Raw genomic sequence first — 40460 nt, 5'->3', positions numbered from 1 at the left:
GCCAGATGCCGGACGTCTGCGGCGGTTCGGTCCGAGATCTGGCGTGTCGGCCCCCGGTTTTTGGGGGGATGGGGGGGGTCTGGGATGGGGGTCTGGGGTTGGGGTTGGGGGGCCTGGGGCGGTGGGACGGGGATTCCTACCGGTCGCAGAGACGACGAAGGGGCGGATGCCGCACGCATCCGCCCCTTCGCCGTCTGTCGTCGCTCAGGCGACGCCGAACAGCGCCTCGATCGGCCCGCGGGCGAAGAAGATGACGAAGCCGACGCCGACGACCCAGAGCAGCGGGTGGATCGTCTTGGCGCGGCCGGAGAAGGCGTTCACGACGATCCAGCTGACGAAGCCCGCGCCGATGCCGTTGGCGATCGAGTAGGTCATCGGCATCACGGTCGCGGTGAGGAACACCGGGAGCAGCACGCGGAAGTCGCTGAGGTCGATGTTCTTGATCTGCGACAGCATGAGCGCGCCGACGAGGACCAGAGCCGCGGCGGCGACCGCTCCGGGCACGAGGGAGGTCAGAGGCGTGAAGAACATCGCGATCAGGAACATCGCACCGGTGACCACCGTGGCGAGACCGGTGCGCGCGCCCTCGCCGATCCCGGCACCGGACTCGACGAAGACCGTCGCGGACGACGACGAGGTGCCACCACCGGCGATCGCTCCGAGCCCCTCGACGACCAGGGCGGACTTGATGCGGGGGAAGTCGCCCTTCTCGTCCGCCAGGTCGGCCTCCTTCGCGAGACCCGTCATGGTGCCCATGGCGTCGAAGAAGTTGGAGAAGAGCAGGGTGAAGACGAACATCACCAGGGCGACGCCACTGACCTTGGCGAGGTCGAAGCCGAAGTCGACCTGTCCGACGAGACTGAGGTCGGGCAGTCCGACGATGGCTCCGGTGAGACCGAAGTTGAGGCCGAACGGCCAGATGGCGTTGACGATCGCGCCGAGCACGGTGCCGCCGACGAGGGCGATGAGGATCGCTCCCTTCACGCGCAGCGCCATGAGCACGCCGCCGAGCAGCAGGGTGATCACGAACAGCAGGGTCGGCAGCGAGGCCACGGAGCCGCCGATGCCGAGATCGACGGGGGGAGAGGGGTTGTTGGTCGCGGTCACGAAGCCGGCGTTCACGAAGCCGATGAAGGCGATGAACAGGCCGATTCCGACCGTGATCGCCAGCTTGAGCTGCACGGGGACGGCGTCGAAGATCATCTTCCGCAGGCCGGTGGCGGCGAGCAGCACGATGATGACACCGTTGATCATGACCAGCGCCATCGCCTCGGGCCAGGTCACCGTCCCGACGACCGAGAAGGCGAGGAACGCGTTGATGCCGAGCCCCGCGGCGAACGCGAAGGGCAGACGTGTGACGAGACCGAACAGGATGGTCATGACGCCGGCGGTGAGCGCTGTGGATGCGGCGACGGCGGTGCCGGCGAGTGTGTTGCCGTCGACGTCGGGGGTGTTGAGGATCAGCGGGTTGAGGATCACGATGTAGGCCATCGTGACGAAGGTCACCAGGCCGCCTCGGATCTCGGTGCCGATCGTCGATCCGCGTCTGCTGATCTCGAAGAAGCGGTCGAGCGCGTTGGTGGGCTCGGCCTGGGTCGTGGCGGGGGACGGGGCAGTAGTCATCGGGGGAACCTCCGCAGGAGACGATATCGTGTCGCCGGCACCGCGCGCGCCCCCGGGCGAGCGAGGGGATCTCGTCGTAGTCTCGATTCGATATGCAACGCCTCCTCGTCGCGCTCCTCGCCGCCTTCGATGCCGCCATCGCCGCAGCGGTCGGCCTCGTGGTCCTGCTGGCGCCGCTCACCCTCCTGTGGACCCTGTCCTTCGGCATGACCGCGGACTGGGGGGCTCTGTGGCCCCTCACCGGAACGCTGTGGCAGTTCGGGCACGGGGTGCCGCTGGATCTCACGGTGGCGGACGACGTGCTGCGCGCGACGGGCATCGCCCCGCAGGCCGCGAGCTTCGCCCTGTCGGTGACGCCGCTGGCCTTCCTGCTGTTCACGCTGCTGTTCGCCGCTCGTTCGGGGGCGCGAGCGGCGAAGGCCGGAGCCTGGGCGCTGGGTGCGGTGTCCGGCACGGCGGCCTTCGGTCTCATCGCCACCGCCGTGGCGTTCACCGCGCAGATCTCCGCCGCCCGCACCGACCTCGCGCTCTCGATCGTGCTGCCGACCGCCGTCTACCTCGTGGGCGCCGTGTGCGGCGGTGTGCGCATCGCCTGGGAGGACGGCGACGGAGGGCTGCTCGATCGCCTGCACGACGTCGTCGACTCCTGGGGCGACTGGGGACCGGTCGTCGGTGCCTCTGTGCGCGGCACGGCCTTCGCCGTGCTCGGCATGATCGCCGTCTCGGGTGTCGCCGTCGCCGTCATGACCCTGGCACGCGGCAGCGAGGTGGTCGCGCTGTTCCAGGCCGCTCGCGTCGACGCGCTGGGGGCCACGGTGCTCACTCTCGGACACCTCGCCTATCTGCCCACCATCCTGGTCTGGACGGCGTCCTGGATCGCCGGGCCGGGTTTCGCGGTGGGCGTGGGGACGGCCGTGTCGCCGGCCGGCACGCAGCTCGGCGTCGTCCCCGGCATCCCGATCCTGGGCCTGCTTCCCGAGAACACCTCGATCTGGATGCTCATCGTCGTGATCCTGCCGATCGGCGCGGGTGCTCTCGCCGGGTGGGCGGTGCGTTCCCGGCTCGTGTGGGAGGGCACGCCGCTGGCGACAGGACCGCGGGCCGCGATCGCGATCGGCATCGGCGCGCTCACCGCGGCCGTCGGAGCTGTCGCCGCGGTGCTCGCGAGCGGCTCGATGGGCCCCGGACGTCTGGCCGAGGCCGGTCCCGCCGCGGTGCCCTTCGCTCTGGCGCTCGGCGGCGAGGTGCTGCTGGGCGCAGCCATCCTCCTGCTCTCGCCGCGGAATCGCGACGAGCTGGCCGAAGAGCGCACCGACCGCTGGGTGGCCGAGATGACCGCCGCGGACCTCAGCTTCGGCGGCCGCGCCGATCTGCCGATCTCGGACACGGTCCCGACCGGTCTCTCCCCCTACGACACCGCGCCCCTGGACGACCTCGGCGGCTTCCGGCCCCCGACGCGGGAGCCCGCCGACCCGCGCGACTGACATACGCGTCGGCGGGCGCGCGGCGCTTCGGTAGACTGGGCGCGTGCTCACGGTCGCCGTTCTCATCTCGGGCACCGGCTCGAACCTTCGCGCCCTCCTCGAGGCCGCTCGTCACCCCGATTTCCCTGCGCGGGTGGTGGTCGTCGGTGCCGACCGCGAGGCCGACGGACTGGCGCATGCGGAGGAGTTCGGCATCCCCAGCTTCACCGTCCCCTGGCACGAGCACGGGTCCCGCGAGGCGTGGGGCGAGGAGCTCGGACGTCAGCTCGCCGTCTGGAACGCCGACCTCGTCGTGCTCAGCGGCCTCATGCGTCTGCTGCCCGCAGGGCTCGTCGCCGATCTCTCGCCGCGTCTGATCAACACGCATCCCGCGTATCTCCCGGAGTTCCCGGGCGCGCACGGAGTGCGGGACGCCCTCGCCGCCGGTGTCACCGAGACCGGCGCCAGCGTGATCGTCGTCGACGACGGCATCGACACCGGACCGATCCTCGCTCAGGAGCGGGTGCCGGTCCTCGACGACGACACCGAGCACACCCTCCACGAGCGCATCAAGCCCGTCGAACGCCGACTCCTCATCGACGTGGTGCGCCGCATCGCCACCGGTGAGCTGTCGCTGACCGCCGCATCCTGAACCGATCCACGCACGCCCCCCTCGCACGAAGGAGCCCATCATGGCCGGCCCCCGCCACGACCACTCGCTGTACCGCGATCGCGACACCGTCCCCGTCCGCCGCGCGCTCGTCTCGGTGAGCGACAAGACCGACCTGCTCGTGCTCGCGAAGGCGCTCGCCGCCGCAGGCGTGCAGATCGTCTCGACCGGGTCGACGGCATCGACCATCCGCGAGGCCGGCTTCGAGGTCACCGACGTGGCCGCGGTCACGGGTGTCGCCGAGATGCTCGACGGCCGCGTCAAGACGCTGCACCCGAAGATCCACGGCGGCCTGCTCGCCGACCTGCGCCTCGAGGACCACGAGCATCAGCTCGCCGACCTCGACATCGAGCCCTTCGAGCTCGTCGTGGTGAACCTCTACCCCTTCGTCGAGACGGTCGCCTCGGGTGCCGAGGGCGACGACGTGGTCGAGCAGATCGACATCGGCGGACCGGCGATGGTGCGCGCGGCGGCGAAGAACCACGCGAACGTCGCGATCGTGGTGTCGCCGCAGTCGTACTCCGGCATCATCTCGGCCATCGAGAACGGGGGCACGACGCTGACGCAGCGACGCGAGCTCGCCGCACGCGCCTTCGCGCACACGGCCGCCTACGACACGGCCGTCGCCGCATGGTTCGCCGAGGGCACGCTGGGCGAGGGCGAGGACCTGCCCACGCACCTCACCATCCAGGCCGAGCGCCTGGCCACGTTGCGCTACGGCGAGAACGCGCACCAGCGCGGCGCGATCTACACGCGCGTCGGCGGACACGGCATCGCGCAGGCCCGCCAGCTGCAGGGCAAGGAGATGTCGTACAACAACTACGTCGATGCGGATGCCGCGCTGCGCGCCGCGTACGACATGGTCAAGCCCGCGGTCGCCATCATCAAGCACGCCAACCCGTGCGGAATCGCCACGACCGCTCCGAACGCGCTGGACCCGATCGCCAGCGCGCACCTGCGCGCCCACGAGTGCGACCCCGTGTCGGCCTACGGCGGCGTGATCGCCGCCAACGGCACCGTCACGCTGAAGATGGCCGAGAACCTCAAGGACATCTTCACCGAGGTCATCGTCGCGCCCTCGTTCGAGCCGGCAGCCCTCGAGGTCTTCAAGGCGAAGAAGAACCTCCGTCTGCTGCAGCTGCCGGAGGACTGGCAGCAGGAGCGCATGGACGTGCGCCTGGTCTCGGGCGGCCTGCTGCTGCAGGACGCGGATCGCTTCCCCGACGACATCGTCTCGGTGGCGAAGAACTGGGAGCTCGTCTCGGGTGAGCGCCCCAGAGACGAGGAGATGGAGAACCTCATCTTCGCCTGGAAGGCGTGCCGCGCCGTCAAGTCCAACGCGATCGTGCTGGCCAAGGACAACGCCACGGTCGGCGTCGGCATGGGCCAGGTCAACCGCGTCGACTCGTGCCGCCTCGCGGTGGAGCGTGCGGGCGACCGCGCCGTCGGCTCGGTCGCGTCCTCCGACGCCTTCTTCCCGTTCGCGGACGGCGCCCAGGTGCTCATCGACGCGGGGGTCACGGCGATCGTGCAGCCCGGCGGATCGGTGCGCGATGAAGAGGTCGTGGATGCCGCGCGCAAGGCCGGCGTGACGATGTTCTTCACCGGGGAGCGTCACTTCTTCCACTGAGCCGCGCGGCCGTCGACGACGGCCGGCGCTCAGAACACCACGATGGCGGACATCGCCACCGTCGATGCCGCCATCGTGGTGTGATGCAGGCGGTGGCGCCAGGACCGTTCCGAGCGCAGCGCGATCACCGAGAGCAGAGTCGTTCCCAGTCCGAGAGCGATGCCGAGCGCCTGCGGCATCCCTGCGCCTCCGCCGTGCGCGTGCGCGTGTGCGGAAGCCATGACCGCGCCGGCGACGTCCGTCGCAGGGATCGTCGCCATCAGGAGGATCAGCGCCGCAGTCGTGACGAGACCCAGAGCGAGGTGTGCCGACAGCATCCCGCCTCCCGCCGGGCTTCGATCTCCGAGCGCCGCCGGTACCCGACAGCGGATCGCGAGAGCGATCGCGGCGGGCAGCATGACGGCGAACCAGACGACGGGCGGGAGCAGCGCGACCGTCATGGAATCGCCCATGCCGACCAGCATGAGCACGGCGGCGGCGATCTCGGGAGCGCCGACTCCACGCCGCATACCGATCAACGACCCCGCTCCGATCGCCGCCAGTGCCAGGGCGGCGAGGTGCAGGACGTCGGTCATCGGGCGGATACGGGACGCACGTCGCTCAGGATCCCCACACGACGCCACTCGGCGTCGACGACGTCGGCCGGCGACGCGGCGGCGAAGGAGAGAGCCCCCGTCGCGACGTCGAGGGCGACCGTGAGCTTGGTCTCCCAGCGGAGGTGCTCCGGCTGTTCGGGCCTCGCTCGCACCGAGATCGGCGCGTCGGGGATGGCTCCGAACGCGAGGGCCCGATCACGATCATTCACGATCCGCGCAAGATCTGCGGCATCCGTCAGACACCGGTATCGAGGGACGCTCGTGGTCTCGTACGGAGAGTACTCGCCCGCGGCGAGCGCCTCATCGAGGAAGTGGTTCGTGTGGGCCAGCGTGCGCCCGCGAGGCACGGGCAGCACCGCGATCCCCGCGGGGGAGACCTCGACGGCAGCGGCCTCGGGCGCCCGGCCGTCGAAGGCCGCGATCGTCAGCACGCTGGACGCGGCGAGGGGGACGCTCCGGGCGATCTCGACCGCCTCGGCGACCGTCGACGCGCGGTCGAGGATCATGCGGGCGAGCACGTGCACCGGCACCCCCGCCTGCGTCGCGTCGGATCGGTGGTGGAGGATGTTGAAGTGCAGCCCCAGGCCGCGGTCGTTCACGCCGATCTTCGCCGGTTGCCCGAACTCGCAGAAGGTCACGACACCTGTTCCGGATGCCGACCGCAGACGCCGCACGACGGTCTCGTTCGAAAGAGTCTCGTGCCAGTCCCAGGTCTGCAGCGTGCGGGGCGCGCTCGCCTCGTCGGGCACGTACACGACCGTCGAGCACTCCATCGACGGCGTCATGCGCGCCAGGATCTCGGTGCGAGCGGTCAGCAGGTGCACGTCGGTCAGCGACAGACCGCTGCCGTCGGCGATCCCGACGAACTCGTCGGCGATCTCGGGGGCGTGGGCCTCGGTCATCGTCCGGCATTCATCGGCGATCGCTCGGGCGCGCTCGGCCGGAACACCGGATTGGGCGAAGAGCCTCAGGTACGAGTCGCGGGCCGCAGCGAGCTGAGGCGACCAGTGGGCACCGAACCGGCGTCCCTCCTCCTGCGGCTCGCCCGCCTCCGCAGACCACTCGTGGACGATCACCGGTCTCCTCCGATGCGCTCGACGAGCTCGGCGACGTCCCCGTAGGGGCAGCCGCGTGCGCGGGATGCGGCGGCGACGCGCTCGCGCACCTCGAGGGGTTTGTCCTGGCTGACCTTGAAGACCGCGCGCTGCTCGATGATCTCGAACCGGAACGACACGATCCCCCCGACGATGCGCTCGAACGTGGGCAGCGAGCTCTGCATGTCCCACGCCGTCGGCTCGAGGCTCTCGAGCTCCTCGACGGTGCGTGTGACGACGTGCATGCCGTCGCTCTCGCCCTCGAGAACCGTCGCCCTGGCCGTCAGGTGCACGGCCGCATAGTCCCAGGTGGGCACGTTGGGATCGTCGGCGTAGGTGGTCGGCGAGACGTAGTCATGGGGGCCGGAGAACACCAGCAGCACCGAGTCGCCGTCGGTGATCTGCTGCCACTGCGGGTTCTTCCGCGCGATGTGGCCGAGCATCTCGCCCCCGACGAAACCGCCGTCCGGCGCCATCCGCTCGATGATCACCGGAGTGTGCGTGACCGTGGGGGCGCCGGCCGCGCCGCCGCCGTTCGTCACGACGAGTGCGAACGGGTGCCGGCGGACCAGCTCGGTGACCTCGTGCTGGGACGGGGCGAGGTACTTCTCGAACTCGTACACGGTCAGCCCGCTGCGCAGAGGATCGCGTCCCACGCCGTCTCGCCCGCGAGGGTGGCGACGGCGGTGGAGTTCAGCGAGAGCCGGCCCCGGGACGTGCTCGGGTTCTCGGGCAGCGCGACCTCGTCGGTCGTCAGCGCGAAGAGAGTGTCGCCGTCGAGCGGGGTGTGGAAGGGCTGGATGCCGCGGTGCATCGAGCTGTGCACCTGCAGGCCGAACTGCCTGAGCTCGGTGTCGGTGAGCTGCACGTTCGTGACGACGGCCGTGATCGTGGTGTTGCCCGACATCGAGTCGACGAGTCGGGACTCGCCGATCGCCTCTTCGTAGTCCAGGGCCGGGTGGCGGCGCTCGCCGGTGTTCGCGTCGTAGTTGCCGCGGACGATCCTCCCGGAGCGATCGAGGATCACCCCGTACGGGTTGAGCACCGTCACGACGAGCACTTTCACATCGCCCACCTGACGGAAGGCGACACCTTGGCCGGTGAACTCCACCCGCGCGGGATCGACCTTTCCGGACGACGCCGAGGCGCCGCCACCGACGCGGCCGACCTCGACGACGCCCTGACGTGCGGCGTGCAGGGCGGCCTTGCCGAGCGCGGTGTCGGGGAAGACGGAGTTCTCGCGCACCGAGTAGTCGTAGATGATGGCACCCGACACGAGCTGCAGCTGGTCGAAACCGGAGCGGTGCTCGGCGCGCTCGAACAGCGCCTCCGACACACCGGCGACGGCGGAGAGGCCGTACACCGAGCCTCCCGCGAGGCAGATGGCGTGGTTGTATCCGTACAGGCCGCTGGCGCCCACGGCACCTCCGCGGCGGTCGGAGAACGTCCGGGCGCCGGCCGGGATCGACAGCACCGTCGCTCCGGTCGGACCTTCGGCGTACTCGGCCGTTCCGATGAGCACGCCGGGGAAGTCGTACTCGACCTGCCCGCGATCGGTGCCGTGCACGGGGGAGAGGGCGTAGTCGTCGTTGGATCGGCGCGGTCCTGCGGCGAGGACGGGGGCGAGACGGTGGGTGTCGGTCACGATGAGAGCTCCTGGAACAGTTGACGCGAATAGGGATGGCTGGGCAGGTCGTAGAAGACCTCGGTCGGGGCGTGCTCGACGATCTCGCCGCTGCGCATCACCGCCACGTGATGGGAGATGTAGCGCACGGCTGCCAGGTCGTGCGAGATGAACAGGGCGGCGAAGCCGTGCTCCGCCTGCAGGTCCTGGATGAGGTTGAGGATCTGCGCCTGCACCGAGACGTCGAGCGCGCTGACGGCCTCGTCGAACACGATGAAGGCCGGATGGGTGACGAGCGCACGCGCGACGCTCACTCTCTGCAGCTGCCCGCCCGAGAGCTGGTGGGGCCGACGCGCGGCGAACGAGGCCGGAAGGCCGACGCTCTCGAGCATCGCCAGTGCGCGCTCCTCGGCCGCCGGCGTGCGACGCTCGTGCACGAGGACGGGTTCGAGCACCGACGACAGCACGGTCGAGCGGGGGTCGAGCGCCCATCGCGGATGCTGCAGGACCGCCTGCATCCGTCCGGCGCGGGATCGCAGGCTCCTGGCGAGAGGGGCTCCCTCGAACCTCACGGTTCCGGAGTCGGGGTGCTGCAGTCCGAGGACCACGGTCCCCGTGGTCGTCTTGCCCGAGCCGGATTCGCCGACGAGGCCGAGCGTCTCACCGGGCGCCACCGAGAACGAGACGCCGGCCATCGCCCTGACCTCCCGCCTGCTCGCGCCGAAGCCCGACGTGAAGGCGACGCTGACGTCGTCGAGTTCGACGGTGGGGGTCACCGAGGACGCGGTCATGCCGGCACCTCCTCTTCGGGGATGAGCCCTGCTCGCCGATCCGCCAGCACGAGATCCGCGGCGCGGATGCAGAGGCTGTGCCGCGGCGGCACGGGCTCCGGCCGAACGATCTCGCACGCATCGATCCGGTGAGCGCAGCGGGCGGCGAACGCGCATCCCTCCGCCTCGCCGTGCAGCACCGGCGGGGAACCGGGGATGCTGGAGAGCCGTTCTCCCCGCTTCGCACGCGAGGGGTCGGTCGCCGCGAGAGCTCGGGCGTACGGGTGCACCGGGGTGCCGAGCACGGCGGAGGCCGGACCGCGTTCGACGACCCTGCCGGCGTACATCACGGCGACCTCGTCGCACCAGCGTGCGACCGCCGGCAGATCGTGGCTGAGCCAGAGGATGGTCGTGCCCTGCTCCTTCGCCTGAGCGAACAGCAGCCGGATGACCTCTTCGCGCACCTGGCTGTCGAGTGCAGCGGTCGGCTCGTCGGCGATCAGCAGCCGGGGTCGGCGGCACATCGCCATCGCGATGGCCACGCGCTGCGCCATCCCGCCGGAGATCTGATGGGGGAAGAGGCGGATGACGCGCGCAGGATCGGTGATCTGCATGCCCTCCAGCAGCTGCATCTGGCGGCGGGGAGAGCCGTCGTCTCCGACGGCGCGGAGCACGAGCTTCAGCTGGGCACCGATGCGCATCGTCGGATCGAGCGAGCCGATGGGATCCTGCGCGATGTAGGCGAGCGTGTGTCGGCGGTACTCGCGCAGCGCATCGTCGTCGAGACCGAGCACGTCGGTCCCGTCGACCTCGAGCCGGCCGCTCACGATCCTGGCGGAACGCGGCTGCAGGCGGCCGATGACGGCGGCGAGCGTCGACTTGCCGGACCCTGACTCACCCACGATCGCGACGGAGCTGCCGTCGGCGACGTCGAGGTCGACCCCGTCGAGGGCCCTGACCGTGGTCGCGCCCGTGAAGTCCAGGGCCAGATCGCTGATGCGTACGGCGGTCATCGGAGGGACCTCGTCTCTCGCGGTTCGAATCGGTCACGGAGCCCGTCGCCGATGATGTTGATGCACAGGATCGAGACCACCAGCACGGCGCCGGGGACGATCACGAGCGGGGGAGCCTGGGTCATGTACAGCATCCCCTGTTGGATGAGCAGACCGAGGGAGGCCTCAGGGGCCTGCACGCCGAAGCCGAGGAAGCTCAGCCCTCCCTCGACGAGGATCGCGACGGAGAGCGCGTAGCTCGCCTGCACGGCGATCGTGCCCGCGATGTTCGGCAGCAGCCGGCGGACGAAGATCACCGGGGTCCGGACTCCGCTGATGCGCGCAGACACGATGAAGTCGCGTTCGGACACCGCCCGGGTCGCGATGCGCACCACGCGGGTCATCAGAGGGATCGTGATGACGACGATGCTGATGATGGCCGCCGGTCGACCGGGGCCGAGCAGGGCGGAGACGAGGATGGCGAGCACGAGAGCGGGGAACGCGTAGAGCACGTCGGCGACGCGCATCACCGCCTCGTTGACAGCGCCGCCGTAGTAGCCGGCGAGCATTCCGAGCGCCGTGCTGACCGCCGCCGAGCAGACGACCGCGACGATGGACACGACGAGGGTCGTCGCCGTGCCTTGGAAGAGTCGGGGGAGGAGCGAGCGTCCGAGGTTGTCGGTGCCGAACGGCGCGAGCGCCGACGGGCCCTCCAGTCGGCCGCCGACCGTCGCGGTGGTCGACCCGGCGAGGCCGGTGAGCTCGGCGATCACGGTGAGCACGACGACGAGGCCGAGCACGACGATCGCGGTGCGCAGCACGGCGTCGCTGCGGCGCCAGGCGCCGCGCGTCGCGTCGCCCGCCGCACGGACGCGGTGCGTGGCTGTGGGGGCGATGGTCATCGGCGGCTCCCTCCGGTCAGGCGCAGACGGGGGTCCAGCGCGTTGGCGATGAGGTCGACGAGGAGGCTCGCGACGATGAACACGATGGCGGCGAGCAGCACCGCGCTCTGGACGATCGCGTAGTCACGCCGCCCGAGCGCCGTCTGCAGGTATGAGCCCATGCCGGGGATGTTGAACACGAACTCGACGATCACGGTGCCGCCGAGGAGGACGGCGACGAGGGCGCCGACGATGGTGAGGATCGGGGCCGCGGCGTTGCGCAGCACATGGTGACGGATGATGAACCAGGGGGTCTCGCCCCGGGCCACGGCGGCCTGCACATGCGGTTCGACGAGGACGTTCATGACGGCATCCCTCGTGTTCCTGGCGACGACCGCCACACAGCCGACGGCCAGGACCGTGACCGGCAGGACGAGCGCCCCGAAGAAGCGCGCGGGGTCGACGTCGAACGGGGCGAACCTGCCGACCGAGACGCCGAGCCCCAGCGTCGAGACGGCGAAGACCACGACACCCGCGAGGAGGAACTCCGGGATGCTGATGCCGAGAGCACTGACGATGCGACCGGCGGCTCCGGCCGAGCCCTCCGATCGCAGGGCCGCGACGAAGCCGAGCGGGATGCCGACGAGCAGGGTGACGATGATCGTCAGCAGTGCGATCGTGGCGGTGACGGGCAGACGGGCCGCGAACTCGTCGGTGACCGACACGTTCGAGACGAACGAGTATCCGAGATCGCCGGTGAGAACGCCGAACAGCCAGTGGAAGTACTGGGCGACCACCGGGTCGTCGAGTCCGGACTCGGCCACCGCCTGGGCCCGCTGCGCGTCGGTGGCGAGCGGACCCAGGACGAGGTCGATGTAGTCGCCCGGCATGAGACGGACGGACGCGAAGATCAACACCGAGACGATGACCAGCGTCACCAGTGCGGCGCCGATGCGCCGGAGCGACCACAGAGCGACAGCCATGTCAGCTGGCGCGGAACTGGGTGATGTAGCGCAGGAAGTCGCCGTAGCCCTCGTCGCTGCCGAGCGTCGGTGACAGCGATTCGGTGTTCCATCCGATCGTGGACGGACGCAGCACCAGCGGCACCATCTCGCTCTGCTCGTCGGCGACGGCGCAGAGGTTCTCGAACACGGCGGCCCGGTCGGCCCCCGGCTCGGTCGAGTAGCCGTCGGCGATGAGTCCGTCGAGCTCGTCGGAGCCCTTCATGAAGACCGCCGAGAAGCCGGCGACCTCGGGATTCCACCACGTCGTGACCATCGCCGGGTCCGCGTAGCCGGCGAACCAGCTCAGCGCGAGATCGAAGGTCGCCGGGCTGCCGTAGACCTGATCGGAGTACGTGGCGTAATCGACCTGCTGGATGTCGACGGTCACGCCGATCTCGGCGAGGTTCTGCTGCATGACCTGAGCGATCTGTGCCAGGACGGGCTCGTCGGTGTACACGACGAGGTCGAGCTCGAGGCCTCCGATCCCGTCGATCACGGCCTTCGCCGCGGCGACGTCGTGAGCGGCAGAGGGGAGGTCCTCGGCGACGCACGAGTCGGGGAGCCCGGCCGGGGTGACCCCTGTCGCGGCGGTGGAGCCGCCGAACGCGAGCTCGTTGATCGCGTCGCGGTCGATCGCGCTGTTGATGGCGAAACGCACGTCTGCATCCTGCAGCGCCTCGTCGCCCGTGAGCGAGTTGATCATCAGGTAGTGGAAGTCGGTGTTCCTCTGCCCGACGACGCTGACGTCCTGCGCGTTCGCGAGGAGCTCCGCCGAGTCGATGGAGTTGAGCACGGCGAAGTCCGCCGATCCGTCTCTCAGCGCGGCGGCCCTCGTCGCCTCATCGCCGACGATGTCGATCGTCAGCGTCGAGAAGCCCAGCGCGTCGGCATCGGGGTGGTGCTCGTTCGGCTCGAACATCCACTCCTCGTCCTGTCGGTGCGCAGTCGCGACGAGAGGACCGGTGCCGACCATCTCGGTGGTGATGTCGATCTCGCCCGCCTCGATCTCAGCCATCGGCAGGACGGCGGCAGGGGTGTTCGCCAGGGCGGCGAGGAACGGGGCGTAGGGCTCCGACAGGGTGACCGTCACCTCGAGGTCTCCGGTCGCCTGGACGGATGCGATCGGCCCGAGCTGACCCGTCCACGTCGTCGGAGTGTCGAGCAGACGTTGCAGGCTGCCGACGACATCGGCGGCCGTCATGGCGCGTCCGTTCGAGAACACCGCGTCATCGGCGAGCGTGAAGACGTACTCGGTGTCGCTCGGCGTCTCCCACGAGGTGGCGAGCGACGGTGCGACGTCGAGGTTCTCGTCGATCGTGGTGAGGGTCTCGTACGAGAGCCCCTCCAGCATCCATGAGCGTGCGGTGGCCGCTCCCTGCGGATCGAGGCCGCTGGCCTCTGCGGTGTCGTAGTCGACCTGGACGACGAGGTCGCCGCCGCCGTCGAACGCGTCGTCGGCGACGGCGAGGAAGCCGGGCGCCACCTCATCCTGGGTCGGCTCGGTGTCCGGTGAGGCGCCGGCGGCGCATCCGGTGAGTGTGAGGACGGCGATGGCGGACATCGCCAGCCCCGCGCGAGCTGCTGTGTGCATGTCGGTGTTTCCCTTCGGGATGCCGGACGACGGCGGATCAGCCGTGGTGCGACGACGGGCGGACAGAGAGGTGATGCAGGTGGTGCTCGGGGTTCGCAGAGCCGATGTCCTCGTGAGCGCAGGCGCATGCGGTGGGGGAGGCCGGGACGTCCAGGGTCGGGTTCCGGTCGAAGAAGTCGTGGGGTTTGAGGGTGAATCCGCACGTGTCGACGGGCATGATCGGCCAGTCCTCGGTGCGGGGGAAATGCGTGAGACCGAATGTGTGCCAGAGCACCAGGTCGGCGCCGTCGATCGATGCGTCGTCGGCGACGAAGGCGGGAAGGCCCTGCTCGGGTGCGCTCTGATTGACGACGTCGCCGGCGGGGTAGCGCTCGTCAGGGTCGTAGGCGGTGACCCACAGGTCGGATGTCGCGAAGCGCGCACGCGACGCGATCACCGACTCGGGCCGGGCGAGCAGCACGGGCTTGCCCTCCGGCGTCAGGACGTAGGAGGTCGGTCGGCCCAGGCGGTTCTTCGCGGTCGCGCTGCTCACGCGCCAGGTGCGGTCGACCGTCGCGTTGGCGCGACGGCGTCCTTCCTGCTCGCTGCGCAAGCGGGTCGCGGTGAATCCGATGGCGCTGCCGTGCGTGTTGTCGTCGTCGATCGGCAGGGCTCCGACATCGATCTCGTCGATCACGGCCGGGCCGTCGTCGACCGCCATGTCGAGACGGGCGCAGAACAGATGCTGGTGGTACGGGGCTGCGAGTCCTGGCGCCAGTTCGCTCGCGAACCGGCTGGTGCGCTCGTCGTAGGCGGCGGTGAAGACGAGCCCGGTGGCCTTGGCCTCGAACTCGATCTTGCCGTCGAGGTAGAGGTACCAGTAGAAGCCGTAGTCGTAGTTGCCGACGGTGACGAAGAACGAGATCACCAGTCGGCGCTGCCGCCGCACGTCGCTCGAGCCGGTGAACTGCTCGGTGTGCTTCCAGAGCACACCCGCATCCTCCTCGTGGATGCAGACGGCGTTGGGCAGGACCTTGACGTTCCCTCGTGCATCGGCGATGGGCACGTCGAGGTAGGTGATGTCGCCGACGCAGTCGCAACCGAGCTCGAGCGCGTTCACCAGTCGACCGAGCTGATACTCGCCGGTGTCGAAGTAGTTCTGCCAGAAGCGCACAGGGCCGGGGTCTCCGTAGGGCACGAGCATCTCGGCGATCGAGGCGCGGTGCACGATGGGCCGCACTCGCCCGTCGTCCTCGAATCCGATGCCGTGCAGGATGAGACCTTCACGCATGTCGTAGCCGACGCGCAGCGACCACTTCTCCCAGGAGATGACATCGCCGTCGAACGAGAAGCTCGGACCCTCCGGCTGCGTGATGACGATCGGCTTCTGCGTCGTGCGCTCGGGACCGAAGGTGCCGGGCACGTGATAGTCCGCGGTCTCCTGAGGGATCGGCATCACGCCGACATCGATGACATCGGCGACGGTTCGGGACGCGAGGTCGACGTACGCGACGAGGCCGTCGATCGGGTGCGCCCACGGCATGGTCTGCGGAGTCGGCTGGTGGTGTCCGAGCACGCGTGCGAGCCGGCGTCCGCTCTCGCCCTCGATCGGGTATCGGCCCGCCGACAGGCCCGCGAGCGCCACCGTGCTCGGGTCGTCGATCCCTCGGGCGGAGAGCGCGGTGGCCCAGCGGTCGTCGGCGCCGAGGAGCTCGCGGATGATCGCGTGCTCCTCCTGCAGCAGCGGCACCTGGCCGTCGAGGTCGGGGTCGATGTCGGCGTCCTTCGCGAGAGTGCCGGAGGCGAGATCCACGCAGAGCGCCCTGGCGCGTCCGCTGTCGACATCGAGGAGCTGCACCCTGGCGCGGCGAGGGACGGCTCGGCCGGCGGTGACCGCGGCACGGTCGGGTTCGTCGAGGCCGAGGTAGGCGATGCGGTGCTCGTCGTCGAGGGCGCCGTGGGCGCGCAGGATCTCGGCGACGCGCTGCAGCTCGTCCGCCGAGAGCGTCGCATACGGCGCACCGGACTCATCGCCGAGTCGGCGCGAGCGCTGGACGTGGTCGGACGAGGAACAGCTGCAGTTCATGAGGTCTCCATCGGAAGTCGGTGCCGGAACGTCTGCGTGCCGGAACGTTCCGGCAAAAGTATGCGAAAAGCGTGTTACGGCGCAAGACCCGATGTGTTTCGAGTGGATTACGGGTTGCTCCGTGTGGTTAGACTCGGCCGCATGCAAGAGCCACGACGCGCCAGATTGATCGATGTCGCTCGGCGCGCGGGGGTCGGGAAGACCACGGCGTCCGACGCGCTCAGCGGCGGCGGTCGCGTGTCTCCGGCCACGCGGGAAGCCGTGCTGGCCGCGGCCGCCGAGCTGGGATACTCGGTCAACACCGCGGCGCGACACCTGCGCGGCGGTGCGATCGGCACCATCGGGATCGTGCTCCCCGAAGTCGTGTCCCGGTCGTCGTACTACATGGCGTTCACCTTCGGAATCGTCACGAGCGCGGCCGCGCACGACATCGACGTGACCATCGTCAGTCCGTCGGCCTCCTCCGGTCGTTCCCGGCCCATCCGGGCGGACGGGTTGATCATCGGCGACCCCGTCTCGGGTGATCCGGGATTGCCGTCGCTCATGGCGTCCGGCATCCCGATCGTCACGCAGGAGCATCTGCCCGACGACGTCGAGGGCGTGCCCGACGGTGTCATCTGGTCGTCGCACGAAGCGGCGATGCTCCGACTCCTCGACGAGATCGACACCACCGGGGCGCAGCATCCCGCGCTGCTGGTCGCCCCGGAGGCGACGGACTGGTCGCGCCAGCTGGTCTCCGGCTATCGGAGCGGGTGCGCGGCGCGCGGCCTCGAGCCGGTCATCGCACCGATCTCGTTCGAGGCGCCGTGGCACGCGGTTCGCGAGTCGACCGAACGGCTGCTGCAGACGAATCCCGACACCGACGTGATCATCTGCGGACCGGACTCCAGCGCGATCGAGGTCGTCGCCGTCCTCGGACGCCTGGGGCGCACGATCGGCGAGGACATCACGGTCGTCTCGTGCGTGGACCATCCGTCGCTGCCCTTCCTGACTCCATCGATCACCTCGATCGATCTGCGCCCCCGTGACTCGGGGGTCGCCTGCGCCGAGCTGCTCATCGATCTGCTCGACGGCCGGGCGGCGTCGGGCACCGATGTCGAGTTCCCGATCGCGGTCGTCGCGAGGGAGTCCACCTCGCAGGTGCTGCGGGTGCGCCGGTGAGCGCGCCCCTCGAGGGGATCGTCGTCGCAGACTTCTCTCGCGTGCTCGCGGGTCCGCTGGCGACCATGACCCTCGCCGATCTCGGTGCCAGGGTCATCAAGGTCGAGAGACCGTTCACGGGTGACGACACCAGGGCGTGGGGGCCGCCCTACGCCGAATCCGGGATCACGACGTACTTCGAATCCGCCAACCGCGGCAAGGAGTCCGTGACTCTCGACCTCACCGTTCCGGGCGACGTGGCACGCGCGCGCGAGCTGATCGCGAGGAGCGACGTGGTGATCGAGAACTTCCGGCCGGGGCTCTTCGCGAAACTCGGATTCGACGGGGACGCGCTCGTCGCCCAGCACCCGGGTCTCGTCTACGTCTCGGTCAGCGGCTTCGGCCTCGGGGCCGGCGCCGCGCTTCCCGGATACGACTTCGTCGCCCAGGCGGTCGGCGGCCTCATGCACATCACCGGCGAGACCGACGGCGAGGCGATGAAGGCCGGTGTCGCCCTCGTCGATGTGCTCACGGGCAAGGATGCGGTGATCGGCATCCTCGCGGCGCTGCGCAGACGGGAGCTCACCGGGCGTGGTTCGAGGATCGACGTCAACCTGCTGTCGAGCCTGCAGGCGGCCCTGGTCAACCAGATGTCGGCGCACCTGGGAGCCGGTGCCGAACCCGAGAGGCTGGGGAACCGGCATCCGTCGATCGCTCCCTACGAATCGCTGCGATGCGCGGACGCGCCGATCGCGGTCGCCTGCGGCAACGACGCGCAGTTCGCGCGGATGGCGACCGAACTCGGATGCCCGCAGCTCGCCGCCGATCCGCGGTTCCTTCGGAACTCCGACCGCGTCGCGCATCGCGAGGAGCTCGTCGCCGAGCTCGAGTCGTCGCTGTCCGCAGACACGGCTGCGGCGTGGGCCGCGAGGCTGAATCGCATCGGCGTCGCGGCCGGTGTCGTCAATACGATCGGCGACGGGATCGCGCTCGCCGAGGAGCTCGGGCTCGACCCCGTGTGGGACGCCGTCGGCACCGACGGGCGTCGGTCGACGCAGATCCGCTCACCGCTCACCTGGTCTCCGGCGATCCCGGTGAGCGCATCCGCACCCCCGCGACTCGGCGAGCATGACGAGTCCGTGCGGGCATGGCTGGATGCCGATCGCTAGAGCCCGCGATCGCGGAGCGCGAGCCACAGCTCGGCGGCGACATCGGGGTCATCGAGCGAGGCGTCGAGCATCTTCTCCGCGGTGGTGATCCGCGGCCGGATGGTGTTCCGATGCACGCCGAGATCCCGTGCCGTCCGCTCGGCCTGATGGCGATTGCGCAGGTAGGCGATGACCGTGCGCCGCAGTTCCGGCTCCGTGCGCGCGAGCAGGTCGGCCCAGCGTCGTGACCGAGAGCCCGGATCGATGCGAGCCTCTGCGCCGGGATCCGCGCGGTGGAGGGCCATGACCCGGGCGGCTGCGGCAGAGACGTCCTCCAGGGCGACCGGCCCGCTGAAGACTCCGGAATCGGGCGTGGCGTCCGCGTCCGCATCCGCGGAGATCAGGGTGAGATGCACTCCGTGATGGGCGCTCCCGGCACCGAACCCTCCCTCGACGGTCGAGGCGACGCCGGCCAGAACCCGGAAGAGCATCGGCATCTCGATGCCGGCGGCGGTCGCGAGTGCGCGCGCGGCTGCGGGCTCGCCGCGAAGCGCGAGTTCAGCCACCCACGCCTCGGGCGCCGGGCCTCCGCGTTCCCGCGCGCTCAGCAGTCGCAGCAGGGCCGTGGCGGTGAGGGCGAGCTGGCGGTCCGCGCTGCCGAAGGGTCTGCCCGCTCCGAGCGCGAGCGCCCCGCGGGTGCGTTCGCCGTCGGCCACCGCGTGCGCGACGACCGTCGACCCGTGCGACACGAACGACGCGGCCTCGACTCCCGAGCGCAGAAGGGACCTCTCCACGTCGGCGCGGACGGAAGGCAGCATGCTCTCGAGAGACGGCGGATGCAGGATCCCCGCCGAGCCGCCACGACCTATCGGCAGCCATGCGACCCATCCGCCGATCGCCTGTGCCATCACCCGGACGACGGCCGTGATCGGATCCGCTCCGGCTGCGGCCTGCACGAGCCGGGTGTGGGCGTGCGCGGTGCGCATCGCCTCCTCCTGGCCCCCGCGACCCGCGAGTGACCAGAATGCTCGGGAGACGTCGAGGAACGGGACTCCGTCGGGCACCTCGAAGATCGGCACACCGGTCGTGCGGCATCGCTCCACCAGCGCGGACGGAGCATGCTCCCACCCCTCGCCGAGACCGATCCCGATCGCGCCGATGCCCTGCTCGGCGAGTCGGTCGACGTAGACGTCCGCAGAGCCGGCGTGCAACGGGATGCCGGTGGTGAGCAGCAGTTCGCCACCGTCGAGGTAGCGGCCGGGGTCATCGAGCTCGGAGACATGCACTCCGGTGATGCCGCGCGCGGCGTCGAACGGTGCGAGAGGGCGCAGCGAGGCGCCCGATGCGAGAGCGAGTTCTCCGAGCGAGACCATGTCGCCATTGTGCAGTATGCCTGATTCACTCGGCAAGACAGGGCGATGTGTCAGACGCGACGCCAACCCGTCGCCCTAGCGTCGACCTCATGACCACCGCTCCGCATCTGCTCACCGAGATCCCCGGCCCGCGATCGCGCGAGCTCCACGCTCAGCGCACCGCCGCCGTCGCGTCCGGGTTCGGAATCGCCCTCCCCGTCTTCATCGCCCGCGCGGGCACCTCCACTCTCGAGGACGTCGACGGCAACACGCTCATCGATCTCGCCTCCGGTATCGCCGTGACCAGCGTCGGCGCGGCGAACCCCCATGTGCGTGAGAACGTCGCCGCCCAGCTCGACCTCTTCACCCACACGTGCTTCATGGTGACCGAGTACGAAGGGTTCGTGCGCGTGGCCGAATGGCTCAATGCCCACGTGCCCGGCGACTTCGACAAGCGCACCGCCCTGTTCAGCACGGGAGCGGAAGCCGTCGAGAACGCGGTGAAGATCGCGCGGGCGCACACCGGCCGACCCGGGGTGCTCGTGATCGACGAGGCGTACCACGGCCGATCCCTGCTGACGATGGCGATGACCGCCAAGGAGCACCCGTACAAGACCGCGTTCGGCCCGTTCCCGCATGACGTCGTGCGGGGACCGAACGCCAACCCGCTGCGCGGTGAGGGTGCCGATGCCGCGCTCGCGGAGATCGAGCGGATCGTCGTCGAGCACGGCCCCGAGCACTTCGCGGCGCTCGTCGTCGAGCCCATCCAGGGCGAGGGCGGATTCATCGTCCCCGCCGAAGGGTTCCTCCCGGGGCTCCGCCGCATCGCGGACGCCCACGGCATCGTGCTCGTCATCGACGAGATCCAGAGCGGCCTGGGCCGCACGGGGCGCCTGTTCGCGAGCGAGCACGAGGGAGTCGCCGGCGACATCACGCTCACGGCCAAGGCCCTCGGCGGCGGGCTGCCGCTGAGTGCGGTCACGGGCCGTGCCGAGATCATGGACGCCGCCCACCCGGGCGGCCTCGGGGGCACGTACGCGGGCAATCCTCTCGCCTGCGCCGCGGCGCTCGCCGTGTTCGACGTGCTCGAAGATCCCCAGCTGCTGCCGGGGGTCGAGCGCATCGAGAAGACGATCCGTGCCCATCTCGAGCCACTGCTCGCCGACTTCCCGGTCATCGCCGAGGTGCGAGGGCGAGGAGCCATGATGGCGATCGAGTTCGCCGACCCGGACACGCTCACGCCGCGCGCCGACCTCGCTCAGCGGGTCGCCGCCGCCTGTCACGCGGCGGGCGTGCTCACCCTGACCTGCGGCACGCACGGCAACGTCATCCGCCTGCTCCCGCCTCTCGTGATCGAGCAGGACGTGCTCGACACCGGGCTCGAGATCCTCAGCCGTTCCATCCGCTCCATCGCCGCCGAGGAGGCTGCAGCATGACCGCCGTTCCCGACCTTCTCGACTTCGACGAGATGCTCAGCGACGACGAACGGGCGACGCGCGATCGCGTGCGCGCTTTCGTCGATGCCCGCATCCGTCCCCACATCGCAGACTGGTACGACCGCGCGATCTTCCCGACCGAACTCGTGCCCGAGCTGGCCGAGCTCGGACTGCTCGGCATGCATCTCTCGGGATACGGGTGCGCCGGCCGCAGCGCGGTCGAGTACGGATTGGCTGCGATGGAGCTCGAGGCGGGCGACTCGGGCCTGCGCACCTTCGTCTCGGTGCAGGGTTCGCTCGCGATGAGCGCGATCCACAAGCACGGCAGTGAGGACCAGAAGCAGGAATGGCTGCCTCGCATGGCACGCGGCGAGGTCATCGGATGCTTCGGACTCACCGAGCCCAACTCCGGTTCCGATCCGTCGAGCATGACCACGTTCGCGCGTCGCGACGGCGACGGGTGGGTGATCAACGGAGCGAAGCGGTGGATCGGCCTCGCCTCGATCGCGCAGGTCGCGATCATCTGGGCGCAGACGGATGACGGCGTTCGCGGCTTCATCGTGCCCACCGACTCCGACGGGTTCGTCGCGACGCCGATCGCGCCGAAGCTCTCGATGCGCGCATCGATCCAGTGCGACATCACGCTCACCGACGTGCGCCTGCCGGCGAACGCACAGCTGCCGGATGCTCGCGGCCTCCGCGCGCCGTTCTCCTGCCTGAACGAGGCGCGCTACGGCATCGGCTGGGGTGTGATCGGCGCCGCGCGCGACAGCTACGCCACGGCGCTGTCGTACTCCCGCACCCGTATTCAGTTCACTCAGCCGATCGCCGCGTTCCAGCTCACCCAGCAGAAGCTCGTCGACATGGCCGTCGAGATCGAGAAGGCCCAGCTGCTCGCTCTGCGTCTGGGCAGGTTGAAGGATGCGGGACGGCTCGCGCCGCATCAGATCTCGGTCGCCAAGCTCAGCAACACCAGGGCGGCCATCGCGATCGCCCGCGAGGCGCGGACCGTCCTCGGCGGCAACGGGGTGTCCGGCGACTACTCGCCGCTGCGTCACGCCGCGAACCTCGAATCCGTGCGCACGTACGAGGGCACCGACGAGGTGCACACGCTCGTGCTGGGCGCGCACATCACCGGATTCTCCGCGTTCCGCGGCACTGTCACCGAAGGAGCATCATGACCGTCATCGCCCTGCGCCACTTCATCGACGGGACCTGGGTCGACGGCGGGGGAGAGCCCCTCGTCGACGTGAATCCGAGCCGCCCGAGCGACGTCGTCGCCGAAGGCCCCGGTGCGTCGGACACGGATGTCGATCGCGCCTATGCGGCCGCCCGCGCGGCGTTCGACGGCTGGCGTCGCACACCGGCACGCGCGCGCGCCGGCATACTTCTCCGCGCGGCGGACATCATCGAGTCGCATCGTGACGAATGGGGGAGGGAGCTGGCGCGCGAAGAGGGCAAGACCCTCGTCGAGGCCGTGGCCGAGACCGGCCATGCCGCGAACATCCTCCGCTTCCACGCTCAGGAGGTGGAGCGTCAGAGCGGCGGTGTCTTCGAGTCTCCGAGCCCGGGCGAGCGCATCCTCGTGATCCGACGACCGGTGGGTGTCGTCGGGGCGATCACGCCCTTCAACTTCCCGATCTCGATTCCTGCCTGGAAGCTCGCTCCGGCCCTGGTCTGGGGCAACACGGTGGTCTGGAAGCCCGCGACGTTCGTCCCCGTGCTCGCGATGCGATTCGCGGAGGCACTCGAGCAGGCCGGTCTGCCCCGGGGAGTGCTGAACCTCGTGAACGGCACGGCCGCCGTGGGGGAGGCGATCGTCTCGCACCCGGATGTCGACGCGGTGACCTTCACCGGATCCACGAAGGTGGGCCGGATCATCGCCGCGCAGCTGGCGGCGCGCGGGATCCCGTTCCAGGGTGAGCTGGGCGGCAAGAACGCGTCGCTCGTTCTCGCCGATGCCGACCTCGACGTCGCCGTCGAGCAGGTGGCCGTCGGCGCGTTCCGTGCCGCGGGGCAGAAGTGCACGGCCACGTCTCGGGTGATCGTGCACGACGCGGTCGCCGACGAGTTCCTGCGCCGGCTCGCGGGCCGCACCGAGCGGATGGTGGTGGGCGATGCCCAGGATCAGGCGGTCGAGGTCGGACCCGTCGTCGACGGCGCCGCGCGAGACCGTGTCGCGGCCGCCATCGCGCGCGCTCGGACGTCCGCGACAGCAGTGGTCGCCCCGGAACCGTTTGGGCCCGGCGACCTCGATGACGGCTACTTCATCGCGCCGTCGGTGTTCGAGCTCGACGAGGACGACCCGGGCGAGCTGTGGACGGAGGAGCTGTTCGGCCCCGTGATCGGCGTGCGCCGGGTATCGAGCACCGCGGAGGGGATCGCGCTCGTCAACGACAGCGAGTACGGCCTCTCGACCGCGGTCTTCACGACCGGTCTCGCGGACGCACTGAGCGCGATCGAGGAGATCAGGGTCGGAGTCGTGCACATCAACTCGGCGTCGGCCGGCGCAGATCTGCACGTGCCGTTCGGCGGCAGCGGTGCGAGTGCGCTCGGCCCGAAGGAGCAGGGGGCCGCAGCCCGGGAGTTCTTCACCGAGACGGCCACTGTGTATCTGAAGGGCTGATCCCGGCGGGAGCGGATGCCTCCACTGCCGTGTCCGATTTCCGCCAGCCGGTGTCGGTTGCGGGTGGCAGAGTGGAGGCATGAGCCTGGCCGTGACCGACTTCGACGAGCGGTACCGTGCGATCAGTGCGCGCGACACCCGCTTCGACGGGCAGTTCGTGACCGCGGTGCGCTCGACCCGCATCTACTGCCGTCCCAGCTGTCCGGCGCGCACGCCCAACCCTGAGAACGTCACCTTCTATCCGACCAGCGCCGCGGCCCACGAGGCCGGATTCCGCGCCTGCAAGCGCTGCCTCCCCGAGGCCGCTCCCGGGTCGCCCGCGTGGGATCTGCGCGGCGACGTGGCGGCGCGGGCGATGCGGCTGATCTCTGCCGGTGTCGTCGAACGCGAGGGGGTCGCCGGCCTCGCCGCGCGCCTGGGGTACTCGACACGGCACCTCGCTCGGCTGCTCTCGACCGAGCTCGGTGCAGGTCCTCTCGCCCTCGCCAGAGCGCATCGGGCGCACATGGCGCGGATGCTCCTCGTCGGCACCGACATGCCGATCTCCGAGGTGGCGTTCTCGGCCGGTTTCGCCAGCATCCGGCAGTGCAACGACACGATCCGCGAGGTGTTCGCGCTCACCCCCGGCGAGCTCAGGGCGCGACGGCGCGTGCCGGGAGCGGTCGTGCCGGGTGAGATCGATCTCGTGCTTCCGTATCGCGGCCCGCTCGACGCAGGCGGCATCTTCGACTGGATGGGGGCCCGGGCCGTGGCGGGGGTCGAGGTGGCCACCTCCAGCTCGTTCTCCCGGCACCTGCGGATGGCCGGGGGACCCGCCTGGTTCGAGGTGAGCCTCGACGGGGCCGAGCGCCTGCATCTGCGCGCCCGGGTCGCGCAGCTCGGCGACCTGGCGCCCCTGGTGTCCACGGTGCGGCGGATCTTCGACCTCGACGCCGATCCGTCGGCCGTCGATCAGGCACTCGGCACGCATCCGGAGCTCGCGCCGCTGGTCGCGCGCACGCCCGGCATCCGCGTGCCGGGATCCGCAGATCCGCACGAGATGCTGATCCGGGCGATGATCGGTCAGCAGATCACCGTCGTCGCCGCGCGCACCGCGCTCACGGCGCTCACCGAGGCCCTGGGGGAGCGCACCGAGCAGGGACTCCTGTTCCCGACCATGTCGGCGATCGCCGAGCACGGCGCCGAGGTGCTGCGAGGGCCGCGGGCCCGCATCCGGGCGATCGTGGGGGCGGCGGCGGCGCTCGCCGACGGATCCCTCACGCTCACCGTCGGAGACGACGGCGCCCAGCAGCGTGCGGCGCTTCTCGCCATGCCGGGGATCGGCCCGTGGACCGCCGACTACGTGCGGATGCGTGTTCTCGGAGACCCCGACATCCTGCTTCCCGGCGACGTGGCGCTGCGCGCCGGTGCGGCGGCCTCGGGCCTGCCGGGAGATCCGATCCCGCTGGTCGCCTGGGCCGAGCGTGCCGCTCCGTGGCGCAGCTATCTCAGTGCTCACCTCTGGCGCGCGGCGCCGGTGCGTCCGCGACGCACATCTCAGAGATCCGTTCCGAAGGAGACATCATGACCGCCCTCATCCAGACTCTGGACACCCCCGACGGGTCGTTCACCATCCTCGCCGACGAGCGCCAGCGGGTGCTGGCGTCGGGGTGGACCGCCGATCAGGGCGCGATCATCGGGCGTCTCTCGCCGTCCGCGCAGCCGTCCACCCTCGCCGAGGGCGAGACCGATGCCGCGGCCGCCGTCCTGGCTTTCTACGCGGGTGACCTGTCGGCGGTCGACACGGTCGCCGTCCACCAGACCGGCACCGCGCTGCAACTGGCCGGATGGGCGGCGCTGCGCACGATCGCACCGGGGGAGCCGTTGACCTACACGTCGTTCGCCGCGCATCTCGGCAACCCCCGGGCGGTCCGCGCTGCGGCGTCGATCTGCGCCAGGAACGCGCCCGCGCTGTTCGTGCCGTGCCACCGGGTGCTGCGCTCGGACGGCACCATGGGCGGGTTCGCGTGGGGCACGGGCGTCAAGTCGAGCCTGCTCGAGCGGGAGGCCGGGCGGAGCTGACGCGGCGATTCTCAGGGAATCGGGAATCTCTCTTGCGGTCAGCTGGTTCACAGGAATAGGCTGGTGGGCTGTCGCACCGACCGGACGACATAGCCGAGCCCCTGAGGAGGACACCATGACATCGATCTCCGCTGCGCAGATCGCCGCTCTCGGCTCGACCCCGGTGCGCCCGCTCCGCTAGAGCCGTTCTCCCCCCGCACGACGTCACCGGATGCCGGACTCCGAGAGTCCTTTCGCGCGTCCGTCCCCTTCAGCAACCGCTTCCCCATACGAAACTCGTCTGAGAGACATGTCTTCCTCGCCTTCATCGCAGAACGCCTCGCCGTCCTCCACCCTCTCCACTCCCGCCGCTCTGTGGCGCCTCAAGCCGTTCGTCAAGCCGGTCATCTGGCGACTCGCCGGCGGTGCCGCGAGCGCGCTCGTCGCCGCGATCATCGCCCTGATGATCCCGATCGTGCTCGAGCAGATCATCCGCGGACCGGTGCAGGCGGGTGCGCTGGAGGGCATCGCCTGGGGAGCGCTCGCCGTCTTCGCCCTCGCTCTCGGTGAGGCTCTGATGGTGTGGCTGCGCCGCCAGTTCGTGCTCAACCCCGCCACGCAGGTCGAGTACAAGATGCGCACCGAGCTCTACTCGCGTCTGCAGACGCTCCCGGTGTCGTTCCACGACCGCTGGCAGTCGGGCCAGCTGCTGAGCCGCATGATGCAGGACATCGGCCTCATCCGCCGGTGGCTGGCCTTCGGCCTCGTGCTGCTGGTGGTCAACCTGCTCACGATCGTGATCGGCTCGGTGCTGCTGTTCCGCTGGCACTGGCTGCTGGGCGTCATCTTCATCGTGACCGCGATCCCCCTGTGGATCCGCGGGTACCTGTTCGAGAAGCGCTACGGTGCGCTCACGCGTCGCAGCCAGGACCAGGCCGGAGACCTCGCGACCAGCGTCGAGGAGAGCGTGCACGGCATCCGCGTGCTCAAGGCGTTCGGCCGGGGGAAGCACGCGCTCAGTCGCTTCAGCCGCCAGGCCGAGACCCTGCGCGAGACCGAGATGAGCAAGGCCGGCGCGATCGCGTCGATCTGGTTCTGGCTCGACCTGATGCCGCAGATCGCCTTCGGCCTCAGCCTGATGTCGGGCATCTGGCTGATCTCGCAGGGCGAGATCGATCAGGCGCAGCTGTTCGCGTTCTTCGCGATGGCCGTCGTGCTGCGGTGGCCCATCGAGTCGATCGGCTTCCTGTTCTCGTTCATGCTCGACGCACGCACCGCGACCGATCGCGTGTTCGACATCTACTCCGAGACGAACTCGATCGCCGACCCCGAGAAGCCGGTGCACATCGCCGAGCCGCGCGGCGAGCTCGCGTTCGAGGGGGCGCGCTTCCGCTACCAGGACGCCGCCGCCGACGAGCGCGATCTGCTCGACGGCATCGACCTCGTGCTGCGTCCGGGCGAGACCATGGCCCTGGTCGGTCTCACCGGCAGCGGCAAGACCACGCTGACCACGCTGCCCACGCGTCTGTACGACGTCACCGGCGGCCGCGTCACGCTCGACGGCGTCAACGTGCGCGACCTGCCGCTGGCCGAGCTGCGCCAGCACATCGCGATGGCCTTCGAAGACGCCACGCTGTTCTCGGCGACGGTGCGCGAGAACGTGCTGCTCGGTCGGGCCGACCTCGATGTGCACAGCGACGAGGGCGAGCGCGTGCTGCGCGAAGCGCTCGACGTCGCGCAGGCGGCCTTCGTCGACACGCTGCCGGAGGGCGTGGAGACGGTGATCGGCGAGGAGGGGCTCAGTCTCTCCGGCGGTCAGCGTCAGCGTCTCGCGCTGGCGCGCGCCGTCGCGGCCGCACCCAAGGTGCTCGTGCTCGACGATCCTCTGTCGGCGCTCGACGTCGACACCGAGGCGCTCGTCGAGGAGGCGCTGCGGCACGTGCTCGCCGACACCACGGCGATGATCGTGGCCCACCGTCCCTCGACCGTGGCGCTCGCCGACCGCGTGGCTCTGCTCGAGGCGGGGCGGGTGACCGCGGTGGGCACGCACTCCGAGCTGCTCAGGACGAGCAGCCACTACCGCCACGTCATCTCCAGCCTCGAGGCGGAGGAGGCGGCGCGCACAGGGGCGATCCCGATCATCCGCGACGCCGAGGTCGAGATCGACGCGACGGTCGCCGAGGGCATCCGTGCGGAGTCCGCCGACGATGCTTCGTCAGGCTCAGCAACCGCAGTCGAAGAGGACAAGGAGGTGCAGCGATGAGCTCCACCATCACCGGAACGCAGGACGAGGACCGCTCCCGCTACACCAAGGAGGAGAGCAGGGCGATCCGTCGCCGATCGCTGCACCTGCTGGGCTCGCTCGTCCGGCCGCTGAAGCCGCGGATCATCCTCGCCGCGGTCGTGCTCGTCATCTCGACGGCGCTGCAGGTGGCGGGACCGATCCTCATCAGCATCGGCCTCGACCGTGCCCTGCCGGCCGTCCTCGAGCGCGCGGACTGGATGCCGACCTTCATGATCGGCGGCATCTACCTGCTCGCGGGCGCCGTGGCCGCGGCGATGATCGCCTGGTACGTGATCATCGCGGCCAAGCTCACCCAGGCGGTGCTGCTCGACCTGCGCAAGCGGATCTTCCTGCACACCCAGCGCCTCAGCCTGGAGTTCCACGAGTCGTACACGTCCGGCCGCATCATCTCCCGGCAGACGAGCGACCTGGATTCGATCAAGGAACTTCTCGACGGCGGCCTCAACGAGCTTGTCTCGGGCGTGCTCTTCGGTCTGTTCACCTTCATCGCCCTGTGCGTGTGGGACTGGCAGTCCGGGCTCATCCTGGCGATCGGCGGCATCCCGCTGTTCTTCCTGATGCGCTGGTTCTACTCGCGCTCGCAGCTGGTCTACCGCGAATCGCGCGTCATCAGCGCGAAGGTGATCGTGCAGTTCGTCGAGACCATGACGGGGATCCGCGCGGTCAAGGCGTTCCGCAAGGAGCCGCGCAACGACGTCGTCTTCCAGAAGATCGCCGGCGAGTACCGCGACGTCAACCGGCGTTCGATGCTGCTGTTCGGCACCTTCGAGCCCGGCCTGATGGGAGTGGCCGCGCTCGTGCTCGGCATCGTCGTGCTGTGGGGCGGTATCCGCGTCTCGGAGGGCGCTCTCACGGTCGGCGTGCTGCTGTCCGCCGTGCTGTACGTGCGCAACTTCTTCGCGCCCATGCAGGAGATCGCGATGTTCCTCAACTCGTACCAGTCGGCCACGGCGGCGCTCGAGAAGGTCTCGGGCGTGCTGGAGGAGGTTCCGACGGTCCCGGACCCCGAGAAGCCGGTCGATCTGTGGGAGTCCCGCGGGCACGTCCGGTTCGACGAGGTCACCTTCGGGTACAACGGCGAGAAGACGATCCTGCCGAACTTCTCGCTCGACATCGCGGCGGGCCAGACGATCGCGCTGGTCGGGACGACCGGGGCGGGGAAGTCGACCCTCGCGAAGCTGATCTCCCGGTTCTACGACCCCTCCGCCGGATCGGTGACGCTCGACGGCGTCGATCTGCGAGACCTGCATCCGAAGGACCTCCGCCGCGCCATCGTCATGGTGACGCAGGAGGCGTACCTGTTCAGCGGCACGGTCGCCGACAACATCGCGCTCGGCAAGCCGGACGCCTCGCTCGAGGAGATCCGGGCCGCGGCGCGGGCGGTCGGCGCGGACGGGTTCATCTCGTCGCTGCCCGACGGCTACGGCACGGATGTGAACAAGCGCGGCGGTCGCGTGTCGGCGGGTCAGCGTCAGCTGATCTCGTTCGCGCGCGCCTTCCTCGCGGACCCCGCGGTGCTCATCCTCGACGAGGCGACCGCATCGCTCGACATCCCGTCGGAGCGGCTGATCCAGGACGCCCTGCAGACCCTGCTGAAGGACCGCACCGCGATCATCATCGCGCACCGGCTGTCGACCGTCGCGATCGCCGACCGTGTGCTCGTGATGGAGCACGGCAGGATCATCGAGGACGACACGCCCGCGTCGCTGATCAGCGGCACCGGCAAGTTCGCGCAGCTGCACGCGGCGTGGCAGCAGACCCTGGTCTAGGTCGGGCCGGGTTCTCGGCGGATGGCGATCTCCCCTCGGGAGGTCGCCATCCGCGCTTTTCCCCCGCGGCCGTCGAGGCCTGGGTAGCATCGAAGCATGGACCCTCTGCTGCTCGCCGTCGAGTGGTGGTGGCTCGCGCCCGTCGCGGCCGGAGGGGTGGCGGCCGGAGCGGTGGGCATGGGGCGACGACGTACAGCGGGTGGACGCCGCCTCGAGTTCGATGCCGCGCGCCATGATCTGCGGGCCGCCCGGCAGAAGGCGGTGCAGAGCCGGATGGCGGTCAAGCTCGCCAGGGCAGACGTCACCCGCATCTCGGCCGAGCGCAGCGCGCGTCGCGCGACGGCGGAGCAGGTCGCCGGAGCGAAGCGGATGCTGCGCATCAAGGAGAGCGACGCCAAGGCCGCAGCCGCAGATGTGCGGGCGAAGCAGGTGCGGCTGTCCGCCGCGCGCGCGGCCATCCCCGCATCGCGGGCGCCGCGCCCCCTCGAACGGCTGCAGGGCGAGCATGACGCGGTCGTCCTGCGATGGATGCAGTACGAGACCGACCCTGGACTGCAGATCGCCTATCCCGCGATGACCGACGTCAAGCAGCCCGCGACGGCGGAGTACCTGCGCGCCGCGGGACGCGCGGTCGACGCGCGACGCGCGGCCGACGGCAAGGCGGGACCCGCCGAGTTCGCCGCCTATCGCGACGCGGTCGCCGACCTGGAGCGCGCCTTCGAGGCCGCCGAGCACGCGGCGAGGGTGCGCGCCGGCGAAGAGACCGCATCACCGGCCTCCGCCTGGCAGGAGACCGCACAGGACATGCTGAACCGCTCGACGGAGGCGATCGATCGTGCGGCCGGTGCGGCGGCATCCGCGCTCGCCGCCTGGAACGAACGCCGTCGCCCCGACAAGCGCTGACGCCGCCGCCCCGTGCGGGTCACTGGGTCACCGGGTCACCCGGTCACCTCTGCGAGGTCCACCGGGTACGTCACCTCGACGCCGTCGGGCGAGGTGACCGTGACGGACGCCGTGCCGGTCCCGCCGGGGAACACCCGCATCCGCAGTCCCTCGTGGTAGTCGTAGTCCGGCCGGTCGACGCGCGCACCCCAGGGGAGCACGGTGCCGGGGCGCACGTACAGCGGCAGCGAGTCGAAGCCGTGGACCTCGCGGCGCCAACCGCCGCCCTGCACGGTCTCGCCGGTCAGCAACGACGTCCAGGCGCCGTCCGGCAGGTAGAACTCGACCGAGCCGTCGGCGGAGAAGACCGGTGCGACGAGCAGGCTCGAGCCGAGCATGTACTGCCGGTCCAGGTAGCCGACCGCCGGATCCTCGGGGAACTCCAGCTGCATCGGACGCATCACGGGCAGGCCGGTCCGCGAGGCGTCGATGCCCTGCTGATACAGGTAGGGCATGAGCTGCATCTTGAGGTGCGTGAAGCGCCGGGTGACGTCGACGGCCTCCTCGTCGAACGCCCACGGCACCCGGTAGGAGCTGGAGCCGTGGAATCGCGAGTGCGAGCCGAGCAGGCCGAAAGCGGTCCATCTCTTGAAGACGCCGGCGTCCGGCGTGCCCTCGAATCCGCCGATGTCGTGGCTCCAGTACGCGAACCCGCTCAGTGCCAGCGACAGACCGCCCCGCAGGGTCTCGGCCATCGAGGCATACGTCGAGGTGGAGTCGCCGCCCCAGTGCACCGGCATGCTCTGGCCGCCCGCCGTGGCGGACCGGGCGAACAGCACGGCGTCGCCCGGTCCGCGGGCCTCGACGAGCACATCGTGCACCGCGCGGTTGTAGAGGTCGGTGTAGAGGTTGTGCATGCGTGACGGATCCGCGCCGTCGGCCCAGACCACCTCGGTGGGGATGCGCTCGCCGAAGTCGGTCTTGAAGCAGTCCACCCCCTGGTCGATCAGCCGGCGCAGATGCGCCTGATACCAGGCGGTGGCGGAGGGGTTCGTGAAGTCGACGAGACCCATGCCCGCCTGCCACAGATCCCACTGCCACACGGAGCCGTCCGGGCGGCGGACCAGGAATCCCTGATCCGCCGCCTCGCGGAACAGCGGGGAGCGCTGGGCGATGTACGGATTTATCCACACGCACACCCGGAGGTCCTTGGCGTGCAGTCGCGACAGCATCCCCTCGGGGTCGGGGAACACCCTGGTGTCCCAGACGAAGTCGGTCCAGTTGAACTCGCGCATCCAGAAGCAGTCGAAATGGAACACCGACACCGGCAGGTCGCGCGCAGACATCTCGTCGATGAACGAGCTGACGGTCTGCTCGTCGTAGTCGGTGGTGAAGCTCGTCGAGAGCCACAGACCGTACGACCAGGCGGGCACCACGGGAGGTCTGCCGGTCAGCGCCGTGTACCTCGCGATCACGTCCTTCGGGGTGGGGCCGGCGATCACGAAGTACTCGAGCACCTCGCCGGGGACCGAGAACTGCACCCGCTCGACCGACTCAGAGCCGATCTCGTACGAGACGTGGCCGGAGTCGTTCACCAGCACCCCGTATCCACGGTTCGACAGGTGGAACGGGATGCTCTTGTAGGCCTGCTCGCTGGAGGTCCCGCCGTCGGCGTTCCAGACGTCGACGGACTGGCCGTTCTTGACCAGCGGCCCGAACCGCTCGCCGAGGCCGTAGACGAGCTCGCCGACCCCCAGGTCGAGCTGTTCGTGCACGAACACGGAGTCTCGGGGGGCGGACCCGCCCTGACGCGCGTTGTCGACGATGCCGGGATCGACCTGGGCGTCGTGCGCGAGCCGGATGTACCCCTGCGACTTGGGGCCACTGCCGGTGACCCGACGGCCCTCGACCTCGAACGAGAGATCCCAGGGGGCGCCGGCCGAGATCCGGGCGATCAGGGCGCCGGCATCGAGCACGCCGCCCTCGGTGGTGATGTCGCGCGTCGCGTGCCCCGACCCGGCGCCGGGGAGCCGGAAGCCCTCGTGTCGCAGGCCGCCCTCGTGGTGAGCGATCCGCACCCGGATCACGCCCTCCGCCGGAGAGGAGAGCGTGGTCGTAAGCACCGGGCGGTTGAGCGTGTCGCCACGGCCGGCGATCACCCTGGTGGGGGCGGTGATGACGAGGCCGGCGCCGTCCGGCGTGTCATCCGTCTCGGCGATGTCGTAGGCCTGCTGGGCGTAGAGCGCCGTGACACCCGGTCGCAGCTGCCAGAACCCGTCGGTGAACTTCATTACTTGACTGCTCCTGCCGTGATGCCGCGCGTGAGGGTGCGCTGGAAGATGAGGAAGAAGATGAGCGTGGGGATGATGCCCAGCAGCGCCGAGGCGCTCGTGGTGGTCACGTCCATCAGCCGGTCGCCCTGCAGCACGCTGATCGCGACGGGGACCGTCTGGTTCGCGTTCGAGGCGAGGAAGGTCAGCGGGATGAGGAACTCGTTCCACGTCCAGATGAAGAAGAAGATGAGCAGCACCGACAGGGTCGGCCGGCTGATCGGGAAGACCACGCGCCAGAGGATCTGCCAGCGGCTGGCGCCGTCGAGCGACGCGGCCTCGAGGATCTCCTTCGGGAACGTGCCGTAGACGGACGAGAGCAGATACGTGCCGAACGCCGCCTGGATGACGGTGAAGACGATGATCACCGCCCACACGTTGTCGTACAGCCCGACCGATTTGAACATGAAGTAGAGCGGGTAGAGCAGCGCCTCCTGCGGCAGGAGGTTGGCCATCAGGAACAGCAGCACGATCCAGCTGCGGCCGCGGATTCGGCCGATGCCGATCGCGAACGCGTTCAGCATCGAGATCACCACCGCGAGCACCGAGACGACGCCCGCGATGAGGATCGAGTTCCACACCTTCTCGGGAAAGTTCACCCGCTCCCAGAACTTGATGATGCCGCCGAAGTCGAGGGTCTCCGGGAGGGCGAGCGGACCGGAGGTCGCGTAGTCGACGGGCGACTTGAACGAGTTGACGAGCACGAGGTAGAACGGCGCGATGACCAGCACCGCTCCCACGACGACGAGGGCGAGCAGCAGCCAGTCGACCGGACGCTTCTTCGTCATGCCCCCGCGGGGGCGGGCCTTGCCCGGCGTCCCGGTGACGATGGCAGTGGTGGCGTGCATCACAGACCCGCCCTTTCCTTGCGCTCGAGGGAGTTCTGCACGCGGATGAAGATGATCGACACGATGACCACGACGATGGTGAGCACGGTGGCGATGGTCGCTCCGTAGCCCACGTTCCGCTTGGTGAAGAACTCCTGGTACGCGTAGTACGCGGGCACGAGGGTCGCACCCGCGGGTCCGCCTCTCGTGATGATGTAGACCGGACCGAAGACCTTCAGCGCGGCGATGGTGCAGGTCAGGGTGACCACGAAGATCTCCGGGCGGATGATGCTGGCGGTGATCGAGGTGAAGCGCTGCAGCCAGTTGGCGCCGTCGAGCTCCGCCGCCTCGTACAGTTCGGGGTCGACGCGCTGCAGGGCGGCCATGAAGACCACGACGGGGTAGCCGAGCTGCACCCACACCATCACGACCATCAGCACGATCAGGGCGGAGGGCATCTGACCGAGCCAGTCGTAGGCCGGGAGGCCGAGCGCCCCCAGGATCTGGTTGAGCGCGCCGTCACCGCCCGGTCGCACGATCCAGCCGATCACGATGCCCGCGACGGCGATCGGCAGGATCTGCGGGAGGTAGTACGTGGCGCGCAGGAAGCTGCCGACCCTGCCGCCGAACTTGCGACCGACGACGTCGAACAGCAGCGCGGCGACGATCAGGCCCACGATCGTCGGGACCACGACCATCGCGATGATCATCCACACCGAGTTCGTGAAAGAGGTCCAGAAGTCGCCGTCGGTGAGGATCTTCTGCCAGTTCTCGAGCCCGATGAACTCCGGGGTGCGCACTCCCTTCCACTTCGTGAAGGTCAGGTAGAGGTTCCAGACCAGCGGGACGATGACGACGACGAGCAGCAGAGCGAAGCCGGGGAGCAGGTAGATCCAGTAGGCCCCGGTCCCTCCGCGGCGCTGCGGGATCGACGGCTCCTCGGGCGGCAGCTTCGTGCGGCCCTCGCGACGGGTGGCGAGTGACATGTTCATCTCCAGGAGGGTGCGGGGGCGACGCCGCGCGGACGCCGCCCCCACGAGCGGATCAACGGAATTCCGAGGTGCCTTCGTCGTACTGCTCACCGAGCTTCGTGTTCGTGGTCTCGGCATCCTGTGCTCCGGTGATCAGACCCTGGAGTTCCTGCACGATCACGTCGTAGAAGCCGGGGGCGGGCCAGTCCGGGTAGAAGGACAGCCCGTCCGCATCCAGCACGCCGTTGAACGTCTCGATCAGGGCCGCGCTCTTCTCGTCGGTGATGTCGGCGGGCTCGGCCGCGACCGGGAGGCCGCCGTTGTTGCCGATGATCGCCTGGATCTCGGGGCGCATCGTGATGTCGATGAACTCGTAGGCGAGCTCCTTGTTCGATGCGTTCTCGGGAACGACCCACAGGTTGCCGGAGGATCCGAGCGACAGGTCGGCGCCGGGGAAGGCGGTCATCGTCCAGTCGAAGCCGGTCGCCTCCGAGACGAAGCGCCCGAACCACCAGGACCCCGACACGAAGATCGGCGAGGTGCCGTTGATGAACGAGACACCCGCGTCCTCGGCTTTGACCGACGAGACGTCGGAGGCGATGTAGCCCTTGTCCATGTACTCCTGCAGGGTCTCCGTCGCCGCGGTGACCTCGGGGCCCTGCCAGTCGACGGGCTCCTTGTACAGCTGGTAGTCGTCGACGAAGCCGCGATCGCCCGCGTTCAACGCGAGCTGGTACCAGAGCTGGCCGAGGGGGTATTCGGCACCCGCCTCGGCGAGCGGCGTGACGCCCTGTGCGACGAACGCGTCGAGGACGTCGACGAACTCGTCGTAGGTGGTGGGGATCTCGAGGCCGGCGGCGGCGAAGGCGTCCTCGTTGTAGTAGACGCCGACGAACTCGCCGTAGTTCGGGATGCCGAACCAGGTGTCGCCGCCCATGACGCCGTCGTCGGAGTACTTCGCGGTGGTCTGCAGCGAGGGGGCGAGCTTGTCGTCCCAGCCGTACTCGTCCACGGCGTCGGAGATGTCCGCGATCAGGCCGGTGGAGGCCAGGAACCCGGCGGTCGCGTTGCCCTTGTTGAACTCCATCAGATCGGGGGCGGCGTCGGTGTCGAGCACCTGGCTGGCCGTCTTCTGGATCTGCTCGAACGACTTCTCCTCGAACTCGACCGTGGCTCCGGTCTCCTCCTCGAAGATCGCGATCGCCTCGGCCCACGCCTTGCCCATCGCGCTGTCCGCACCCTCGTAGTGCCAGAGCGTGAGGGTCTGTCCGTCACCGCCCTCGTCGCCGGATCCCGCCGTGCAGCCGCTCAGTGCGATGCCGGTCGCGGTGAGTGCGGCGAGAGCCGCCAACGTCTTCGTCCTGCGGGTGTTGCGTGCCATCGTCGGCACTCCTTTCTCGGTGGCCCCGGAGGGCCGGACACTTCATCGGGTCGGGTGTTCAGTTGTGGGTGATCGGCTCGAGATCGCATCGTCGAAGCGTTTCGACAAAATCGACGCGACCGCGATTCTCCGGAGGGGGTCACTCCCGGGCGGGAGCGACCGATCCGGCGGAGAGGTATTCGGGAGGGATGAGGTGGATGCGCGCGGGGGCGTGCGGGTCTTCGAGGCGCTGCACGGCGAGATCGATCGCGAGCTCGCACGACTGCTGCGGCACCAGGGGGATCGTGTCCACGGGCACGGGGAGCGTCGCGGTGTCGAAGGACGCCGCGGCAGAGATCACCGACACGTCCGTGCCGACGGTCAGCCCGCGCTCGGTCATGACGGCGAGCAGCGCCTCGTGCACGTCGCCGACCGCGTGCACCACGAAAGCGCGGATCCCGCGATCGAGGGCGGCCTCGACCGCCGTGCGCACGGCCGACGCATCCGTCGTCGTGACACCGGTGGTCGCCCACTCGAGGGCGACGCCCCGCCGCGTCGCCTGGGCCTGCACCCCGCGGAGCAGCCGGCGCGGGAAGTTCGACTTCACGTACGAGACCTCGGTCTGACCGAGCAGCACGGCGGCGGTATGGCCGGCATCCGCCAGGCGGTCGATCGCGAGGTGCCCTGCGGCCTCGAAGTCGAGGTCGACGCAGGTCAGCCCGTCCGCGTCGTCCGGGATGCCGATGAAGACGGTGGGGGAGCGCAGCGAGCGGGCGATGTCGGCCCGTGCGTCGTCGGGCGCGACGTCGAGCACGAGGATGGCATCGACCAGGTTGCTGGCGGCGACCCTGTTCATCCCCTCGGATGCCTGCTCGTCGGTCAGGAGGAGGATGTCGTAGCCCCGTCGGCGGGCGGCGACCGTGGTCGCCAGCACGAACGCCATGTGGGTGGGCGCGTGCGTGTCGGCACGCAGCGGTTCGGTGAGCGCGAAGATGTGGGTCCGGCGCCCCGCCAGCATCCTGGCGCCGGCATCCGGCTCGTAGCCGAGGGACCGCACCGTGTCCTCGATGCGACGGCGGGTCTTCTCGGAGACGGGCCGCTTGCCGCTGAGGGCGTAGGAGACGGTGCTGATGGACACCCCGGCGGCCTCGGCCACGTCGTGGATCGTCGTCATCGGGACTCCGTCATCATCGTCAGGTCACATCGTCGAAGCGCTTCGCCAGCGGCCTCGGGATCGATGATGACACGCACCTCGCCAGCGCGCAAGGCTTTTGTGGGCAATCGCAACAAATACCTGTGCCGCCGAGGGCAGGAGGGCACGACCGACCGAGGGGCGGATGGCCGACCGTCGAGGGGGAGGGGACCCGAGACCCCGACGCCCGCCTACGAGGCGATGCGGATCTGGGCGATGACCTCGGAGTACTCGGTCTCACCGACCGGGGTGAAACCGACACGGAGGAAGAATGCCTCCGGGCCGTCTTCGCCGGCTTCATAGATGACGTTGACGTGATCGAATCCGCGCGTCCTGGCCTCGTCGAGCAGGCTCTCGACGGCGAAGCGGCCGACGCCCTTGCCCTGGCCCTCGGCATCGACGTTGATGCGCCACAGCACGGAGCGGAAGTGCTCCTCGGGCGCCTCGGCGTCGAAGTTGGCGCTGACGAACCCGACGACGTGATCGTCTTCGAGGACGACTCGCTGCCAGGAGGTCTGCGGATCGATGACGGTCGCAGCGATGCCGTAGGACACCGGAGCGAGGAACTGCTCCTGCCCGGGCTTGAGCGACAGGTTGTTCACGGCGACGATCGTCGCGGCGGAGAGTTCGACCATGCGCAGTTCGGACATAGTCACAGGCTAACGCCTCGGGCGACATCGTGCCCGCAAACCCCGGGTTTTGGTCACGGCCCTGGGTGCGAGCCCCGCGCGAGGCGGTGCGGGCGGCTCCGCGCCCACGCCGGATGGGCCGCTCAGGTATCTTGGTATCGAGACAAATATGCCCTCGCGAACGGAGAACCTCCTGGTGACCGACGACGCCATCATCTACACGTACACGGACGAGGCACCGGCACTCGCCACCGCCTCCTTCCTGCCGATCATCAAGGCCTACACGGGACAGGCCGACATCGAGGTCGAGACCCGCGACATCTCGCTCGGCGGCCGCATCCTCGCCGCCTTCCCGCAGAAGCTCGCTCCCGAGCAGCAGGTCGGCGACGCGCTGGCCGAGCTCGGGGGGCTCGCCACCCTCCCCGAGGCGAACATCATCAAGCTGCCGAACATCTCGGCCTCGATCCCGCAGCTCAAGGCGGCGATCGCCGAGCTCCAGTCGCAGGGATACGACATCCCCTCGTTCCCGGACGAGCCCACCTCCCTCGAGGAGAAGGATGTGCGGGCGCGCTACGACCGGATCAAGGGATCGGCAGTCAACCCGGTGCTGCGCGAAGGCAACAGCGACCGCCGGGCCCCGCTCGCGGTGAAGAACTACGCCAAGAAGCACCCGCATCGCAACAAGGCGTTCGCGCAGGGGTCGAAGACCCGTGTGGCGACGCTCGGTCACGACGACTTCAAGCACAACGAGCGCTCGTGGGTGGCGGCGAAGGACGACGTCCTGAGCTTCCGCCACACCGCCGCGGACGGCACCGTCACGATCCTCAAGGAGGGGCTGAAGGTCCTGCCGCGCGAGATCATCGACGCCACGTTCCTCTCCGCCGCCAACCTCGACGCCTTCCTCGCCGAGACGCTCGAGACGGCGAAGAACGACGACATCCTCTACTCGGTGCACCTCAAAGCGACGATGATGAAGGTCAGCGACCCGATCATCTTCGGCCACGTGGTGCGCGCGTTCTTCCACGATGTCTTCGCACAGCACGGCGACGCGCTCGCCGCCGCAGGGCTCACCGCGAACGACGGACTCGGCTCGATCCTCGCGGGTCTGGGCGGCGTCGCCGGCGGTGACGAGATCGCCGCGGCGTTCGATCGCGCGATCGCCGAGGGGCCCCGCCTGTCGTACACGAACTCGGACAAGGGCATCACGAACCTGCACGTCCCCAGCGACGTGATCGTGGACGCGTCGATGCCCGCCCTGGTGCGCAACGGTGGCAAGCTGTGGGGCGCGGACGGCGGCGAGGCGGACACGCTCGCGGTCATCCCCGATTCCTCCTATGCAGGCGTCTACCAGGCCGTGATCGACGATGTGATCGCGAACGGCCCGCTCGACCCGGCCACGATCGGCACCGTGCCGAACGTGGGCCTGATGGCGCAGGCGGCCGAGGAGTACGGCAGCCACGACAAGACCTTCGAGATCGAGACCGCCGGCACCGTCCAGGTGGTCGACAGCGAGGGCACCGTGCTGATCGAGCACGAGGTCGAGCCCGGCGACATCTGGCGTGCCACGCAGACCAAGCACATCCCGGTCATGGACTGGGTGAAGCTGGCCGTGACCCGGGCGCGTGCGACCGGTGACCCCGCGGTGTTCTGGCTCGACGCGAACCGCTCTCACGACGCGCAGATCATCGCGAAGGTGCACCAGGGACTCGCGACGCTCGACACCAAGGGGCTGACCATCACGATCCTGGCTCCGGAGGAGGCGACGCGTTACACGCTCGCCCGCATGCGTCACGGTCTCGACACCATCTCGGTGACGGGCAACGTGCTGCGCGACTACCTCACGGACCTGTTCCCGATCCTCGAGGTCGGCACCAGCGCCAAGATGCTCTCGATCGTGCCGCTGCTCGCCGGTGGCGGCCTGTTCGAGACCGGTGCCGGTGGCTCCGCTCCGAAGCACGTGCAGCAGCTCGTCGAGCAGAACTACCTCCGCTGGGACTCGCTGGGCGAGTTCTTCGCGCTGGCCGCCTCGCTCGAGCACTTCGCCGACCGCACCGGCAACGAGAAGGCTCGCGTGCTCGCGCAGACCCTCGATGCCGCGACGGGCACGTTCCTCGAAGAGGACCGCTCGCCCGGGCGTGCGCTGGGCACGATCGACAACCGCGGCAGCCACTTCTACCTGGGGCTGTACTGGGCGCAGGAGCTGGCGGCGCAGACGACGGATGCCGAGCTCGCCGCCGCATTCGCGCCGATCGCCGCCACCCTCGCCGAGAACGAGGAGACGATCGTCTCCGAGCTCAACGCGGTGCAGGGCACGCCCGTGGAGATCGGTGGCTACTACCGTCCGGACGACGCGCTCGTCCAGGCCGTGATGCGCCCGTCCGCGACGCTGAACGGGATCGTCGACGCGCTGAACTGACAGACGACACGGAAGAGGGGGCCGGATGCGCGAG

At 69.7% G+C, this 40460-nt stretch carries 32 protein-coding genes; 14 read left to right on the top strand and 18 right to left on the bottom strand.

The genetic code is table 11. From position 1 onward, the window contains the following. Positions 1-204: 204 nt before the first annotated feature. A complete protein-coding gene (locus ABTZ43_RS07790; protein WP_056412109.1) occupies positions 205-1623 on the bottom strand; it encodes an NCS2 family permease in 1419 nt (472 codons plus the stop codon). 92 nt (positions 1624-1715) lie between these two features. On the opposite strand from ABTZ43_RS07790, the gene ABTZ43_RS07785 reads away from it, so the two are divergent. The 3 genes from ABTZ43_RS07785 to purH are packed head-to-tail and all read left to right on the top strand — an operon-like array spanning position 1716 to position 5386. Further along, positions 1716-3107, top strand: coding sequence for a cell division protein PerM (locus tag ABTZ43_RS07785; protein WP_350538407.1), 1392 nt, complete (start codon positions 1716-1718; stop codon positions 3105-3107). A gap of 43 nt (positions 3108-3150) precedes the next feature. Continuing rightward, a complete protein-coding gene (purN, locus tag ABTZ43_RS07780; RefSeq protein ID WP_056418785.1) occupies positions 3151-3738 on the top strand; it encodes a phosphoribosylglycinamide formyltransferase in 588 nt (195 codons plus the stop codon). A 40-nt stretch (positions 3739-3778) separates the two neighbouring features. Next, positions 3779-5386: a bifunctional phosphoribosylaminoimidazolecarboxamide formyltransferase/IMP cyclohydrolase gene (gene purH / locus ABTZ43_RS07775; protein WP_350538406.1), complete on the top strand. Its 1608-nt coding sequence runs from the start codon at positions 3779-3781 to the stop codon at positions 5384-5386. 29 nt (positions 5387-5415) lie between these two features. On the opposite strand, the gene ABTZ43_RS07770 is transcribed toward purH, so the two are convergent. Genes ABTZ43_RS07770 through ABTZ43_RS07725 form a run of 10 tightly spaced genes read right to left on the bottom strand, consistent with a single transcriptional unit; the run spans position 5416 to position 16003 of the window. Next, the gene (locus ABTZ43_RS07770) at positions 5416-5961 is read right to left on the bottom strand and encodes a hypothetical protein (protein ID WP_350538405.1); all 546 of its coding nucleotides are present in this window, start codon (positions 5959-5961) and stop codon (positions 5416-5418) included. Next, positions 5958-7058 carry a C45 family autoproteolytic acyltransferase/hydrolase gene (locus ABTZ43_RS07765; RefSeq protein ID WP_350538404.1) on the bottom strand — a complete coding sequence of 367 codons (1101 nt, stop codon included), beginning with the start codon at positions 7056-7058 and terminating at the stop codon, positions 5958-5960. Before ABTZ43_RS07765 ends, ABTZ43_RS07770 begins: the two co-directional genes overlap by 4 nt. Continuing rightward, the gene (locus ABTZ43_RS07760) at positions 7055-7732 is read right to left on the bottom strand and encodes an FMN-binding negative transcriptional regulator (protein ID WP_350538403.1); all 678 of its coding nucleotides are present in this window, start codon (positions 7730-7732) and stop codon (positions 7055-7057) included. The genes ABTZ43_RS07765 and ABTZ43_RS07760 overlap by 4 nt, the downstream gene beginning before the upstream one ends. Then, positions 7702-8721 carry a P1 family peptidase gene (locus ABTZ43_RS07755; RefSeq protein ID WP_350538402.1) on the bottom strand — a complete coding sequence of 340 codons (1020 nt, stop codon included), beginning with the start codon at positions 8719-8721 and terminating at the stop codon, positions 7702-7704. The genes ABTZ43_RS07760 and ABTZ43_RS07755 overlap by 31 nt, the downstream gene beginning before the upstream one ends. Continuing rightward, complete coding sequence (locus tag ABTZ43_RS07750) at positions 8718-9491, bottom strand: ATP-binding cassette domain-containing protein (protein ID WP_350538401.1); 774 nt, start codon at positions 9489-9491, stop codon at positions 8718-8720. Before ABTZ43_RS07750 ends, ABTZ43_RS07755 begins: the two co-directional genes overlap by 4 nt. Continuing rightward, a complete protein-coding gene (locus ABTZ43_RS07745) occupies positions 9488-10483 on the bottom strand; it encodes an ABC transporter ATP-binding protein (protein ID WP_350538400.1) in 996 nt (331 codons plus the stop codon). The genes ABTZ43_RS07750 and ABTZ43_RS07745 overlap by 4 nt, the downstream gene beginning before the upstream one ends. Further along, positions 10480-11364: an ABC transporter permease gene (locus ABTZ43_RS07740; RefSeq protein ID WP_350538399.1), complete on the bottom strand. Its 885-nt coding sequence runs from the start codon at positions 11362-11364 to the stop codon at positions 10480-10482. Before ABTZ43_RS07740 ends, ABTZ43_RS07745 begins: the two co-directional genes overlap by 4 nt. Continuing rightward, entirely contained in the window at positions 11361-12326 is a 966-nt protein-coding gene (locus ABTZ43_RS07735; RefSeq protein ID WP_350538398.1) for an ABC transporter permease, read from the bottom strand. The genes ABTZ43_RS07740 and ABTZ43_RS07735 overlap by 4 nt, the downstream gene beginning before the upstream one ends. A gap of 1 nt (position 12327) precedes the next feature. Next, entirely contained in the window at positions 12328-13938 is a 1611-nt protein-coding gene (locus ABTZ43_RS07730) for an ABC transporter substrate-binding protein (RefSeq protein WP_350538397.1), read from the bottom strand. A 37-nt stretch (positions 13939-13975) separates the two neighbouring features. Next, the gene (locus ABTZ43_RS07725) at positions 13976-16003 is read right to left on the bottom strand and encodes a primary-amine oxidase (RefSeq protein WP_350538396.1); all 2028 of its coding nucleotides are present in this window, start codon (positions 16001-16003) and stop codon (positions 13976-13978) included. Positions 16004-16144: 141 nt separating this feature from the next. Here ABTZ43_RS07725 and ABTZ43_RS07720 point away from each other — a divergent pair, with 141 nt between their 5' ends. After that, entirely contained in the window at positions 16145-17164 is a 1020-nt protein-coding gene (locus tag ABTZ43_RS07720; protein ID WP_350538395.1) for a LacI family DNA-binding transcriptional regulator, read from the top strand. After that, complete coding sequence (locus ABTZ43_RS07715; protein ID WP_350538394.1) at positions 17161-18312, top strand: CaiB/BaiF CoA transferase family protein; 1152 nt, start codon at positions 17161-17163, stop codon at positions 18310-18312. Before ABTZ43_RS07720 ends, ABTZ43_RS07715 begins: the two co-directional genes overlap by 4 nt. On the opposite strand, the gene ABTZ43_RS07710 is transcribed toward ABTZ43_RS07715, so the two are convergent. Further along, positions 18309-19664 (bottom strand): PucR family transcriptional regulator, encoded by a 1356-nt coding sequence (locus tag ABTZ43_RS07710; protein WP_350538393.1) that lies wholly within the window; start codon positions 19662-19664, stop codon positions 18309-18311. The two genes, ABTZ43_RS07715 and ABTZ43_RS07710, sit on opposite strands and share 4 nt — an antisense overlap. An 89-nt stretch (positions 19665-19753) precedes the next feature. On the opposite strand from ABTZ43_RS07710, the gene gabT reads away from it, so the two are divergent. The 8 genes from gabT to ABTZ43_RS07670 all read left to right on the top strand — a co-directional run bounded on the left by gabT (position 19754) and on the right by ABTZ43_RS07670 (position 30722). Next, positions 19754-21079, top strand: a complete 1326-nt coding sequence (gene gabT, locus ABTZ43_RS07705; RefSeq protein ID WP_350538392.1) for a 4-aminobutyrate--2-oxoglutarate transaminase — start codon at positions 19754-19756, stop codon at positions 21077-21079. Continuing rightward, entirely contained in the window at positions 21076-22260 is a 1185-nt protein-coding gene (locus tag ABTZ43_RS07700) for an acyl-CoA dehydrogenase family protein (protein ID WP_350538391.1), read from the top strand. Before gabT ends, ABTZ43_RS07700 begins: the two co-directional genes overlap by 4 nt. Then, positions 22257-23705, top strand: a complete 1449-nt coding sequence (locus ABTZ43_RS07695) for an aldehyde dehydrogenase family protein (protein ID WP_350538390.1) — start codon at positions 22257-22259, stop codon at positions 23703-23705. Before ABTZ43_RS07700 ends, ABTZ43_RS07695 begins: the two co-directional genes overlap by 4 nt. Positions 23706-23784: 79 nt before the next feature. Continuing rightward, positions 23785-25272: a DNA-3-methyladenine glycosylase 2 family protein gene (locus tag ABTZ43_RS07690; protein ID WP_350538389.1), complete on the top strand. Its 1488-nt coding sequence runs from the start codon at positions 23785-23787 to the stop codon at positions 25270-25272. Next, positions 25269-25766 (top strand): methylated-DNA--[protein]-cysteine S-methyltransferase, encoded by a 498-nt coding sequence (locus ABTZ43_RS07685; RefSeq protein ID WP_350538388.1) that lies wholly within the window; start codon positions 25269-25271, stop codon positions 25764-25766. Before ABTZ43_RS07690 ends, ABTZ43_RS07685 begins: the two co-directional genes overlap by 4 nt. 289 nt (positions 25767-26055) lie before the next feature. After that, positions 26056-28008: an ABC transporter ATP-binding protein gene (locus ABTZ43_RS07680; protein WP_350538387.1), complete on the top strand. Its 1953-nt coding sequence runs from the start codon at positions 26056-26058 to the stop codon at positions 28006-28008. Beyond that, positions 28005-29819, top strand: coding sequence for an ABC transporter ATP-binding protein (locus ABTZ43_RS07675; RefSeq protein ID WP_056412091.1), 1815 nt, complete (start codon positions 28005-28007; stop codon positions 29817-29819). The genes ABTZ43_RS07680 and ABTZ43_RS07675 overlap by 4 nt, the downstream gene beginning before the upstream one ends. A 96-nt stretch (positions 29820-29915) precedes the next feature. Continuing rightward, positions 29916-30722, top strand: coding sequence for a hypothetical protein (locus ABTZ43_RS07670; RefSeq protein ID WP_056412088.1), 807 nt, complete (start codon positions 29916-29918; stop codon positions 30720-30722). 35 nt (positions 30723-30757) lie between these two features. On the opposite strand, the gene yicI is transcribed toward ABTZ43_RS07670, so the two are convergent. The 6 genes from yicI to ABTZ43_RS07640 all read right to left on the bottom strand — a co-directional run bounded on the left by yicI (position 30758) and on the right by ABTZ43_RS07640 (position 38031). Beyond that, positions 30758-32992: an alpha-xylosidase gene (gene yicI, locus ABTZ43_RS07665; protein WP_350538386.1), complete on the bottom strand. Its 2235-nt coding sequence runs from the start codon at positions 32990-32992 to the stop codon at positions 30758-30760. Further along, the gene (locus tag ABTZ43_RS07660; RefSeq protein WP_314095646.1) at positions 32992-33879 is read right to left on the bottom strand and encodes a carbohydrate ABC transporter permease; all 888 of its coding nucleotides are present in this window, start codon (positions 33877-33879) and stop codon (positions 32992-32994) included. The genes yicI and ABTZ43_RS07660 overlap by 1 nt, the downstream gene beginning before the upstream one ends. Beyond that, entirely contained in the window at positions 33879-34844 is a 966-nt protein-coding gene (locus ABTZ43_RS07655) for a carbohydrate ABC transporter permease (RefSeq protein ID WP_056418779.1), read from the bottom strand. The genes ABTZ43_RS07660 and ABTZ43_RS07655 overlap by 1 nt, the downstream gene beginning before the upstream one ends. A gap of 58 nt (positions 34845-34902) precedes the next feature. Next, a complete protein-coding gene (locus tag ABTZ43_RS07650; RefSeq protein ID WP_149423601.1) occupies positions 34903-36210 on the bottom strand; it encodes an ABC transporter substrate-binding protein in 1308 nt (435 codons plus the stop codon). Between the two features lie 139 nt (positions 36211-36349). Then, complete coding sequence (locus ABTZ43_RS07645; protein ID WP_350538385.1) at positions 36350-37363, bottom strand: LacI family DNA-binding transcriptional regulator; 1014 nt, start codon at positions 37361-37363, stop codon at positions 36350-36352. A gap of 209 nt (positions 37364-37572) precedes the next feature. Further along, positions 37573-38031 carry a GNAT family N-acetyltransferase gene (locus tag ABTZ43_RS07640; protein WP_056412076.1) on the bottom strand — a complete coding sequence of 153 codons (459 nt, stop codon included), beginning with the start codon at positions 38029-38031 and terminating at the stop codon, positions 37573-37575. Positions 38032-38206: 175 nt separating this feature from the next. Here ABTZ43_RS07640 and ABTZ43_RS07635 point away from each other — a divergent pair, with 175 nt between their 5' ends. Then, positions 38207-40426, top strand: coding sequence for an NADP-dependent isocitrate dehydrogenase (locus ABTZ43_RS07635; protein WP_350538408.1), 2220 nt, complete (start codon positions 38207-38209; stop codon positions 40424-40426). The last annotated feature ends 34 nt before the right edge of the window (positions 40427-40460 follow it).

Source organism: Microbacterium sp. NPDC097977, assembly GCF_040302605.1.
Taxonomy (GTDB): domain Bacteria; phylum Actinomycetota; class Actinomycetes; order Actinomycetales; family Microbacteriaceae; genus Microbacterium.
Note: the sequence above shows the minus strand (reverse complement) of the source record. Positions and strands in the feature narration are given on the sequence as shown.

Bases quoted from the DNA above. Each gene is read 5' to 3' on its own strand.
- ABTZ43_RS07690 (WP_350538389.1), top strand. From the start codon at position 23,785: ATGAGCCTGGCCGTGACCGACTTCGACGAGCGGTACCGTGCGATCAGT.
- ABTZ43_RS07650 (WP_149423601.1), bottom strand. From the start codon at position 36,210: ATGGCACGCAACACCCGCAGGACGAAGACGTTGGCGGCTCTCGCCGCA.
- yicI (WP_350538386.1), bottom strand. From the start codon at position 32,992: ATGAAGTTCACCGACGGGTTCTGGCAGCTGCGACCGGGTGTCACGGCG.
- ABTZ43_RS07675 (WP_056412091.1), top strand. From the start codon at position 28,005: ATGAGCTCCACCATCACCGGAACGCAGGACGAGGACCGCTCCCGCTAC.
- ABTZ43_RS07720 (WP_350538395.1), top strand. From the start codon at position 16,145: ATGCAAGAGCCACGACGCGCCAGATTGATCGATGTCGCTCGGCGCGCG.
- ABTZ43_RS07655 (WP_056418779.1), bottom strand. From the start codon at position 34,844: ATGTCACTCGCCACCCGTCGCGAGGGCCGCACGAAGCTGCCGCCCGAG.
- ABTZ43_RS07750 (WP_350538401.1), bottom strand. From the start codon at position 9,491: ATGACCGCGTCCTCGGTGACCCCCACCGTCGAACTCGACGACGTCAGC.
- ABTZ43_RS07770 (WP_350538405.1), bottom strand. From the start codon at position 5,961: ATGACCGACGTCCTGCACCTCGCCGCCCTGGCACTGGCGGCGATCGGA.
- ABTZ43_RS07785 (WP_350538407.1), top strand. From the start codon at position 1,716: ATGCAACGCCTCCTCGTCGCGCTCCTCGCCGCCTTCGATGCCGCCATC.
- ABTZ43_RS07735 (WP_350538398.1), bottom strand. From the start codon at position 12,326: ATGGCTGTCGCTCTGTGGTCGCTCCGGCGCATCGGCGCCGCACTGGTG.
- ABTZ43_RS07645 (WP_350538385.1), bottom strand. From the start codon at position 37,363: ATGACGACGATCCACGACGTGGCCGAGGCCGCCGGGGTGTCCATCAGC.
- ABTZ43_RS07725 (WP_350538396.1), bottom strand. From the start codon at position 16,003: ATGAACTGCAGCTGTTCCTCGTCCGACCACGTCCAGCGCTCGCGCCGA.
- ABTZ43_RS07660 (WP_314095646.1), bottom strand. From the start codon at position 33,879: ATGCACGCCACCACTGCCATCGTCACCGGGACGCCGGGCAAGGCCCGC.
- ABTZ43_RS07745 (WP_350538400.1), bottom strand. From the start codon at position 10,483: ATGACCGCCGTACGCATCAGCGATCTGGCCCTGGACTTCACGGGCGCG.
- gabT (WP_350538392.1), top strand. From the start codon at position 19,754: ATGACCACCGCTCCGCATCTGCTCACCGAGATCCCCGGCCCGCGATCG.
- ABTZ43_RS07730 (WP_350538397.1), bottom strand. From the start codon at position 13,938: ATGCACACAGCAGCTCGCGCGGGGCTGGCGATGTCCGCCATCGCCGTC.
- ABTZ43_RS07700 (WP_350538391.1), top strand. From the start codon at position 21,076: ATGACCGCCGTTCCCGACCTTCTCGACTTCGACGAGATGCTCAGCGAC.
- ABTZ43_RS07710 (WP_350538393.1), bottom strand. From the start codon at position 19,664: ATGGTCTCGCTCGGAGAACTCGCTCTCGCATCGGGCGCCTCGCTGCGC.
- ABTZ43_RS07640 (WP_056412076.1), bottom strand. From the start codon at position 38,031: ATGTCCGAACTGCGCATGGTCGAACTCTCCGCCGCGACGATCGTCGCC.
- ABTZ43_RS07740 (WP_350538399.1), bottom strand. From the start codon at position 11,364: ATGACCATCGCCCCCACAGCCACGCACCGCGTCCGTGCGGCGGGCGAC.
- purH (WP_350538406.1), top strand. From the start codon at position 3,779: ATGGCCGGCCCCCGCCACGACCACTCGCTGTACCGCGATCGCGACACC.
- ABTZ43_RS07670 (WP_056412088.1), top strand. From the start codon at position 29,916: ATGGACCCTCTGCTGCTCGCCGTCGAGTGGTGGTGGCTCGCGCCCGTC.
- ABTZ43_RS07790 (WP_056412109.1), bottom strand. From the start codon at position 1,623: ATGACTACTGCCCCGTCCCCCGCCACGACCCAGGCCGAGCCCACCAAC.
- ABTZ43_RS07685 (WP_350538388.1), top strand. From the start codon at position 25,269: ATGACCGCCCTCATCCAGACTCTGGACACCCCCGACGGGTCGTTCACC.
- ABTZ43_RS07680 (WP_350538387.1), top strand. From the start codon at position 26,056: ATGTCTTCCTCGCCTTCATCGCAGAACGCCTCGCCGTCCTCCACCCTC.
- ABTZ43_RS07695 (WP_350538390.1), top strand. From the start codon at position 22,257: ATGACCGTCATCGCCCTGCGCCACTTCATCGACGGGACCTGGGTCGAC.